The 56,408-nt window shown below is 64.6% G+C and carries 51 protein-coding genes (2 of these 51 running past the window's edge); 16 read left to right on the top strand and 35 right to left on the bottom strand.

Translation table 11 applies throughout. The features are described from left to right. Positions 1 to 334: the 5' end (the start) of an amino acid ABC transporter substrate-binding protein gene (locus DCO45_RS15375; RefSeq protein WP_243419372.1), read on the bottom strand. Its footprint begins 566 nt before the window's first position; 334 of the gene's 900 nt are visible here — the first part of the coding sequence; its start codon is at positions 332 to 334; its stop codon lies off the left edge, out of view. A 151-nt stretch (positions 335 to 485) separates the two neighbouring features. Between DCO45_RS15375 and DCO45_RS15380 the strand changes: the two genes are divergently transcribed. Next, on the top strand, positions 486 to 1,352 hold the full coding sequence (locus tag DCO45_RS15380) for a MurR/RpiR family transcriptional regulator (protein ID WP_116926644.1): 867 nt from the start codon (positions 486 to 488) through the stop codon (positions 1,350 to 1,352). Positions 1,353 to 1,361: 9 nt separating this feature from the next. Then, positions 1,362 to 2,633 carry a multifunctional CCA addition/repair protein gene (locus DCO45_RS15385; protein ID WP_116926645.1) on the top strand — a complete coding sequence of 424 codons (1,272 nt, stop codon included), beginning with the start codon at positions 1,362 to 1,364 and terminating at the stop codon, positions 2,631 to 2,633. A 32-nt stretch (positions 2,634 to 2,665) separates the two neighbouring features. Here the strand turns inward: DCO45_RS15385 and DCO45_RS15390 are convergent, their stop codons facing one another. The 3 genes from DCO45_RS15390 to DCO45_RS15400 are packed head-to-tail and all read right to left on the bottom strand — an operon-like array spanning position 2,666 to position 7,541. Next, on the bottom strand, positions 2,666 to 4,294 hold the full coding sequence (locus tag DCO45_RS15390; RefSeq protein ID WP_116926646.1) for a SpoVR family protein: 1,629 nt from the start codon (positions 4,292 to 4,294) through the stop codon (positions 2,666 to 2,668). Further along, positions 4,291 to 5,562, bottom strand: coding sequence for a YeaH/YhbH family protein (locus DCO45_RS15395; protein WP_116926647.1), 1,272 nt, complete (start codon positions 5,560 to 5,562; stop codon positions 4,291 to 4,293). The genes DCO45_RS15390 and DCO45_RS15395 overlap by 4 nt, the downstream gene beginning before the upstream one ends. A gap of 56 nt (positions 5,563 to 5,618) precedes the next feature. Then, positions 5,619 to 7,541 carry a PrkA family serine protein kinase gene (locus DCO45_RS15400; protein ID WP_116926648.1) on the bottom strand — a complete coding sequence of 641 codons (1,923 nt, stop codon included), beginning with the start codon at positions 7,539 to 7,541 and terminating at the stop codon, positions 5,619 to 5,621. 505 nt (positions 7,542 to 8,046) lie between these two features. Here DCO45_RS15400 and DCO45_RS15405 point away from each other — a divergent pair. Next, the gene (locus tag DCO45_RS15405) at positions 8,047 to 9,984 is read left to right on the top strand and encodes an alkaline phosphatase PhoX (RefSeq protein ID WP_116926649.1); all 1,938 of its coding nucleotides are present in this window, start codon (positions 8,047 to 8,049) and stop codon (positions 9,982 to 9,984) included. 91 nt (positions 9,985 to 10,075) lie between these two features. Here the strand turns inward: DCO45_RS15405 and trxC are convergent, their stop codons facing one another. Both trxC and DCO45_RS15415 read right to left on the bottom strand, forming a co-directional pair. Next, positions 10,076 to 10,513, bottom strand: coding sequence for a thioredoxin TrxC (trxC, locus tag DCO45_RS15410; RefSeq protein ID WP_116926650.1), 438 nt, complete (start codon positions 10,511 to 10,513; stop codon positions 10,076 to 10,078). A 68-nt stretch (positions 10,514 to 10,581) separates the two neighbouring features. Continuing rightward, a complete protein-coding gene (locus DCO45_RS15415; RefSeq protein ID WP_116926651.1) occupies positions 10,582 to 11,448 on the bottom strand; it encodes an endonuclease/exonuclease/phosphatase family protein in 867 nt (288 codons plus the stop codon). A 164-nt stretch (positions 11,449 to 11,612) separates the two neighbouring features. Between DCO45_RS15415 and DCO45_RS15420 the strand changes: the two genes are divergently transcribed. Next, positions 11,613 to 12,023, top strand: a complete 411-nt coding sequence (locus DCO45_RS15420) for a GNAT family N-acetyltransferase (RefSeq protein WP_243419373.1) — start codon at positions 11,613 to 11,615, stop codon at positions 12,021 to 12,023. A gap of 191 nt (positions 12,024 to 12,214) precedes the next feature. Beyond that, positions 12,215 to 12,739, top strand: coding sequence for an ATP-binding protein (locus DCO45_RS15425; protein ID WP_116926653.1), 525 nt, complete (start codon positions 12,215 to 12,217; stop codon positions 12,737 to 12,739). Positions 12,740 to 12,762: 23 nt separating this feature from the next. Here DCO45_RS15425 and DCO45_RS15430 read toward each other — a convergent pair whose 3' ends face one another. The 4 genes from DCO45_RS15430 to DCO45_RS15445 all read right to left on the bottom strand — a co-directional run bounded on the left by DCO45_RS15430 (position 12,763) and on the right by DCO45_RS15445 (position 16,160). Continuing rightward, positions 12,763 to 13,470, bottom strand: a complete 708-nt coding sequence (locus DCO45_RS15430; RefSeq protein WP_116926654.1) for an SDR family oxidoreductase — start codon at positions 13,468 to 13,470, stop codon at positions 12,763 to 12,765. Positions 13,471 to 13,505: 35 nt separating this feature from the next. Continuing rightward, positions 13,506 to 14,507 carry an NADP-dependent oxidoreductase gene (locus tag DCO45_RS15435; protein ID WP_116926719.1) on the bottom strand — a complete coding sequence of 334 codons (1,002 nt, stop codon included), beginning with the start codon at positions 14,505 to 14,507 and terminating at the stop codon, positions 13,506 to 13,508. Between the two features lie 56 nt (positions 14,508 to 14,563). Further along, a complete protein-coding gene (locus DCO45_RS15440) occupies positions 14,564 to 15,199 on the bottom strand; it encodes a TetR/AcrR family transcriptional regulator (RefSeq protein ID WP_116926655.1) in 636 nt (211 codons plus the stop codon). Between the two features lie 70 nt (positions 15,200 to 15,269). Further along, entirely contained in the window at positions 15,270 to 16,160 is an 891-nt protein-coding gene (locus DCO45_RS15445; protein ID WP_116926656.1) for a LysR family transcriptional regulator, read from the bottom strand. Between the two features lie 126 nt (positions 16,161 to 16,286). Here DCO45_RS15445 and DCO45_RS15450 point away from each other — a divergent pair, with 126 nt between their 5' ends. Continuing rightward, positions 16,287 to 17,438, top strand: coding sequence for an agmatine deiminase family protein (locus DCO45_RS15450; RefSeq protein WP_243419374.1), 1,152 nt, complete (start codon positions 16,287 to 16,289; stop codon positions 17,436 to 17,438). A gap of 170 nt (positions 17,439 to 17,608) precedes the next feature. Here the strand turns inward: DCO45_RS15450 and DCO45_RS15455 are convergent, their stop codons facing one another. The 12 genes from DCO45_RS15455 to DCO45_RS15510 form a co-directional block, all read right to left on the bottom strand. Continuing rightward, complete coding sequence (locus tag DCO45_RS15455) at positions 17,609 to 18,442, bottom strand: carbohydrate ABC transporter permease (RefSeq protein WP_116926657.1); 834 nt, start codon at positions 18,440 to 18,442, stop codon at positions 17,609 to 17,611. Further along, on the bottom strand, positions 18,439 to 19,338 hold the full coding sequence (locus DCO45_RS15460) for a sugar ABC transporter permease (RefSeq protein WP_116926658.1): 900 nt from the start codon (positions 19,336 to 19,338) through the stop codon (positions 18,439 to 18,441). Before DCO45_RS15460 ends, DCO45_RS15455 begins: the two co-directional genes overlap by 4 nt. 84 nt (positions 19,339 to 19,422) lie before the next feature. Beyond that, a complete protein-coding gene (locus DCO45_RS15465; protein WP_116926659.1) occupies positions 19,423 to 20,721 on the bottom strand; it encodes an ABC transporter substrate-binding protein in 1,299 nt (432 codons plus the stop codon). Positions 20,722 to 20,795: 74 nt separating this feature from the next. Continuing rightward, positions 20,796 to 21,821 (bottom strand): ABC transporter ATP-binding protein, encoded by a 1,026-nt coding sequence (locus DCO45_RS15470; RefSeq protein WP_116926660.1) that lies wholly within the window; start codon positions 21,819 to 21,821, stop codon positions 20,796 to 20,798. Positions 21,822 to 21,973: 152 nt separating this feature from the next. Further along, a complete protein-coding gene (locus DCO45_RS15475) occupies positions 21,974 to 22,168 on the bottom strand; it encodes a DUF2905 family protein (protein WP_021028510.1) in 195 nt (64 codons plus the stop codon). Between the two features lie 37 nt (positions 22,169 to 22,205). Continuing rightward, a complete protein-coding gene (locus DCO45_RS15480) occupies positions 22,206 to 23,819 on the bottom strand; it encodes an amidohydrolase (RefSeq protein ID WP_165841210.1) in 1,614 nt (537 codons plus the stop codon). Positions 23,820 to 24,174: 355 nt separating this feature from the next. Continuing rightward, positions 24,175 to 26,169, bottom strand: a complete 1,995-nt coding sequence (locus DCO45_RS15485; RefSeq protein ID WP_232539643.1) for a BCCT family transporter — start codon at positions 26,167 to 26,169, stop codon at positions 24,175 to 24,177. A gap of 339 nt (positions 26,170 to 26,508) precedes the next feature. Beyond that, positions 26,509 to 27,411 (bottom strand): ABC transporter permease subunit, encoded by a 903-nt coding sequence (locus DCO45_RS15490; protein WP_116926663.1) that lies wholly within the window; start codon positions 27,409 to 27,411, stop codon positions 26,509 to 26,511. A gap of 20 nt (positions 27,412 to 27,431) precedes the next feature. Further along, positions 27,432 to 28,445, bottom strand: a complete 1,014-nt coding sequence (locus tag DCO45_RS15495) for an ABC transporter ATP-binding protein (RefSeq protein WP_116926664.1) — start codon at positions 28,443 to 28,445, stop codon at positions 27,432 to 27,434. Between the two features lies 1 nt (position 28,446). Continuing rightward, the gene (locus DCO45_RS15500; RefSeq protein WP_116926665.1) at positions 28,447 to 29,568 is read right to left on the bottom strand and encodes an ABC transporter substrate-binding protein; all 1,122 of its coding nucleotides are present in this window, start codon (positions 29,566 to 29,568) and stop codon (positions 28,447 to 28,449) included. Positions 29,569 to 29,813: 245 nt separating this feature from the next. Continuing rightward, complete coding sequence (locus DCO45_RS15505; protein WP_116926666.1) at positions 29,814 to 30,782, bottom strand: TauD/TfdA family dioxygenase; 969 nt, start codon at positions 30,780 to 30,782, stop codon at positions 29,814 to 29,816. 370 nt (positions 30,783 to 31,152) lie between these two features. Then, a complete protein-coding gene (locus DCO45_RS15510; protein WP_243419375.1) occupies positions 31,153 to 32,226 on the bottom strand; it encodes an SAM-dependent methyltransferase in 1,074 nt (357 codons plus the stop codon). Positions 32,227 to 32,304: 78 nt separating this feature from the next. Here DCO45_RS15510 and DCO45_RS15515 point away from each other — a divergent pair, with 78 nt between their 5' ends. From DCO45_RS15515 to DCO45_RS15540, 6 genes are all read left to right on the top strand, one after another. After that, on the top strand, positions 32,305 to 33,081 hold the full coding sequence (locus tag DCO45_RS15515) for an SDR family oxidoreductase (protein ID WP_116926722.1): 777 nt from the start codon (positions 32,305 to 32,307) through the stop codon (positions 33,079 to 33,081). Between the two features lie 26 nt (positions 33,082 to 33,107). Continuing rightward, a complete protein-coding gene (locus tag DCO45_RS15520) occupies positions 33,108 to 33,482 on the top strand; it encodes a dihydroneopterin aldolase (RefSeq protein WP_116926667.1) in 375 nt (124 codons plus the stop codon). 4 nt (positions 33,483 to 33,486) lie between these two features. Beyond that, positions 33,487 to 34,479, top strand: coding sequence for a tRNA 2-thiocytidine(32) synthetase TtcA (ttcA, locus tag DCO45_RS15525; RefSeq protein WP_116926668.1), 993 nt, complete (start codon positions 33,487 to 33,489; stop codon positions 34,477 to 34,479). Positions 34,480 to 34,647: 168 nt separating this feature from the next. Beyond that, positions 34,648 to 35,343: a hypothetical protein gene (locus tag DCO45_RS15530; protein WP_116926669.1), complete on the top strand. Its 696-nt coding sequence runs from the start codon at positions 34,648 to 34,650 to the stop codon at positions 35,341 to 35,343. 10 nt (positions 35,344 to 35,353) lie between these two features. Then, a complete protein-coding gene (locus DCO45_RS15535) occupies positions 35,354 to 35,992 on the top strand; it encodes a histidine phosphatase family protein (protein WP_116926670.1) in 639 nt (212 codons plus the stop codon). 362 nt (positions 35,993 to 36,354) lie between these two features. Beyond that, positions 36,355 to 37,311, top strand: a complete 957-nt coding sequence (locus DCO45_RS15540; protein ID WP_116926671.1) for a LysR family transcriptional regulator — start codon at positions 36,355 to 36,357, stop codon at positions 37,309 to 37,311. A gap of 75 nt (positions 37,312 to 37,386) precedes the next feature. On the opposite strand, the gene ruvB is transcribed toward DCO45_RS15540, so the two are convergent. The 5 genes from ruvB to ruvA all read right to left on the bottom strand — a co-directional run bounded on the left by ruvB (position 37,387) and on the right by ruvA (position 44,801). Further along, positions 37,387 to 38,454 (bottom strand): Holliday junction branch migration DNA helicase RuvB, encoded by a 1,068-nt coding sequence (ruvB, locus tag DCO45_RS15545; RefSeq protein WP_116926672.1) that lies wholly within the window; start codon positions 38,452 to 38,454, stop codon positions 37,387 to 37,389. Positions 38,455 to 38,504: 50 nt separating this feature from the next. Continuing rightward, a complete protein-coding gene (locus tag DCO45_RS15550; protein WP_116926673.1) occupies positions 38,505 to 40,403 on the bottom strand; it encodes a trypsin-like peptidase domain-containing protein in 1,899 nt (632 codons plus the stop codon). Between the two features lie 210 nt (positions 40,404 to 40,613). After that, positions 40,614 to 42,077, bottom strand: a complete 1,464-nt coding sequence (locus DCO45_RS15555; protein WP_165841211.1) for a serine protease — start codon at positions 42,075 to 42,077, stop codon at positions 40,614 to 40,616. Between the two features lie 602 nt (positions 42,078 to 42,679). Continuing rightward, a complete protein-coding gene (locus DCO45_RS15560) occupies positions 42,680 to 44,152 on the bottom strand; it encodes a trypsin-like serine protease (RefSeq protein ID WP_116926675.1) in 1,473 nt (490 codons plus the stop codon). 76 nt (positions 44,153 to 44,228) lie between these two features. Beyond that, positions 44,229 to 44,801, bottom strand: coding sequence for a Holliday junction branch migration protein RuvA (gene ruvA, locus DCO45_RS15565; protein WP_116926676.1), 573 nt, complete (start codon positions 44,799 to 44,801; stop codon positions 44,229 to 44,231). A 91-nt stretch (positions 44,802 to 44,892) separates the two neighbouring features. On the opposite strand from ruvA, the gene DCO45_RS15570 reads away from it, so the two are divergent. From DCO45_RS15570 to DCO45_RS15580, 3 genes are all read left to right on the top strand, one after another. After that, positions 44,893 to 45,840 (top strand): PhoH family protein, encoded by a 948-nt coding sequence (locus DCO45_RS15570; RefSeq protein WP_116926677.1) that lies wholly within the window; start codon positions 44,893 to 44,895, stop codon positions 45,838 to 45,840. 48 nt (positions 45,841 to 45,888) lie between these two features. Beyond that, on the top strand, positions 45,889 to 46,347 hold the full coding sequence (gene ybeY / locus DCO45_RS15575; protein ID WP_116926678.1) for an rRNA maturation RNase YbeY: 459 nt from the start codon (positions 45,889 to 45,891) through the stop codon (positions 46,345 to 46,347). 168 nt (positions 46,348 to 46,515) lie between these two features. Further along, entirely contained in the window at positions 46,516 to 47,268 is a 753-nt protein-coding gene (locus tag DCO45_RS15580) for a sulfite exporter TauE/SafE family protein (RefSeq protein WP_116926679.1), read from the top strand. Positions 47,269 to 47,348: 80 nt separating this feature from the next. Here the strand turns inward: DCO45_RS15580 and DCO45_RS15585 are convergent, their stop codons facing one another. From DCO45_RS15585 to DCO45_RS15600, 4 genes are all read right to left on the bottom strand, one after another. Continuing rightward, positions 47,349 to 48,251, bottom strand: coding sequence for a LysR family transcriptional regulator (locus DCO45_RS15585; RefSeq protein WP_116926723.1), 903 nt, complete (start codon positions 48,249 to 48,251; stop codon positions 47,349 to 47,351). 80 nt (positions 48,252 to 48,331) lie between these two features. Next, positions 48,332 to 49,495 (bottom strand): acyl-CoA dehydrogenase family protein, encoded by a 1,164-nt coding sequence (locus DCO45_RS15590; RefSeq protein ID WP_027011285.1) that lies wholly within the window; start codon positions 49,493 to 49,495, stop codon positions 48,332 to 48,334. A gap of 67 nt (positions 49,496 to 49,562) precedes the next feature. Further along, the gene (locus DCO45_RS15595) at positions 49,563 to 49,946 is read right to left on the bottom strand and encodes a cupin domain-containing protein (protein ID WP_116926680.1); all 384 of its coding nucleotides are present in this window, start codon (positions 49,944 to 49,946) and stop codon (positions 49,563 to 49,565) included. 55 nt (positions 49,947 to 50,001) lie between these two features. Further along, positions 50,002 to 50,982, bottom strand: a complete 981-nt coding sequence (locus DCO45_RS15600; protein ID WP_116926681.1) for a tripartite tricarboxylate transporter substrate binding protein — start codon at positions 50,980 to 50,982, stop codon at positions 50,002 to 50,004. 225 nt (positions 50,983 to 51,207) lie between these two features. Between DCO45_RS15600 and DCO45_RS15605 the strand changes: the two genes are divergently transcribed. Further along, the gene (locus DCO45_RS15605; protein WP_243419376.1) at positions 51,208 to 51,795 is read left to right on the top strand and encodes a dihydrofolate reductase family protein; all 588 of its coding nucleotides are present in this window, start codon (positions 51,208 to 51,210) and stop codon (positions 51,793 to 51,795) included. On the opposite strand, the gene DCO45_RS15610 is transcribed toward DCO45_RS15605, so the two are convergent. The 4 genes in view from DCO45_RS15610 to DCO45_RS15625 are tightly spaced (at most 33 nt apart) and all read right to left on the bottom strand, a layout consistent with a single transcriptional unit that may run on beyond the window. After that, positions 51,792 to 53,273 (bottom strand): D-aminoacylase, encoded by a 1,482-nt coding sequence (locus tag DCO45_RS15610; RefSeq protein ID WP_116926682.1) that lies wholly within the window; start codon positions 53,271 to 53,273, stop codon positions 51,792 to 51,794. The genes DCO45_RS15605 and DCO45_RS15610 overlap by 4 nt on opposite strands. Before the next feature lie 33 nt (positions 53,274 to 53,306). Continuing rightward, positions 53,307 to 54,269, bottom strand: a complete 963-nt coding sequence (locus DCO45_RS15615; RefSeq protein WP_116926683.1) for a MurR/RpiR family transcriptional regulator — start codon at positions 54,267 to 54,269, stop codon at positions 53,307 to 53,309. A 1-nt stretch (position 54,270) separates the two neighbouring features. Then, entirely contained in the window at positions 54,271 to 55,542 is a 1,272-nt protein-coding gene (locus DCO45_RS15620; protein ID WP_116926684.1) for an amino acid deaminase, read from the bottom strand. Between the two features lie 11 nt (positions 55,543 to 55,553). Further along, positions 55,554 to 56,408 carry the 3' portion of an oligopeptide/dipeptide ABC transporter ATP-binding protein gene (locus DCO45_RS15625; RefSeq protein ID WP_116926685.1) on the bottom strand. The gene runs 177 nt beyond the window's last position, so 855 of the gene's 1,032 nt are visible here — the last part of the coding sequence; the start codon falls outside the window, past its right edge — the gene reads right to left on this strand; the stop codon is at positions 55,554 to 55,556.

A 56,408-nucleotide genomic window follows, 5' to 3' on the forward strand; every position in this document is an offset into this window, starting at 1 on the left:
TCGAGCCGCATTCCAGATCGACGGTGCCGTTTTGCACCAGCGGAATGCGGTTGGCCGAGGTGACCGCCTGGTAGTTCACCTTCAGCTCCGGCAACTGCAGCTTGGCTTTGATCGCGTCCAGAATATGCGCGCAGATATCGATGCTGTAGCCGATGGGCTTGAGGTTGGCGTCCAGGTAGGAGAAGCCGAACGAGGCCTCGCGGTAACCCAGCGTGATGGCGCCCGAGCTCTTGATCTTGTCCAGCGTGCTGCTGCTTTGCGCCATCGCGCCCGCAGAGGCACACACCAGGGCAGCCAGAGCCACCGCACGCTTCACATCCATTTTTCCTTGCATATCCATGATCCTCTGGCACCCCGTCGGTACCGGCCAATGCCTTGCGGCGTTTTAGAACTTTTGCTCCTTTTTTATTTTTTTCGGATCATATGATCCATGCCGCACAATGGCTACCCGTGATTTCCCTCAATCTGAAGAAAGACCCGCCGCCATGGGCGTAATCGACCAATTGCGAGACCGCTTTGCCTCCCTGAGCCCGTCGCTGCAGCAAGTGGCGCGCTATGTGCTCGACCACCCCAATGAGGTGGTGACGCAATCGATGCGCAGCGTGGGCCAGCATGCCCAGGTGCCCCCCACCACCTTGGTGCGCTTTGCCCAGACCTGTGGTTTTGAGGGCTGGAACCCGTTCAAGCAGGCGCTGACCGCCGACATGGGCCTGACCGGAGAAGTGGCCAACGCATACGGCGAGCGCGCCCGCAGCCTGCTGGGCCGCGCGCAGGACCAGCAGCTCACCGCCGAGATGTTTGCGATGCAGCGCAGCAACCTGGACCTGACCGAGCAGCACAGCGCAGCGCGCCTGACCGCCGCCGCCCAGCTGCTGGAGACGGCCGACCAGGTGCATGTGATGGGCATGCGCGCCTGCTTTCCGGTGGCCTTCTCGCTGGTCTATGTCTATCGTTTGTTCCGCCGCTCGGTGCACCTGCTCGAAGGCATGGGCGGCGTGCGCGAGATGCAGCTGCGCGCCATCGATGCGGGCGATGCACTGGTCGCCATCAGCTTTGCCCCCTACTCGCAGGAAACCGTGCATGCGGTGGAGCTGGCCCGCGCGCGCGGCTGCAAGGTGCTGGCCTTGACCGACAGCCTGGCCTCGCCCCTGTCGCTGGCGGCCGATGAAACCCTGCTGTTTGCCGTCAACAGCCCGTCCTTCTTCCCCTCGGTCACCGCCGCCCAGGCACTGTCCGAGTCGCTACTGGAAGTGCTGGTCAGCCGCGCTGGCCCGCAGGCGGTGGCCCGCATCGAGTCGGCCGAAGGCGAACTGCACGACAGCGGCATCTATGTGCAGCCGGTACGCAAGTAAACTCGCACGATGAAAACTTACATGGTCGGCGGCGCAGTGCGGGACCGCCTCTTGGGTTTGCCGGTGAATGACCACGACTGGGTGGTGGTGGGTGCCACGCCCGAGGCCATGCTGGCCCAGGGCTTTGTGCCGGTCGGCAAGGATTTCCCGGTGTTTCTGCACCCGCGCACGCATGAGGAATATGCGCTGGCCCGCACCGAGCGCAAGTCCGGCCGGGGCTACCGGGGTTTCAGCATCGCCACCTCGCCCGATGTGACGCTGGAGCAGGACTTGGCCCGGCGTGACCTGACCATCAATGCCATGGCCGCGCCAGTGAACTGGAATGGCAGCGACCCGGTGACCGACCCCTATGGCGGCCAGGCCGATCTGCAGGCCCGGGTGCTGCGCCATGTGACCGACGCCTTCCGCGAAGACCCGGTGCGCATCCTGCGCCTGGCGCGCTTTGCGGCGCGCTTCCAGGATTTTTCCGTCGCGCCGGAAACGGTTGCGCTGATGCGCCAGATGGTCGCCGATGGCGAGGTCGATGCGCTGGTGCCCGAGCGCGTCTGGCAGGAACTGGCACGCGGCCTGATGGAGGCCCGGCCCTCACGCATGTTCGAGGTGCTGCGCGACTGCGGCGCCCTCGCCCGCCTGCTGCCCGAGCTGGACCGCCTCTGGGGCGTGCCCCAGCGCGCCGACTACCACCCCGAGGTGGATACCGGCATCCACGTGATGATGGTGCTGGACCGCGCCGCCGAGCTGGACGCCGCGCTGCCCGTGCGCTGGGCCTGCCTGGCGCATGACCTGGGCAAGGGCACGACCCCGGCCGATGTGCTGCCCCGCCATATCGGCCATGAGGAGCGCAGTGTGGAGCTGGCCCGCAAGCTGCAGCAGCGCCTGCGCGTGCCCAGCGACTGCGCCGAGCTGGCGTTGGTGGTGGCCGCCGAACACGGCAATATCCACCGCAGCCCGGGCATTGCGCCCGCTGCCGTCGTGCGCCTGCTCGAGCGCTGCGACGCCTTTCGCAAACCCGAACGCTTTGGCCAGGCGCTGCTGGCCTGCCAGTGCGATGCGCAGGGGCGGCTGGGCCTGCAAGACAAGCCCTACCCGCAACGCGCGCAGCTGCTGCGCCTACTGGCCGCCGCGCAGGCCGTCAGCACCAAGGAGGTGGCAGAACGCGCCGCCCGCAGCGGCCGCCAAGGTGCCGAGATTGGCGCGATGGTGCATGAGGCGCGCTGCCAGGCGGTGGCACAGATGGTGGCAGCCGACGCCGCCGCAGGCCCTGCTACCGGGCAGCCTTGAGCAGCTGCGGCGCCGGGTCAGGCACCGCCAAGTCAAGCTGGCGGCGCCGCCACCGAATGCAGCAACACCGGCACCGTGCCATCGCCGTTCACACTTTCGAGCTGCACGCCAAAGCCCCAGAGGCGCGCGGCGTGCTTGAGCACCTCCTGCACATCGTCGGACAGCGGGCGGCCCTGGTACTGGGTGTGGCGCAAGGTCAGGCAGCGGTCGCCGCGCAGGTTCACGTTCCAGACCTGGATATTGGGCTCGCGCGCGCCCAGGTCGTACTGCTGTGACAGGGTCTGGCGCAGGTTGCGGTAACCGTCTTCGTTGTGGATGGCGCTGACCAGCAGCTCGCGCTCGCTGGCGTCGTCATGGATGGAGAACAGGCGCATGTCGCGCATCAGCTTGGGGCTCAGGTACTGGCCGATAAAGCTCTCGTCCTTGTAGTTCTGCATCGCATGGTGCAGCGCCGGCAGCCAGGGCGTGCCGGCCAGGTCGGGAAACCAGCGCCGGTCTTCGTGAGTGGGGTGCTCGCAGATGCGCTGGATGTCGCGGTACATCGCAAACCCCAGCGCATAGGGGTTGATGCCGCTGTAGGCGCGGTGGCCAGCGGGCGGCTGGTAGATGACATTGGTATGCGATGACAGCCATTCAATCATTACCCCGTCGGTGAGCCAGCCCTCGTCGTACAAGGTGTTGAGCAGGGTGTAGTGCCAGAAGGTGGCCCAGCCCTCGTTCATCACCTGGGTCTGGCGCTGCGGGTAGAAGTACTGGGCAATCTTGCGCACAATGCGCACCACCTCGCGCTGCCAGGGCTCCAGCAGCGGCGCGTTCTTCTCGATGAAGTACAGCAGGTTCTCTTCGGGCTCCTTGGGAAAGCGCTCATGGTGCTGGGCCGGGCTGTTCTTGTCAGGGCGCGCCGGCAGGGTGCGCCACAGCTCGTTGACCTGCTGCTGGGCATAGGCCTCGCGCTGCTCGCGCTCGGCGCGCTCGCGCGCCAGCGTCTTCTTGGACGGGCGGCGGTAGCGGTCCACCCCCAGGTTGGCCAGCGCGTGGCAGGAATCGAGCCACTGCTCCACGGTATCGATACCGTGCTTCTCTTCGCACTGGGAGATGAAGTCGCGGGCATAGACCAGGTAATCGATGATGCTGCCCGCATCGGTCCACATGCCAAACAGGTAATTGCCTTTGAAAAAGCTGTTGTGCCCGTAGGCCGCATGGGCAATCACCAGCGCCTGCATCGCGGTGGTGTTCTCCTCCATCAGGTAGCTGATGCAGGGGTTGGAGTTGATGACGATCTCGTAGGCCAGGCCCATGTGGCCGCGGCGGTAGCGGCGCTCGGTGGCCAGAAACTCCTTGCCATAGCTCCAGTGCCGGTAGCCCACGGGCATGCCGACGCTGGCATAGGCGTCCATCATCTGCTCGGCCGATATCACCTCGAGCTGGTTGGGGTAGGTGTCCAGTCCGTAGCGCTCGGCCGTCGCGGCAATGGCGGCGTGGTAGCGCTCGATCAGCTCGAAGGTCCAGTCGCTGGGGTCAGGCAAGGGCTGGTTCGGGCGCTGGCCCGCTGGCCGGGGTGTGGCGGGCACGTCGCGCTGGGAACGGTCACCGGAGAAGGGCACTTTCCAATGCGGAGAGCCTTTGCGCCGTGCCAGCACGGGGTATTGCGACGGGTTCATACCGGTACCCCCTCCTTCTTGAACAGATCGCGGAACACCGGGTAGATATCCCCGGGCTCGGCCACCTTGCGCATCGCGAAATGCGAGAACAGCGGCAACAGCTGGCTGTATTCCTGCCAGAGGCTTTGCTCGTCCGGTGCCACCTGCACATAGGCAAAGTAGCGCGCCAGCGGCAGGATCTTGTCAGCGAGCAGGCTGCGGCAGTTGCCGCCGTCGTCGCCAAAGTTGTCGCCATCGCTCGCCTGGGCCACGTAGATGTTCCAATCGGCCACCGGATAGCGTGCGCTGATGACCTGGTCGAGCAGCACCAGCGCGCTGCTGACCACGGTGCCGCCGCTTTCGGTGGAATGGAAGAACTCATCCTCGCCCACCTCGGCCGCCTGGGTGTGGTGGCGGATGAAGACGATCTCGATCTTCTCGTAGTGGCGCGTGAGAAACAGGTACAGCAGGATGAAAAAGCGCTTGGCCAGGTCCTTGCGCGACTGGTCCATCGAGCCCGAGACATCCATCACGCAGAACATCACCGCCTGGCTGCTGGGCTCGGGCACCTTGGTGCGGCTGCGAAAGCGCAGGTCCAGCGGATCGAGAAAGGCCACCTTGCCCATGCGCGCCTGCAGCACGGCGATGCGCTGCTGCAGCTCGGCCACCGCTTCGCTGGTGCCGTCATCCTGCGCCATGAGCTCTGCCAGCGCGTCTTCCAGCGCCTTGAGCTCACGGTGCGGCGCCTTGGTCAGCGCAATGCGCCGGCCCAGCGCACCGCGCATGGTGCGCAGCACGGCCAGATTGTGTGGCGTGCCGTCGTGGCTGTAACCGGCGCGGCGCGTCTTGTACTGCAAGGTGCTGGCGATGTGGGTGCGCAACAGGCGCGGCAGCGCCAGGTCTTCAAAGAACAGCTCCATGAACTCTTCCTTGGTCAACGTGAAGGTGAAGTCATCTTCACCCTCGCCGCTGTCACTGGCCTGCGAGCCCCCGCCCCCGCCCGAACCACCCTGGGGCCGCGCAATGCGGTCGCCCCGCACATGCTCGGTGTTGCCCGGGTGTACGGTGTCGCGCACACCCCCTTGCCCATGGTGGAAGACGGGCTCCTGGATGTCCTTGCGCGGAATGGTGATGTTCTCGGCCTGCTCGATGTGGCGGATATCGCGCTTGGCCACCGCGCGGCGCACCGCCTCGGCAATCTGCGTCTTGTAGCGGCGCACAAAGCGCTCGCGGTTGCCGACCGACTTGTTCTTGCCGGCGAGCCTGCGGTCGATGATTTGCAATGCCATCTATGCCCCCATCCATGACCCGGCGCGTTCGGTGCCGGCGCGCCGTTATCTTTGCTTCAGCTGCTCTTGCGCACACGCAGGTACCACTCGCACAGCAGGCGCACCTGCTTGGGCGTGTAGCCCTTGGCCTCCATGCGGGTGACAAAGTCCTCGTGCTTGCGTGCATCCTCGGCACTGGCCTTGGCGTTGAAGCTGATGACGGGCAGCAGCTCTTCGGTGTTGGAGAACATCTTCTTCTCGATCACCAGGCGCAGCTTCTCATAGCTGGTCCAGCTGGGGTTCTTGCCCTGGTTGTTGGCACGCGCACGCAGCACGAAGTTGACGATCTCGTTACGGAAGTCTTTCGCATTGGCAATACCGGCGGGCTTTTCTACCTTCTCCAGCTCGGCATTGAGCGCATTGCGGTCGAACACCTCGCCGGTGTCGGTGTCGCGGTACTCGCTGTCCTGGATCCAGTAGTCGGCGTAGGTCACGTAGCGGTCAAAGATGTTCTGGCCGTACTCGCTGTAGCTCTCCAGATACGCGGTCTGGATTTCCTTGCCGATGAACTCGGCGTAGTGCGGCGACAGGTATTCCTTGATGTAGCCGGTGTACTTGGTCTCCAGCTCGGCGGGGAACTGCTCGCGCTCGATCTGCTGCTCCAGCACATACATCAGGTGCACCGGGTTGGCCGCCACCTCGGTGCTGTCGTAGTTGAACACCTTGGACAGGATCTTGAAGGCAAAGCGGGTGGAGATGCCCGACATGCCCTCGTCCACGCCGGCATAATCGCGGTACTCCTGGTAGCTTTTGGCGCGCGGGTCGGTGTCTTTCAAGCTCTCGCCGTCGTAGACCTGCATCTTGCTGAAGATGCTGGAGTTCTCGGGCTCCTTGAGCCGTGTGAGCACGGCAAACTGCGCCATCATCTTGAGCGTGCCGGGCGCGCAGACGGCGCTGGCGAGCGACGATTCCCGGATCAGCTTTTCGTAGATGCGTACCTCCTCCGAGACCCGCAGGCAGTACGGCACCTTGACGATGTAGACCCGGTCCAAAAATGCCTCGTTGTTGCGGTTGTTGCGGAAGGCCTTCCACTCGCTCTCGTTACTGTGGGCCAGCACGATGCCATCAAAGGGGATGGCGCCAAAGCCTTCTGTGCCCTTGTAATTGCCCTCCTGCGTTGCGGTCAGCAACGGGTGCAGCACCTTGATGGGCGCCTTGAACATTTCGACAAACTCCAGCAGGCCCTGGTTGGCCAGGCACAGGCCGCCCGAGTAGCTGTAGGCGTCGGTATCGTCCTGGGCGTAGTTCTCCAGCTTGCGGATGTCGACCTTGCCCACCAGGCTGGAAATGTCTTGGTTGTTCTCATCGCCCGGCTCGGTCTTGGCCACGCCCACCTGGCGCGAGATGCTGGGGTAGCGCTTGACAACGCGGAACTGGCGGATATCGCCCCCGTATTCATCGAGGCGCTTGACAGCCCAGGGCGAGAGCACATGGTTGAGGCAGCGGCGCGGAATACCGAACTGCTCCTCGAGCACCGGGCCGTCTTCGATGGGGTCGAACAGCGCCAGCGGTGACTCGTTCACCGGCGAGCCCTTGAGCGCGTAGAACGGCACCTTCTGCATCAGGTACTTCAGGCGCTCGGCGATGGAGCTCTTGCCGCCCCCGACGGGGCCAAGCAGGTAGAGGATCTGCTTGCGCTCTTCCAGGCCCTGGGCGGCATGGCGGAAGAAGCTCACCACCTGCTCGATGGAGTCTTCCATGCCATAGAACTCGGCAAACGCCGGGTAGCGGCGGATCATCTTGTTGGCAAACAGACGCGAGAGGTGCGGATCGTTGCGCGTGTCGATCATCTCGGGCTCGCCAATCGCGGCCAGCATGCGGTGTGCCGCTCCCTCGTAGACCATCGGGTCGCGCTGGCACAAAGCAAGAAACTCGTCGAGCGACATTTCCTCTTCGCGCAGGCGCACGTAGCGGGCGGCAGAGTTGCTGATCACATCCATACGACCTCCGTGGCGGCACCCAAGGGGCAGACCGTGCCGCAAACTTGTTAGGACCCCTCTGCAAAACTCCCTGCCATGGCGCAAATGCGGCCATACCATCTGGCGAGGGTTTTGCAGAGCCTCCCTAGGCAACCGTTATCGTGACTTGGTTTTAGCACCTTAGCGGCGCTTTGACCAGATCACATGTCCTACACACGGATGACCACAATGCAGGCAATATTTCTGTTTACCGCGCCAGCCGCCGCGCTGGCCTCGGAAACATGCCCCTCCCCCTCGAAGGGCGGTGCGCCAACGCGTGCCGCACACCGGCGCAGCACCTGACTTGGGTGGCGCAAGACGGCAACACGCCTTGACTTCATCGTCATAAAAACGACACAGCAGCGTCACGCCTCTGCCACGGTCGCCGCCGATACTCCGTGCGCACCACAGAGTATGTTGGCCTGGATCTCTCATGGGCCTCTGTGGTGCATCCAAACACTACATAACACCCCACGGAGTTACCGATATGAGCGCAGTGCTGACCTCGCGTCGCCGTCTTTTGCAATTTCTGGGCAGCGCACCATTGCTGCCCTTGTCCGGCTCCCTGTCTGCAGCAGGCCTGCTGACCGCCTGCGGCGGCGGTGGTGATGACGATGGCCCGACGGCGGCCTTCAAGTCGGTGAGCTTCTCCAACATGGCAGCGCCCAACCTGACCAACCCCGCAGCGATGGCGACCACCTCGACCACCGCGGTGATGACCATCCTCTACGCCGACGACAGCAAGCGCGAAGTGGCGCTGGCCTACCAATCCTTCTTTGTCACCGGCGACATGGTGGCGGACGGCAAGGGCGGCAAGATCCTGGCGGGTGGCTACTACGACATCAACAACCAGCCCATCATGGACAAGTCCGTGGCCGGCAGCGAGCGGCAGTTTTTCTCTGACTGCCCCGATGGCTCCTCGATCATCCAGGTCGCCGATGCCAAGGTCGACGGCGTCAAGGGCAAGCCCGTGTTTGCCGTGGTGCAGTTCGAGTACACCTCCAAGGACCAGTCGGGCGCCGATGCCTATGGCACCCTGCCCTCGCCCATCGCCGTGCTGACCCTGGACCAGGACCAGGACACCGGCAAGCTGAGCCTGGTCAAGTACCACAACGTCGACATGTCCAAGGCCCATGGCCTGTGGATCACCTGCGGCGCCAGCCTCTCGCCGTGGAACACCCATTTGTCCAGCGAAGAGTACGAGCCCGATGCCTTCACCGCTGCCAGCTCGGCCCAGTTCAAGGCCTTCAGCAAGCACGTGTACGGCAACGAGACCACGGCCAACCCTTACCACTACGGCCACCTGCCCGAGATCACCGTCAACAAGGACGGCACCGGCACGGTCAAGAAGCACTACTGCCTGGGTCGCATCTCGCACGAGCTGATCCATGTGATGCCCGACAACCGCACCGCGCTGATGGGCGATGACTACACCAACGGCGGCCTGTTCATGTTCGTGGCCGACAAGGAAAAAGACCTGTCCGCTGGCAACCTGTACGTCGCGCATTACACCGAAGTGCTGACCGACACCTCGACCGCCAAGATGGAGTGGATCCACCTGGGCCACGCCACCAGCGCCGAGATCGAAGCGCTGGCGAACAGCCTCAAGCCGGCCGACATCATGGAGTCGCTGACCACCGACCCGCAGGATGCCAGCTACACCGCGGTGTTCCTGGACGGCAAGGCCGCCTGGCTCAAGCTCAAGCCCGGCATGGAAAAGGCAGCCGCTTTCCTCGAAACCCACCGCTATGCCAACCTGGTGGGCGGCTCGATGGCGTTCACCAAGATGGAAGGCACCACCGTCAACATCAAGGACAAGGTGGCCTACTCGGCACTGGCCAACATCCAGACCTCGATGATCAACGGTGACAAGGCCTGGAATGCCAAGCACAACGTGACCTTCCCCAAGACCGTGAAGGCCGGCGGCGTGCTGGCCCACAACCTGGGCGGCGGCATCAAGGACCGCCAGGGCGCCACCATCAACAGCGAATGGGTGCCACAGCAATCGCATATGCTGATGATGGGCGAGGACATTGCCGCCGACGCACTGGGCAACACCTCCAACCCCGACAAGATCGCCAGCCCGGACAACCTCAAGTTCTCCGAAAAGATGCGCACCCTGTTCATCGGCGAAGACAGCGGCAACCATGTGAACAACTTCCTGTGGGCCTACAACGCCGACACCAAGCAGCTCTCGCGCATCCTGTCGACCCCTGCCGGCGCGGAATCGACCGGCCTGCACGCGGTGGACGAGGCCAACGGCTGGACCTACATCATGAGCAACTTCCAGCACCCTGGTGACTGGAGCGCGCTGCACGCCAAGATCAAGGACCAGCTCGATCCGCTGATCAATGCGAACTACAAGAACAAGTTTGGCGCCTCGGTGGGTTACCTGACCGGTACGCCGCAAGCTGTGAAGCTGTAAAACGGTTCAGAGAGCGTGTGGCCACTCACGCGCTCGCTTCAAAAAGAAAATGCCATCCCGACGGATGGCATTTTTTCGTGGCGCAGTGCGTTTACAAGACCGACTGCAGCCAGCGCACGATCTCAGCGGGCGGCAACGCGCCGGAGATGCGGGCCGCCTCCTGGCCGCCCTTGAACACCACCATGGTCGGAATGCTGCGGATATTGAAGGGCTGGGCCACATGCGGGTAAGCCTCGGTATCGAGCTTGGCAAAGCGCAGCCGGGGTTCGAGCTGCTTGGCAGCCAGCGCATACCCCGGCGCCATCTGCAGACAGGGGCCGCACCAGGGCGCCCAGAAGTCCACGACCACGGGAATGTGGTTGCGCCCCAGCTGCTTGGCAAAGCTGTCGGCATCCAGCGCGACAGGCTCGCCCGTGAACAAGGGCTGGTGGCAGCTGCCGCAATCGGGCTGCTGGGCCAGCTGCGCGCGCTGCACGCGGTTGGTGGTATGGCAATGGGGGCACACAATGTGCAGGCTGTCTTCGGTCATGGGGCACTCTCCTGCTGCCCATCATAGGCAGCGATGCAAACGCCAGTTGCAGGCCGGTGCCGCATATTTCAAGTCAGCGTGATCAGCACCGGCTGGTGGTCGGACAGCTGCGTGGTGCTGTCGCTGTGCCAGGCCCGCACATGGCTGCGCAGGCTGTCGCTGACCAGCGCAAAATCGCAGGCCACCGGCGTGGGGCCCCAGCTGCGGTCAAACACACAGAAGGTGGCCGGCTGCGGCGCGCTGCCATGCAGCAGCGGCCAGCTGTCATGCCACAGCGGCGTGCCATCGTCCTGCAAGGCCACGAGCGCGGCATAGGCCGCCTCACCGGCGTGCAGGTTGAAATCGCCACACAACACCGCGTGCGGCGTGTGCACCGGCGTGGTGTAGGGCGTGGCAGCCGATGCCGCAGCGGGCAGCGCCTGCAGCTGCGCCAGAGCCTGGGCATGGATCGCCCGCAAGGCCTGCACCTGCGCCAGGCGCTGGCTGGCGCTGTGGTATTCCAGATGCGTGCACATCACGCGCACCAGCCCCAGCGCCGGGTCACGCACCGTCACCACCAAGCAGCCCCGGGGCATGCTCACCACACCCACCTCGGCCAGCCAGGGCAGCCGGTGCTGCGCCACCTCGGCCACCGGCAGGCGGCTGGCCACCAGATTGCCAAAGCTGCGGCGCTGGCCGCTGGCATCAAAGCCATCGGTGGTGGCGGCAAAAAACAGCTGCCACCCCGGCAGCAACGCCTGCAGCTGCGCCACCTGGTCACCCGGCGCGCCCGCCAACGCGCCGTGGCCCACCGCGACCTCCTGCAGGCACAGCACATCGATGCCGCCCGCGCCCGCGCCCTCGCCCATCGCCAACGCATGGCGCACGATGCGCGCCGGATCGGCCAGGCCATCGAGGCCGCAGCACCATTGCACATTCCAGCTCAGTATTTGCATGTGGGAAACTCTGTGGATAGCCGCGCCCGCTGGCGCAGTTGCCGGTGATTGTGCAGCAGCGGCGATGCGTTTGCCATGCCTGCAGCCAAAGCCAGCCCCTGCGCGCTTATAGTCGGGCGATGCGCAACCCCCAGCCAGATTCCTTTCAAATCCGCCCTGCCACCGTGGGCGACGTCGACGCCATGTTCCAGGTGCGCCTGGCGGTCACGGAAAACAGCATGACCAGCGCAGAACTGGCCGCCGCCGGCATCACGCCCGCCTCCATTGCCGAGGCTATTCGCAGCGCCCCTTGCGCCTGGGTCGCCACCATCGATGGCGAGGTCGCCGGCTTTGCGATGGTGGACCTGCGCAGTGCCTGCCTGTTTGCACTGTTTGTGCGCAGCGGCTGCGAAGGCCGGGGTCTGGGCACCGCGCTGTGCCGGGCCGGCGAGCAGGCCTTGTTGGCGCAGCATGAAGCAGCCTGGCTGGAGACAGCCAAAGCCAGCCGCGCCGCGCGCCTCTACCGCCACCTGGGCTGGGGCGATGAGCGCGATGTGGGCGATGGCGATATCCGCCTGACCAAGCGGCGCGCCTGACGCTACGCAGCGCTGCACGCTGTCCGGCCTTCTGTTCTTACTTCTGCTACATTGCGCAGATGGCCCTGTGCACCACCCCCCGAATTATTCGCATCGTCATACCGACGGTGGGATAGCGCGCGGCCAGGTCACCATGCAACCCACCCTGGAGGTGGGTTTTCCGTCTCTGGGGTTTCCTCGAAGGAGACGGAATGAACACTAGCCAAGCGCCTGATACATTTGCCGATAGAGACCCAGATGCCGGCACCCTGCACCTGCTCTGCGGAAAGATCGCCTCCGGCAAGTCCACCCTGGCCCGGCAGCTCGCGGCGCAGCCCCGCACGGTACTGGTCAGCGAAGACGCCTGGCTCGCCCAGCTCTACCCCGACGCGCTGGTCTCGGTCCAGGACTATGTGCTGCTGTCCGCCAGGCTGCGCGGCGCAATGCAGCCCCATATCGTGGCGCTGCTCCAGGCCGGCACCTCGGTGGTGCTGGATTTTCCATCGAACACCCCCGCCACCCGCGCCTGGGCGCGCCGCATTTTTGAGGCAGCCGGTGCCCCGCATGCGCTGCACTGGCTCCAGGTGCCCGAGGAGGAATGCAAGCGCCGCCTGCGGGTGCGCAATGCGTCTGGCGAGCATCCATTTGAAACCAGCGATGCGCAGTTTGAGCTGATCAGCCAGCACTTTGCAGCGCCTTCAGCGTCAGAAGGCTTTCAGCTGGTGCTGCACCGCTGATAGGCGCTGCCGGTGGCCAGAGCTTAAGAACGCTGCGGCAGATAGCTCGGCCGATCCGCCGTCATCCCGCGCTTGACTTGCTGCGTCAGGTCATCGGCCAGCACCTCGTCCAGCCCCGCTTCGAGCGCATCGAGCGTGCGGCTGACAATGTCGGCCGGGCTGGACTTGGGGGCATCCAGCCCCCGTGTCAGGTCGGTATCGACATAGGCCATGTGCAGGCCCAGCACCTGCGTCTTCTGGGCGGCCAGTTCGTAGCGCAGCGAATTGGTCAGCGACCAGGCGGCCGATTTGCTCGCCGAATAGGCGGCCAGTTCGCTGCCATTCACCCAGGAGGCAATCGACAAGACATTGAGCAAGCCACCACCGCCATTGGCCGCCAGCACCGGCGCAAAGGCCTTGCTCATGCGCAGCACCGCGAAGAAATTGGTCTCGAAGATGCGGCGAGCCACCGCTTCGCTGTCTTCGGCGAGAAAGCCTCCCGGCTGGGCGATGCCGGCGTTGTTGATCACCAGGGTCACATCGGGCGCCTGCGCCACGGCCGCCGCCACATCCTCGGGGTTATTGACATCCAGCCGCAGCGGATGCACCCCCGCTTGGGGGCTGATATTGGCGGGATCGCGTGAACCGGCGTAGACCTTGCGGGCACCGCGGGCGAGCAACTCGCGCACAAAGGCCTGGCCGATGCCACGGTTGGCACCTGAGACAAGAACGACAGCGTTAGCAATTTTCATGGGAATCTCCACGTTTACCGAGGTTGAAAGAGCGCTCACGGGCGCTTAATAACGACTTTGCCTTTGGCATGACCGGCCTCGACATAGGCCAGCGCTTCAGGGGTGCATTCGAAGGGAAAAACGCGATCCACCACCGGACGGACCGCGCCCGACTCGATCAGCGCGGCGATCTCGCGCAACTGCTCGCCACTGGCTTGCATGAAGAGGAACGAATAGCCCACACCCCGCTCCTTGGCTTTTGCGCGGATGCCTGCGCTCAGCCACCGCATCACCCACGTCAAAAGACGGGGTGCAGCGATCGCCTTGCCAAAGTCGGGATCGGGGGGGCCTGAGAGGGAGATGAGCTGTCCACCGCTGCGCAGCACGCGCAGCGATGCACCGAGCGCCTGCCGGGGCTGGCTGTGCAGCACCACGTCGTAGCCGTGCAGGACGTCTTCGAACTTCTGGGCTCTGTAGTCGATGACGGTATCCGCACCCAGGCCTTTGACGAACGCTGCATTGGCGGCACTGGCGGTGGTTGCCACTGTGGCGCCCAGGTGCTTGGCCAGCTGGATGGCGAAGCTGCCCACCCCGCCTGCGCCTGCCTGGATGAACACCTTCTGCCCAGGACGCAACGCCGCTTTGTCAACCAAGGCCTGCCATGCCGTCAAACCCACCAAGGGGATGGAAGCCGCTTCCTCCATCGTGATGCCTTGGGGCTTATGGGCCAACGATGCCTCTTTGACGGCAACCCACTGCGCAAAACCGCCGATGTGCAAATCATCGAGCCGCGCATAGACCGCATCGCCGCGCTTGAACTTCTGCACCCGGGATCCCACCTCGACCACCTCCCCAGCGATGTCGTGGCCCAGGATGAGTGGCAGGGGATAAGGCAGGATGCGCTTGAACTCACCGCTTCGGATCTTGGCGTCCAGCGGGTTGACGCCAGCGGCATGCACCTCCACCAGCACCTCATCCTCGCGCGGCTGCGTCTTGTCGACATGCGCCAACCGCAACCGGCTCTTTTTGCCATAGCGATCCAGCACAAACGCTTGCATGGTCTTATCTCGCATGATGTTCATCATATTAAAAATCAAAAAAAAGCAGCGCGCTGCTAGGCGCTGCTGCCGGGTGCGAGGTCTGCCGCCCGATCGGCGGGCAGCAGATGCTGAAGCGCCGCTTCGCGCAAGCTGTCCGACAGCGCCGCGTCGTCCACCGCGCGGGCCAGCAGCAGGCTGCCCACCATCGTGGACAAGGCCACCATAGCGCGCTCATGCGCTTGCGCCTGCCCCCAATCGGGCGATTGGCGGGCGATGAGATCCACCATGCCCTTGATGTGCTGGGTGGTCACGCGGCGCACTTCCGGCGCCTGGCGTGCGGTCTCGGACCCCAAGGCCACCAGCGGGCAGCCTTGCTCGGCATGCTGCACATGGGCTTTCGAGAGGTAAGCGCGCAGCACGGCATCCCAGGCCTGGTCAGGGGTTGCCTGGGTCGCAACCTCGGCCACCGCGGCAGCAGACTCTGCACACGCCAGCTGCGCAGCTTCTGCCAGCATTGCCTCGCGCGAGGCGAAATGCGCGTAGAAGGCCCCATGCGTCAGGCCCGCCTCTTTCATGATGTCGGCCACCCCCGTGCCGCCATAGCCGCTGCGGCGGATGGCGCGGGCAGCAACGGACACAATGCGCTCATGCGTCGCTTGCTTGGCGGCAGCCCGGGTGTTGGAAGTTTCATTTCGCATGATGCTCATCATACATAATTTTCAGACCCTGCGCATCGCAGGGTAAATGCCTCGCACCATTGGCGCAGCACCGGGCACACGGTCACCGTGGTTGGCCTTGCGCGCCCAGCCACTGGAAGACCTGCGCAACCATGTCCGAACGGGCGGGCCCAGACACGCCCGACAGCCACCAGGTGGTGCCCGGCAAGCGCGGGTAGCCTGGCAGCAGCTGCAGCCGCCCGCTTGCCACGCTCCCTTCCACCAACAGGCTGGGCAAGCAAGCGATGCCCTGCGCGGCTAGCACGGCATCGAGCACCAGCCGCGCATCGTCATACATGGCGCGCTTGCGGAACTGCGCCAGCGGCCCCAGGAAAAGCGGCGCCGTGGCTTCGGAAGTAAGGCTTTCTTCCAGGCACACCAGATCGGCATGCAGGTGTTGCTGCTCCTGCGGGATGCGGCCCAGCTTCTGGGCGATACCCGCATCGGCCACCAGCAGCCATTCGTCCTGCAGCAGAGGCCGCTCATCCAAGCCCGGCTGCAACAGCGGCCTGCGGCTGATGGCAATGTCCACATCGATCTCATCGACAAAGCGGGCGCTCTCGTCGGCCGACAGCACCAGGCTCAGCCCGGGCAGCAGCGCATGCAACGCGGGCAGCCGGGGCTGCAGCCAGCCGCGCAACAGCGGCGCGGGGCAGACCAGGGACACCAGGCCCGGATCGAGGTAGGTGCCAATGCGCTCCATGCCGCTGCGCAGCACGGTGAGCGAGCGCTGAACGCTGCGCAGCAGCACCTCGCCTGCGATGGTCAACTCCACACCGCGCCCCGCACGCCGAAACAGCGGCTGCATCAGCTGCGCTTCGAGCTGCTGCACCTGGTGGCTGATCGCAGACTGGGTCACATGCAGCTCATCGGCTGCGCGTGAAAAGCTGCCATGCCGGGCGGCGGCCTCAAACCCCATCAACAGCTTCAACGAAGGGATACGCGGCTCTGACATATGAGAGATATTAATGAATTAGCACAAATCTTATCATTTAATCTCATACCTACCGCGATCCACAATGCGACCTCGTCCGACTATTCGGCAACGCAACGGCTCCGAACAGGAGCCATTGGAAAAGTGATGAAGACAGGTCAAGATGTGATGCGCGATGGCGCGAACGACCCCATGGGAGCCACCACCATGCAACGACGACAATTTCTCTCGGCCGGCGCCACCTTGGTCGCCGGAAGCGCGGTGGGCATGCCAGCGCAGTCGGCGCCCGCTGCAGACCGCCAAGGGCGCATGCCCGATGAAGGCGAGCGCCATGCTGCCACCTGGATGGCCTTTGGTGCCAGTAACGCGATCTGGGGCCGGCGGCTGAAGGCGGGCGCACAGGCCAACCTGGCACTGATTGCCCAGACCATTGCCCAGATGGAGCCGGTGCAGATGCTGGTCAACGCCCAGGACTACGACCTGGCCGCGCGCCTGTGCGGCAGCAAGGTCAAGCTGCTGGTTCAAGACATCGATGACCTGTGGATGCGGGACACCGGCCCGGTATTTGTGAAGACGGCAGGCGGCGGTCTCGCCGGGGTGGATTTCAACTTCAATGGCTGGGGCCGCAAGCAATCCCACCGCCATGACGCCCAGGTCGCGGCCTTTGTGGCCGGTACGGCAGGGGTGCCCTTGCTGAAAAGCAGCCTGGTCCTGGAAGGCGGCGGCATTGAAGTGGATGGCCAGGGCACCGCCATCATCACCGAGAGCTGCGTGCTCAACGCCAACCGCAATCCCGGCGTCAGCAAGGCGCAGTGCGAGCAGGAATTACACCGGGTGCTGGGGATAGACAAGGTGATCTGGCTGCCCGGCATTGCCGGCCACGACATCACCGATGGCCACACCGACTTTTATGCCCGCTTCTGCGCGCCCGGGGTCGTGGTTGCCGGTGTTGACAACGACCGGTCCTCGCCAGAATATGCGGTCACCCAGCGCCACCTGGCCATCTTGCGCAAGGCGGCGGACGCGCGTGGCCGCCCCTTGCAGGTGCTGCGCATGCCGGGGCCTGACGAAGTCCGGCCGCAGTATGAGGGCAAGGATTTTGCGGCAGGCTATATCAACTTCTACGTCTGCAACGGCGCGGTGATCAGCGCGGAGTTTGGCGATACCCGCGCTGACCGCAACAGCCGCGCCCTCTTGCGCGAGCAGTTCCCGGGGCGCGAGATTGTGCAGCTCAATATCGACGCCATCGCGGCGGGCGGCGGCGGCATCCACTGCACCACGCAGCAGCAACCGGCCTGAGCGGAAACTGCGGCTCAGCAGGCCGCGGGGACAGGGTGACCCGTTACTGGGCAGCAGCGCACCGCCCAGGCTTTCTGTCACAGCGCCCGCATCGGCCAGTGAAGGGACAGCCGCAAAGAACTTCAGCGCCACATTCTCGCGGCGCTGTGGTGGCGTGCTGATGCCTTCCGCTATTTGATCCCTGCCCGCATAAAGCTCTGCACAAACTGGCGCTGGAACAGGATAAAGCCGACGAGCAGCGGCGCCGAGGTCATCAAGGTGGCGGCAGTGATGGTGGACCAGTCCACGCCCTGCTCCACGCTGGAGAACACCTGCAGCCCGACGGTGAGCGGGCGCGATTCCACGCTGTTGGTGATGATCAGCGGCCAGAGAAAGTTGTTCCAGTGAAAGCTCACGGAGACCAGCGCAAAGGCGGTGTAGACGGGCCGGGCCAGCGGCACATAGACACGCCAGAGAATCTGCAAGGTGCTGGCCCCTTCGACACGCGCGGCGTCGTCCAGCTCCTTGGGGATGCCCATGAAGGTCTGGCGCAGCAAAAAGATCGCAAAGGCCGAGGCAAAGTACGGCAGGCCAATCGCAAACAAGGTATCGACCAGGCCCAGCCGGGCCATGGTCTGGTAGTTCTCCACCAGCAGGATGTCGGGCATGATCATCAGCTGCACCAGCACCAGCGCGAAGGCGATGTTCTTGCCCCGGAACTGGTAGCGCGCAAAGGCAAAGGCCGCCAGGGTGGACAGCACCAGCTGCGCCGCCAAAATCATGGCCACCAGCAGGCTGGTGTTCAAAAAGTAGCGCGCAAAAGGCGCCGCGTCCCAGGCCTTGCGGAAGTTCTGCAAGGTCCAGGGCGCAGCCAGGTCAAAGCGGATCGCGTAGTCGCTGGGGTGGAAGGCCGTCCAGAACGCATAGGCCAGCGGCAGAATCCACAGCAGCGCCAGCAGCCAGGCGGCAACGGTGTCCAGCCAGGTGTGGCGGTAGATGACGGCAGGGGCTTGGCTGCGGCTCATTGGTAGTGCACCTTCTTGTCCAGCACAAAGAACTGGAACAGCGCCACGCTGGAGAGCACCACCACCAGCACCACGGTGATGGCCGCTGCATAGGCCGTATCCCAGAACTTGAAGCCCACCTCATACAGATGGTAGAGCAGCAAGGTGGTGGCATTGTCCGGCCCGCCCCGGGTCAGGATAAACACATGGTCGACCAGGCGGAAGGCATTGATCACCGCATTGACCAGCACAAACACCGTGGTCGGCATCAGCAGCGGCCACTGCACCCGGCGGAAAAAGTACCAGCGCGATGCGCCCTCAATGGCGGCGGCCTCCTTCAGGCTGGGGTTGAGCGTTTGCAGCGCAGCCAGGTAGAAGATCATGAAAAAGCCCGCTTCCTTCCACACTGCCACCAAGGTGATGGCCCCCAGCGCGGTCGAGGGGCTGCCCAGCCAGTTGTGCGAGGGCAGGCCCAGCGCGCCGGTGACCTGCTCCAGCAGGCCGTACTGCGGCGTATAGAAGAACAACCAGATATTGGCCACCGCAATCATCGGCAGCACCGTGGGCGTGAAATACGCCATGCGCACAAAGGTGCGGCCTGCGATGCGCTCGTTCACCCAGACCGCCATCAAGAGCGCCAGGCCGATGGACGCGGGAATCGTGGCCGCCGCAAACCACAGATTGTTGCGCACCGCCTGCCAGAACACCGGGTCATCGGCCATCGCCTGGTAATTCTCGACACCCACCCACACCGCCGCACGCGCGCCCTTGGGGGTGGAATAAAAACTGTCGATGAAGGTGGCTACGGCCGGCCAATGGGTGAATGCCACCAGCAGCACCAGCGCAGGCAGCAGCAGCAACCAGGCGTGGATGCTGCGCTGGCCGCTGCCGGCAATGGACGAGGAAGAGGCGCTCATGCGTTGGGTTCTCTCAACCGGGCTGGGGCCTTGCCCCAGCCCTGGCCCGGCATGGTCTGCAAGCAGGCCACGCCGGGTACGGCTTTACTGGTAGCTGCGCAGGATGCGGTCCGCTTCCTTCTGCGCATCCTTCATCGCCTGCGCCGAGGTCTTGGTGCCGTTCAGCGCGGCCTGCACGGCATCGTTCAGCACCTTGGTCACGCGCTGGTTGTCATGCGTGGAGAACTCGGCCACCGAGACGGGCAGCTGGTCGCGGGCCACCAGCGCCTGCGGGAAATCCTGGCCGTACTGCTTCAGGATCGGCGTGTCATAGGCGGCGGGCGATACGGCCACATAGCCGCTGTCCATGCTCCACTGCGCAGCGCGCTCGGGCTGGGTCACCCACTTGGCAAATTCGAAGGCGGCCTGCTGCTGCTCCTTGGGTGCCTTCTTGAAGATGTAGAAATTGCCGCCACCGGTGGGCGAGCCCCCCTTGCGCACATGGCCGGCAATCTGGCCGACCCCGAAATCAAACTTGGCGTTGGCCTTGATATTGGTCAGGTTGCCGGTGGTGGTGACGATGATCGCGGCCTTCTTTTCCATGAAGTCCTTGGGCGTCGTGCCCCACTCGACCACGCCCTTGGGGTGCAGGCCTTCCTTGGCCAGGTTGACCCAGAAGTCCAGCGCCTCAATCACCTTGGGGTTGTCGAAATTCACCTTGGTGCCTGCCTCGTTGGCCAGCAGCACATCGTTGGGGGTGGTCAGGGTCTGCAGCATCCAGTAGGCAAAGCCGGTCGACGGGATCTGAATGCCGTACTGGGTCACATTGCCGCTGGCGTCTTTCTTGGTGAGCTTCTTGGCCGCCTCGCTCAGCTCCTTCCAGGTGGCGGGCGCCTTGTTCGGGTCCAGGCCGGCTTCCTTGAAGGCGTCCTTGTTGTAGTACATCACCACGGTGGAGCGCTGGAAAGGCACGCCCCAGGTCTTGCCACCCGTCTGGCTGTTGGCCATGAAGGCGGGGTAGAAGCCCTTGAGCCAGGCCTTGTCGGCATCGGTCTTGGCAAAGTCGTCGATCGGCACGATCGCGTCTTCGTCGATCAGCGTGAACATGTCGGTCGACAGCAGCACCGAAGTGGCCGGCGCCTTGCCCGCCTTGTTGGCGGTGAGCGCCTTGACGATGGTCTCCTGGTAGGTGCCCGCATAGATCGGCGTGATCTTGTACTGCGGATGCGCCTTGTTGAAGTCATTCGCATAGCCGTCGATCACCTTGGTGATCGGGCCGCCCACAGCCACAGGGTAGTAGAACGGCACTTCCAGCGGATCGGCGGCATGCGCGAGGCCCGCACCCAGGCCCAGCATGGCGACGGCCGATACGGCAAGGGTCTTCAAAAAGATATTGCGTTGCACGGAATCACTCCTCGGGTTATGCGCCTGCCTGCAGGCGCTGCACAAACAGTTCAGTCAAAGAAAAAGGGCTTGCATCAGGCCATGCGCCGACCATCGGCATCGAAGAAATGCATGTCTTCCGCGCGCCAGGCCAGGCGCAGCGCCTGGCCCACGGCCACTGCCTGCTGGCCGGGTGCGCGCACGGTGATCTGCTCGCTGCCAATCGCGCAGCGCAGCACCATATCGGCGCCCAGGTATTCCGTGCCGATGACTTGCGCATCCACGCCCTCAGCCCCCAGGCAATGCAGCGCCTCGGGTCGCAGACCCAGCAATGCCGCGCCAGCTGGCACCGGTAGCTGCACCTGGCTGCCGGCAATGGCGCCTTCGCTGAGCCGCAGCAAGTTCATCGCCGGTGTGCCAATAAAGCGCGCCGCAAAGGTGCTGGCCGGACGCGCATACATCTCGCGCGGGGTCGCACATTGCTCGACCCGGCCCTGGTGCAGCAGCACCACCTGGTCGGCCATGCTCATCGCTTCGGTCTGGTCATGGGTGACATAGACCACCGTGAGCCCCAGGCGCTGCTGCAGCTCGCGCAGCTCGGCTCGCATCTCCTGGCGCAGCTGCGCGTCCAGGTTCGACAGCGGCTCATCCATCAGGCAGACATGGGCCTGGGCTACCAGCGCCCGGCCCAGCGCCACGCGCTGCTGCTGGCCGCCCGAGAGCTGGCCTGGCTTGCGCTCCAGCAGCTGCGACAGGCCCAGCAGCTCGGCTGCATCCTTCAAACGTTTGTCGGCCTCGGCCTTGGGCACCTTGCGCACTGCCAGGCCAAAGCTGATGTTCTCGGCCACCGACAGATGCGGAAACAGCGCATAGTTCTGGAACACCATCGCAATGCCGCGCTGTGCTGGCGGCAGCTGCGTCACATCGCGCCCCCCAATCAGCACCTGGCCGGCGCTGGCGGTCTCCAGCCCTGCAATGATGCGCAGGGTCGTCGATTTGCCGCAGCCCGAGGGGCCCAGCAGCACGCAAAAGCTGCCCGGCGCGATCTGCAGATCGACCGCATGCAGCGCCGTGGTGCTGCCCCAGGATTTGGCAACCTGCCGTAACTCAATGCTTGACATCGCGCCAGTGTATGAAAGCACGGTGACAATTTGTTTACAAGCTTTCCCTTAGCTGACAAGGCGCTCCAGGGGCGGCGGGTCTATCCACCCCCGAGATTTGCTTACAACCATGACAGATGCTGCGGTGCAGCAGTGGTCGGCGCTCCCTGGGCTTACAGCCAGCGCGCAATCCCGGCCGCCAGCAGGCTCAGCACCACGGTCGTCGCAATCGGCAGCCACAGGGTTCTGCCAAACAGCCGAATCTCGAAATCCCCCGGCAGCCGCCCCAGCCCCAGTTTGCGCAGCAGCGCGGCAAAGCCGTTGAGCAGCAGCAGCGCGAGGAAAATGACAATCAGCCAGCGGATCATCGCAGCGCCTCCGGCAGGTGAATGGGTCGCGAAGCCATCATGCGGCGCAGTAGACCTGCTCGCCGGCAATCCAGGTGGCTTGCACGCGCAGGCTGCCAATTTCGGCAACCGGCACGGTGAAGATATCGCGGTCCAGCACCGCAAAGCTGGCCTCAAAGCCGGGGGCGATCTGGCCCAGTTGGCCCTCAAACGGCGACAGGCTGGCCGCGCGTGCGGTGTAGAGCAGCAGGGCCTGGGGCACCGTCAGCGCCTGGCTGTCCACAATCGGGGCGCCGTTGTAGGCGCGGCGCTGCACGGCAGCCTGGATGGAGACAAAGACATTGTCCGGATCGGCCCAGGTGGTGGCCGGCGCGTCGGACGACAGCGCCACATGGTCGATCTCGTCATAAAAGGTCTTGAGCGCGTAGGACTGGTCAAACTCGGAATCGACCAGGTTCTCGGTATACGCCTCGTACTCGGCAAACATGAAGATGATCTGCGTGGCCACGCCCCACTGCATCGGCATCGCATTCATCTGCGCAATCTGCGCGGGCTTGAGCAAGGTGGCGTGCTCCAAGCGCACCGAAGGCACGCCCGCAGGCAGCCAGGGCTTTTTATCGGCAAAGAAGTCAATCACCAGCTGCAGGGCCGCATCGCCCATCGCATGCATCGCCATTTGCGCGCCATTGGCCACTGACCATGCATAGGCCTGCGCCAGCGCCGCGCTGCTGAGCAAGGACATGCCAAACAGGCTGCCCGTGTGCTTGTAGGCGCAGCTGCACCAGGCCGTCTTGCCAGAGATGGAGCCATCGGCAAACAACTTGATGCCGGCAATCTTGATGCGGCCCTCCTTTTGCGCGGCCTGCAGCCCCGCCAACAAGTCGCCCTTGCAGGGCTCCCAGGAAAAATACAGCGCTGCCTGCTGCTTGAAGCCGGCCTGGGCGGCATCGCGGTAGACATCGAGGTGGTGGAAGGGCTGGGTGAAGGCCATCATGTCGGTCACCGCGACAATGCCGCGCTCGCTAAAGCGCTGCGAGGTGCGCGCGAGGCTCCCCACCGCCTGCGCGTAGTCCAGCACCGCCTTGGCGCGCTGCACCACGCTGTTGGCCGCCAGCTCGGTCAAGACGCCATTGGGCGAGCCATCGGCATCGCGGCCAAAGTGGCCGCCGATGGGGTCGGGCGTATCCTTGCCAATGCCCGCCAGCGCCAGCGCGCGGCTGTTGCAAATGCCCGAATGGCAGTCGGAGCGGCCCACATAGACCGGCTGCGTGGTCGATACCAGATCCAGGTCATGGCGCGTGGGCGTGCGCCCTTCCTTCAGCTTGGACTCGTCATAGCCCCAGCCCTCAATCCAGTCGTTGGGCCCCAGCCCCGCCTTGGGGTGGCTCTTCAACGCCGCAATCAGCCCCGGAATGTCTTCAACCAGCGGCACCGTGCAAGGCACTGCATCGACGATCTGCGACAAAAAGGTGGGATGCGTATGCACATCAATAAAGCCCGGCACCACTGTGCGCCCCTGCAAATCCACCTGCTGGTCGGCCGCCGGCTGCGACGCATCACCCACATGCCCCACCCAGCGCACCATGCCATCCTCCACCACAAAAGCCGAGGCGAAATCGCTCTCGCTGCGACCGGTAAAAACATGGGCGTTGGTGAACAGACAAGAAGGCATGACAGAGGCTGCAAAAAGCAAAGGCGGCAAAGAAGCCGCCATTGTCGGCGATTGCAGGAACCACCCAAAGAACCTAACGCGCTGGCTGTTCAAAACAGCCACCCATGCAGCGAGCGCAGCGTCCGAACCACCACCACCAATGGCGAGATGGGCGCGTAGGCGCGACGTCGGGGGCGCAGACAATACGCCTGTATGGCAAGCCCCCGCAACAAAGCCTACGCGCCCATATCGCCACCCCAATACGAAGACTGCCAGCGCCCCAGCCAAAGTCAGCAGCGCCAGAGCATTCACCCCCCAGCGCATAACCAGACAAGACACAAAAAGAAAAAGCCACCCGAAGGTGGCCACAAAAAACTTACACCGGATCCGTATGCCCTGGTGCCCGGTTCAAGAGTTGCGTTCGCTTGTCTGCGCTGAGGGACAGATAGCGCTCGTACTGGCGCAGGATGTCGGCGATGAGCTCCTCGCTGCGCAAGTACTGCACGTCATAGCCCGAGCGCCCATCTTCGAAGAAAGTCACCGGCTCATACATATAGCGGCGCGCGTTGCTGCCGGCGCTCTCGCGCACGGTGAACGTGGGCATGGTGCGGCGCACGGCGCGCACGCCGTAGACAAAGTCGCGCAGCTGCTCGACCGGCACGACCAGGCGTGCTTCGCTGTCGGCATCGCCCTCCAGGCTGTCTTGCACATGCGCCTGCAAGCCCCGCTTTTGCATTTCTGCAGCCACCTCGTTCATCGCAGGCAGCACGGTGGTGCTGAGGAAGCGCTGTACATCGTCCTTGTGCGGCTGGTGCACGATCTGCTCGAGGCGCTTGCGCCAGTGCTGGCCGCTCCAGAAGTTGGTGGCGGGCGCCAGGTCGGGCGAGTAATGGGCCAAGTCGGCCACCATGCCGCGCCACAGCCCCACGCACAGCACCAGCATGATGAAGGCCACCGGCAAGGCGGTCACCAGGGTCACCGCCTGCAGGGCGCCCAGGCCGCCGGCGAGCAGCAGCACGATGGAGGTCAGGCCCAGCAGCACGCACCAGAACAGGCGCTGCCAGACGGGCGACTCGTGGTTGCCGCGCGAAGCGATGGAGTTGACCACCAGCGCGCCCGAGTCCGCCGAGGTGATGAAGAACACGCCAATCAGCAGCACCGCCAGCCACGAGACCGGCTTGACCCAGGGCAGGTACTCGAAGAAGCGGAACAGCAAGGCGTCCACATTGGTGGCAGTCTGCGCCAGTGCACCAGCGGCCACATGGCTGTCGGTCCAGATCGCGCTGTTGCCAAAGGCCGTCATCCACAGCAGGTTGAACGCGGTGGGAACCAGCAGCACGCCGATGACGAACTCGCGCACCGTGCGGCCGCGCGAGATGCGCGCGATGAACAGGCCGACAAAGGGCGACCAGCTCACCCACCAGGCCCAGTACAGAATCGTCCAGCCACCAAACCAGCCCTCCTCGCGCGACGGCGCATAGGCGAAGGTGCGCAGCGACATTCCCACCAGGCCCTGCAGGTAGTTGCCGATGTTCTCGCTCAAGGCCTTGAAGATATGCGCGGTGGGGCCGGCGATGATGACAAAGCTCAGCAGCAGCACCGACAGGAGCATGTTGAATTCGCTCAGTCGCCGCACGCCCTTGTCCACGCCCAGCAGCGCAGACAGGCTGGCCAGGGTCACCACCACGACGATGACGGCCACCAGGAACCCGGAGGTCTCGGTTTCCCAGCCGGTCAAGGTGTGGATGCCGGCGGCGATCTGGCGCGCGCCATAGCCCAAGGTGGTGGCAATACCGGCAATGGTGCCCACCAGCGCAAACGCATCGACGCCGTGGCCAATGGGCCCGTTGATGCGCTCGCGCAGCAGCGGATACAGGCCCGAGCGCATCGTCAGCGGCAGGTTGTAGCGAAAGCCGAAATAGGCCAGCACCAGGCCCATGGTGCCGTAGACCGCCCAGGCATGAAAGCCCCAGTGGAAGAACGTGGCCTCCATCGCCTCGCGCGCGGCGGCGGGCGTGCCCGGCTCCTGTGTGGCCGGGTTGAGGAAATGCTGCAGCGGCTCGCCCACGCCAAAGTACATCAGGCCAATGCCCATGCCGGCGGCAAACAGCATCGATGACCAGGAGACAAAGCTGAACTCGGGCTTGGCGTCATCGGGCCCCAGGCGGATATCGCCATAGCGGCTGGCCGCCAGCACCACCAAAAACAGCAAGAAGGCGCTCAGCGCCATCACATAGAACCAGTCAAAACTGGCCACCACCCAGCGCTGCGCGCCCGAGAACAGGCGGTCTGCGGCATCGGGCGCCAGCACGCAAACAAGCAGCAGGACGCCCAGCACCAGCAGTGCAGGCACCACCACCGGCAGCGACATGGTCGAGCGCTGGCTGGCCTGCGGCGCCTGCGCAGCCGGCTCCGAGGCCGCGGCGTCGGCCTCGGGCGACACCGCAGTATCTGAAGAAGAATTGGTCATAGGTACACCCCTGTTGGGAGCACGCCCCGTCTGTCACAGGCGCGCCGCAGCAGCCCGCCGGCCCCCAATGGGCACGGTCAGGCACCGCAAAACCTATCAGTATGCAATAAATGATTGCAAAAATGCTATGCCCAACATCCAGCAATCTTTAACAATCGCCAATGTCCTACATTTCCAGCGCTGCCGGCGCGCGGCCGTTTGTTGGAGGGCGGCCACAGCAGCCGCATCGCACAAGCCGCGTCAGCGCTGCACACCCCAGCGCTTGACGGTGACCCTCTCCAACGGGTGAAAGCCCAGGTTCTCGACCAAGAGGCCAATGATGATCACCAGGGCCAGCCCGGCAAACACCTGGTCGGTATAGAGCTCGTTGCGGCTTTGGAAGATGTACCAGCCCAGGCCGCCCTTGCCCGACGACGCCCCAAACACCAGCTCGGCGGCAATCAGGGTGCGCCAGGCAAAGGCCCAGCCAATCTTCAGGCCCGACAGGATGGACGGCAGCGCCGCAGGAACCAGGATTTGCAGCACATAGCGCGCGCCGCGCAGGCCATAGTTGCGGCCGGCCATACGCAAGGTCTCGGGCACCGACTGAAAGCCGGCATAGGTGGCCAGCGCCAGCGGCCAGAGCACCGAATGCACCAGCACCGCCAGCAAACTGGCCTGCCCCAGGCCCAGCCACAGCAAGGCCAGGGGCAACAGCGCAATTGCAGGCAGAGGGTTGAACATGCTGGTCAAGGTGGTCAGCACATCGCGCCCCCACTGGCTCGATACCGCCAGCAGCGTCAGCAGCAAGGCCCCGGCCACGCCCAGCAGATAGCCTTGCAGCAAGATGCCCAACGATATCGCCGCCTTGCCCAGCAGCGCGCCATTGCCCAGCTCGCGCAGCAAGGTCGCAGCCGTCTGGCTGAAGGTGGGCAGGAGCAGGTCGTTGTTCTGCCAGCGCGCTGCCAGCTCCCACAGGGTGGCCAGCACCACCAGAATGATGGCCTTGCGCAAGGCCGGATGCTGGAGCAAGCGTTTGGCCAGCGGCAAGCGGCGCACCGCCAGGTGTGCCGGGGCATCGGGCAGCGAGTATTCGGCCTCGGGCCGCAGCGGTGGCAGGGCCTTGGCAGCGCCAGGCCAGGCCGTCAGGGGGGTGGATGCCATAGCGGGTCTCGTTTCTCGTATCAGGCCACGCGGCGCAAGCCAGTGGTTGCGCTGCTGTCCAGGCTAGCGGCGGTGGGCGCGCCAGCACGGTCTTCGTCAAACAGTAGCCGGTGGATGCGCTGGTGCGCGGCCTCGAACTCGGCGCTGCCGCCGCTCGCCAGGCCAAAGGCATGGGCGTTGATCTCGGCCCGCAAGCGCCCGGGGTGGGGCGAGAGAATGGCCACGCGGCTGCCCACGACCAGCGCCTCCTCGATCGAATGGGTGACAAAGACCAGCGTGAAGCGCAGCTCGTCCCACAGCGCCAGCAGCTCTTCCTGCATGCGCCGGCGTGTCAGCGCATCGAGGGCCGCAAAGGGCTCGTCCATCAGCAGCACCTGCGGGTGCATGGCCAGCGCACGGGCAATGGCCACGCGCTGCTTCATGCCACCTGATAGCTGGTGCGGGTGCACATCGGCAAAGCGGCTCAGCCCCACCTTGTCCAGGTAGAGGTCGGCGCGCTCGCGCGCCTCGGCCTTGCTGCAGCGGCGCGAGGCCAGCAGCGGGAACATCACGTTCTCACGCACCGTCTTCCAAGGCGGCAGCTGGTCAAACTCCTGGAACACCATCACCCGGTCTGGCCCGGGGCCCTCGACCGGTTGGCCAGCCAGGCGGATCGCCCCTTCGCTGACCGGCACAAAACCGGCCATGGCCTTGAGCAGGGTTGATTTGCCGCAGCCAGACGCCCCCAGCAGCACAAAGCGCTCGGCCGCATGCACCTGCAGGCTGACCTGGTGGGTGGCACGCAGCACGCGCTCGTTGGTCACATAGTCGATGCTGACCTGGTCGACTTCCAGCAAGGCGCCGCCCGCCTGCGCAGCCTGGCTGTGCAAGGTCTGGCTGGGTGCCGCTGATGGGATGGGGTGGGCACGGCTGACCAGGCGGTCGGCCAGCTCGGCCTCGGCCAGGCTGGCATAGGGCTCGGCAGCGCTGCGCAGCCAACTGCCGCGCGACAGCGCAACATCACCCTCCTGCGCAAAAACGTGGGGCCAGCGCATCTCAGCTCCCCCCGGAGATGCGCGGGTCGTCAAAGAAATAGTCGCGCACCGATTCGGGCTTGGTCTTGATCACCCCCACCCGCTGCAGGAACTGGCCCAGGCCCACGGTGTTCTGCGGCTGGATCGTGAACTGCACCTGCGGGTTCTTGATGATCTGCAGGATCAGGTTGCGATCGACCTTGCCGCCGCCACCGCTCTTCAAAAAAATATCGGCCGCCTGCTCGGGGTTGGCCTGCACGAAGCGGGCCGATTCATCGAGCGCATCGAGGAAGGCCCGGTAGGTCTTGGGGCTTTCCTGGCGGAACTTCTCGGTGGCGTAGAGCACGGTGGACGAGGCCGGCCCACCCAGCACCTCATAGCTGTTGAGCACAATGCGCGCATTGGGGTTGCCAGCCAGCTCCACCTCCTGGAACGGCGGGTTGCCAAAGTGCGCGGTAATCTCGGTGCCGCCCTTGAGGATGGCCGCTGCCGCATCGGGGTGCGGCAAGGCCACCTGCAGCTTGTCAAGCCGCTGGTAGTGCTGCTCGCCCCAGAGCTTGGCCGAGGCATACTGCAGCACGCGCGACTGCACCGAGACGCCGACGGCCGGCGTGGCAATGCGGTCCTTGTCGCTGAAGTCGGCAATCGTCTTGACCTGCGGGTTGTTGCTGACCAGGTAGTAGGGGAAGTTGCCCAGCGACGCCACGCCCTTGACGTTCTGCTTGCCCTTGGTGCGGTCCCAGAGCGTAAAGAGCGGCGCAACGCCGGCGCCGCCAATATCGACATTGCCCGAGAGCAGCGCATCGTTGACCGCCGGGCCGCCGGAGAACTGCAGGTAGCTGACCTTGATGTCCACCCCCTGGGCCTTGCCCTGCTTTTCGATGAACTGCTGGTCCTGCGCCACATTGAGCAGCAGATAGACGATGCCGTACTGCTGCGCAATGCGCAGCTGGCCTTCGGCCGCCTGCGCGCCGCCTAAAGCCACGCCCCAGAGCGCAGCGGTGGCGGCCAGCACGGCTGCCGCATGCTTGCTGGCAGAGCCGAGGCTGGCGCCATGGGCGGCGGCAGCGGGACGACTGGAAGATGTGGTGGACTGTTTGCCGGGCGGCTGGCTGCGCAGCGCCCAAGGATTGCGGATGTTCATAGTGCGTCAAGAGGTATGGCTGGAATCGTTTGGCCGCAGCGCAGCACCACCGCGCTGTGGGAGCGGGTGGGCAGGCACTGGTGATGGGCGTCAATCGCCGTTGTCAGGAGCGGGCAGCGCCGCCGCAATGGCGGGCGCTGGCGATCAACAACAGGCGGCGGCCAGGCGCAGCGACAGCAGAAACAGCGGTTGGTGGCGTTGCGGGCCGGGCAGCCCGGTCGCGCGCAAGGTTTGGGAGGGGGCGTTCATACCGGAACATCCCCTTCGATCGTGGTGCGGTAGAGCTTGCGGCGCTGGCCGGCCGGCACGCCGGTGGCCAGGTGCAGCACCGCGCGGTTGTCCCAGAACACCATATCCCGGTCACGCCAGTGGTGGCGGTAGACAAACTGCGGCTGGGTGCTGTGGGCAAACAGCTCGGCCAGCAGCGCGGCCGAGCGGCCCTCGGGCAGGCCCAGGATGCGGGTAGTGAAATGCTCGCTGACAAACAAGGACTTGCGGCCCGTCTGCGGATCGGTGCGCACCACCGGGTGTACGGCGGGCTTGACCTCGGCCACCTGCGCAGCAGTGAGCGCAGGGCGGAAGGCATTGCGCTCGCGCAGTGCCTCATATTTGAGCAAATAGCTGTGTTCGGCCAGCAAGCCCACCAGCTGCTGCTTGAGGGTATAGGGCAGCGCCTCGTAGGCCGCGACCTGGTCGGCAAACAAGGTGTCACCACCGACCTCGGGCAGCTCTTGCGCATGCAACAGCGACCCCATCGCAGGCTGGGGCTTGTAGGACAGGTCGGAGTGCCAGTAGGCCCCGGCGTCGCCCAAGCCCACGGGCTGGCCGTTTTCGATGATGTTGGAGACGATCAGGATCTCGTCATGGCCCGGCAACTGGTAGTTGCGCAGCACATGGCGCTGCAGCGGCCCAAAGCGGCGGCTGAAGGCAATCTGCTCGGCCGGGCTGATGCGCTGGTTGCGGTAGACCACGACGCTGTGGTCCTGGTGCGCCTGCTGCAGCCGGGCAAAGTCGTCCGGGCCCAGCGGGCGGGACAGGTCCAGGCCTACCACCTCCACCCCCAGGCGGGTTTGGGCGCCAGCGGGCTGCTGGATGGGGCGCAGGCTGAAGGCCTGCGCGGTGCCCGCGCCGCTGCCCACCGGGCTGGCGCTGTCAGGCACCGGGCGGCGGAAGAAGAACGGGTGGGCAGTCAGAACATCAAACAGCGCGGACATGGCAGCTTTCCTTGGCGGACCAGTGATAGGCCCACTGTAGAAGGCGCGCTGCCATCAGAAAACGAATGAAAACGCGTATCTTTATGCGCAAACCGATGAAGGGCGCTACGGCGCTGCTGTGTTGTTGCGCTGTCATCAGGCCGTCATGCAGCGCCGCCATGATGGCAGTCTGTCGGTGCAGCACAAGCCAGCCTGCATGCCCCGTGCCGGGCGCGACCAGATCGGACGCACCGGGCGGCGGGCATGTGTCAGGGCTTGGCACCGGCAGCCATCTTTTGTCGGCCCAGCCGGGCCGGTTCAGCCCACGCCACACTGCGCACCCCTTGCGCCCGCCTTGTGCCCACTGCGCATCTGTCGCCCGCGACGGAGCCTACAGCCGGTGCATGCGGTCGCCCTGCACAAAGCCCGCTGGCTCCCAGACGGCCACGCCCTTGCTCAGCAGGATGGCCTTGAAAAACTCGCCCATCTCGTGCTCCATCATCAGCTTGGCCGCCTTGCTGCGGGCAATCACTTCGAGCTGATCGAGCTTGGCACCCAGGCCGCAGTTGATCAGGAAATGGGCCTGGCTGGTGTAGCCCAGCACATCCATGCCGGCTTCCTGCGCGGCCACGGCAATGCCAGTGAAGTTCACATGCGCGGTGATGTCTTTCAGCCCCACCAGCACCAGTGGGTCGCTGTCGACCTGGTGCAGATGGTGGCAGACCAGGGTGCCCATGTGGCGCTGCGGGTGGTAGTACTCGGATTCGCCAAAGCCATAGTCGATCAGCAGCACCGCGCCGCGCGTGATGCGGTCGGCCAGCGTCGCGACAAAGGCTTCGCCCTGCGGGTGGATCTCGGTCAGGTACTCGGCCTCGAGCGGTAGGTCCGGCTCCAACGGCGGGCGCAATGGGGTCGGGCGCTCGGCCCAGCCAAAGCGGATGTCGCCGCCATCGGCCCTGGCCACCACCACGCCGCGCTCCTGCCACACACCCTGCTGGCGCAGCACAAGCTTGACCGGCATGGCGTCAAGCACCTCGTTGCCGACGACCACCCCCTGCATCTGCGCGGGCAGGCTGTCGGCCCACTGCACCTGGTCGCCAAAGCGGGCCAGGCGCTCTTGCTGGCGCAGGCGGAGGCTGCCCGAGACATCGACAATCGTGTAGCGCGTGCAGGCGGGGCCCAGGGTGGACAGCAGCTGCTCGGCCAGGGCGCCGGTGCCGGCGCCAAACTCCCAGACCTCGCTGGTCTGGGTGTGGGCAAAGGCATCCTGCACCTGGGCGGCGACCAGCTCGCCAAACACCGGCGAGAGCTCGGGCGCGGTGACAAAGTCGCTGCCCTCTTCGGGCATGACGCCAAACTTGCTGCGGTCATTGGCGTAGTAGCCCAGGCCGGGCTCATAAAGCGCCATGCGCATGAAGTCATCAAACGGGATCCAACCGCCGGCCTGGGCAATAGCCTCAGCCATGCGCTTGGCCAGCACAGTCGTTAAACTAGAGGGTTCTGTATTCACCCCCCTATTGTCGCCGCTTGCTGAGCGCTTGCCATGCCCATGCCTTCTTCGACCCCACGCACCGTACTGGTCACCGGCGCTGCCAAGCGCCTGGGCCGGGTGATTGCGCTTGGGCTGGCCCGCCATGGCTGGCAGGTGGCGGTGCACTACCGGGGCTCGGCCGCCGAGGCCGCGCAGACCGCCGCCGAGTGCGCCGCGCTGTCGGGCCTGAGCGGCCATTTTGACGCCGATTTCGACGACGAGGCCGCGGTGCGCGGTTTGCTGCCTCGGGTGGTGGCCCATTTCGGCCAGGTCGATGCGGTGGTCAACAGTGCCTCGCTGTTCGAGCACGACGGCGCCGCCGACTTTGGCTATGCCGCGCTGGAGCGCCACCTGCGCAGCAACACGGCCGCGCCCATTGTGCTGGCCCAGCTGCTGCACCAGCATATCTGCCAGCGGGGCGACCCGGCCCAGGGCGTGGTGGTGAACCTGCTCGACCAGAAGCTGTGGAACATGAACCCCGACTTTGTCAGCTACACCTTGAGCAAGGCGGCGCTGGAAGCGGCCAACACCTTGCTGGCCCAGGCGCTGGCGCCGCGTCTGCGGGTGGTCGGTGTGGCGCCGGGTTTGACCCTGACCAGCGACTACCTGAGCGATGAGAAGTTCGAGGCCCTGCACCGCATGAGCCCGCTGGGGCGCTCGTCCACCGCAGACGATGTGGCCGCCACGGTGCGCTTTGCGCTGGACAACAGCTCCATCACAGGCACCAGCCTGCTGGTGGACGGCGGCCAGCACCTGATGCGGTTTGACCGCGATTTTTCGATGATGTAGCGATTCTTCGCTGCCTTGCTGTTTTTATGACGACATTTGACACCGGGTTGCAAACCCTGAGCTTGACGGGCCTGCGTTTTGATGCCAATTTAGGCATCCTCGCCCACGAGAAGACTGCGCCGCAACCCATCTTGGTGGATGCGGAAATCAACATGGGCCAGCAGCCCCTGGCGCCCAGTGATGACGACATCATGCATGTGCTGGATTACCGCAAGGTGCGCCAGATCATCATCGATGAATGCACGGCAGAGCACGTCAACCTGCTCGAGACCCTGATCGGCAAGGTCGCCCAGCGGCTGATGCAGTTGCCCAATGTGCGTGGCGTTCGCGTGAAGATCGCCAAGCTAGAGATTTTTGACGATTGCGAAGTTGCAATCCGCACCGAAACCGGACAATGGTGAACCTATGAACGCCCCCACCGATACCGCACTCCTCCAGCCCCAGCCCGCCGCCGCGAACGGATGGGACTTTGACGACGCCAGCGACGATGCGCAGGCATCGGCCTCCAACGAAAAGCGCCTGAAGATCCAGCGCGAGAACCACAAGCTGGAAAAGCGCCTGTGCCGTGAGGTGGCGCGCGCCATTGGCGACTACAACATGATCGAGGACGGCGACAAGGTGATGGTCTGCATGTCCGGCGGCAAGGACAGCTACACCCTGCTCGACATCCTGATGAAGCTGCGCGCCCGCGCGCCCATCAAGTTCGACCTGGTGGCCGTGAACCTGGACCAGAAGCAGCCCGGCTTTCCCGAGCATGTGCTGCCCGAGTACCTGCAAAGCGTGGGGGTCGACTTCCACATCGAGAACCAGGACACCTACAGCGTCGTCAAGCGTGTGGTGCCCGAGGGCAAGACCACCTGCGGTCTGTGCTCGCGCCTGCGCCGCGCCATTTTGTACAAGGTGGCCGACCAGCTGGGCTGCAACAAGGTGGCGCTGGGCCACCACCGCGATGACATCGTGCAGACCTTGATGCTCAACATGTTCCACGGCGGCATCATGAAGGCCATGCCCCCGAAGCTGGTCAGTGACGACGGCAAGCATGTGGTAATCCGCCCGCTGGCCTATGTGCCCGAGAAGGACACCGAGCGCTGGGCCCAGTACCGCGACTTCCCCATCATCCCCTGCAACCTCTGCGGCAGCCAGGAAAACCTGCAGCGCCAGATGATTGGTGACATGCTGCGCGAGTGGGACCGCAAGCACCCCGGCCGCGTGAACAACATGTTCCGCGCGCTGCAGCATGTGGTGCCCACCCACCTGGCTGACCCCAAGCTGTTCGACTTCCAGAACGCCAAGCCTACCGGCATTGCCGACGAAAACGGTGACAAGGCCTTTGACCACGATGACCTGCCCAGCAACCCCTCGCTGCCCGCGGGCATGCAGGTGGTGCAATTGGGCTGATCCACGTTTGCTTGAGCCATGCAGCCCTGCTTGTCGCCCCTGACTGACAGCCGCTGCCGCTCCAAGCGTTTATCGTTGAGCGCATGCGCTGTGTCCTTATGGCGCAGCGCTTTTTTTTCGGGAGACGGCACCATGTATCGTTCTTTTGACCGGGCAGCCCTGCCTGGCATGCCCCAGTGGCGTCGCATCGCCGGCATGGCCGCGCTGGCCTGCGCCAGCCTCTGGCTGGCCGGTTGCGCCGGCGTGCGCACCATCGACAGCGATGTGCAAAGCTACTCCACCTTGCAGCAAATACCTGCGCCACCCACCTACCGGCTGCAGTTGCTCCCCTCCCAGGTCGCAATGGGTCCACAATTTGATACCGTCGTGCAACAGGCCCAGGCATCCTTGGCCGGTGTGGGTCTGCGCCGCGACGATAGCCAGGGCAGCGTGATCGCGCAGATCGACGTACAAGCTCGTTACATTCCCGACAGCTGGCTGCTGCCCGGCAGCCCCTATAACCCCTATGGCGGTTTGGGCTGGGGACCCGGCTGGGGTTGGGGCTGGCGCGGTGGCATCGCCTGGCGCGACACCGGCCCCTCGCTGCACTACCGCGCCGTGCAGTTGACCTTGCGCGATGTCCAGACCCAGCAGGTGGTCTATGAGACCTCGGCCCGCTACGAGGATGTCTGGGTCGATGACCAGGTGATCTACCGCATCTTGTTCGACTCGGCACTCAACGGCTTTCCCAAGCCGCCGCAAGGCCCGCGCCGCGTCAGCACCACGGTCGGTGCGCCCGCCGCTGCCCAGCCCGCATCCACTCCAGCTGCAACCGCTGCACCTGCCACTGTCAGTCCCGCTACGCCCGCCGCCAAACCCCAATAACAAGGAACGCATGCACAGCACCCAGATCATTGCCATTCGACACGGGGAGACCGATTGGAATCTTGCCGCACGCATCCAGGGACATACCGATATACCGCTGAACGCCACCGGCGAGCGTCAGGCCCGGCAACTGGCCCAGGCGCTGGCCGAGACCCCGCTGGCCCATATCTACAGCAGTGATCTGCAGCGCGCGCTGCGCACCGCCCAGGCGCTGGCGCTGGCCAATGGCGCGCCGCTCGCCACCCACAGTGCCTTGCGCGAGCGCAGCTTTGGCGACTATGAAGGCTCCCGCTTTGCCGACATCGAGGTGTCAGACCCGCCCTCGGCCCTGCGCTGGCGCAAGCGTGACCCGGTCTTTGCCCCGCCCCAGGGCGAGTCACTGCAGACGCTGCAGGCGCGCGTATCCCAAGTGGTGGCCGAACTGGCCGCCAACCACCTGGGCCAGCAGATCGCGCTGGTAGCCCATGGCGGCGTGCTTGACTGCCTCTACCGCCTGGCCACGCGCCAAGACATCCAGGCCCCCCGCACCTGGGAGTTGGCCAATACCAGCGTCAACCGCCTGCTGTGGACGCCGGACAGCGGCCTGACCCTGGTGGGCTGGGGCGACACCAGCCACCTGCAGACCATCGGGCTGGACGAAACCATCTAACAGCGGCGGTCAGCGGCCATCCTTCCAGTAGTCAGCCTCGTTCAGCCTGTTCTCTCCACTTTTTGTGACTTTTTTGCATCAGCCCCGTGGCGCCGCCTGGGCCGTGCAGGTCCCCGTCTGCCCGCCCCACCAATGTCGCCCTGGGCCCGCTGCGATGACACAAACAAATGAAACGCAATGCCTCATAGAGCCGATAAAATACCAAGGTATGTCAGCGTTCACTCCGACCCCTCGTGATCAAGTGACATTTAATTACTTTTAGAATTCACTAATTGCTTGATCATTATTGATAGTAGTGAGACCATCTATAGACGAGTTCAATGACTCCTCTGTTTGATTACTAAAAAGGTATTGACCGTTATATGCCAGACGCCGAGCTGACCCGAAAACCCCTGCCGACGCCGTCGCTGCGCCAGCTCAGCTGCTTCAAGGAAGTGGCCACGCACCGCAGCTTCAGCCGTGCCGCGCAGGCGCTGTCCATGAGCCAGCCCGCACTGTCTTCGGCCATCCGTGAGCTGGAGACGCTGCTGGGCACCGCCTTGTTTGACCGCAGCACGCACCATGTCCGCCTGACATCGGCCGGCGAAGCCGTGCGTCCGCAGGTGGAATGGATGATCAACAACTTTGTGCAAGGCGTGCAGGATCTGCAGCAGTTGCTCAAATACCAGGCCGACACCGTGCGCATCAGCTGCATCCCCTCCACCACCCACCTGCTGGCGCCGTGGCTCGCCCTCTGGCAGCAGTCCCACCCGATGGTGGACCTGCAGCTGCACGACATGCGCAATGACGACCTGCTGGCCTCGGTGGCCAACGGCAGCTCGGACATCGGCCTGGGCCTGGAGTTCACCGTGCCCCCGTCGGTGGAGACGCAGTTCGTGACCGAGGACGAGGTCATGGCCGTCATCCCCGCCAAGCACCGCCTGGCACAAAAGACCGATCTGCGATGGTCGGACCTCAGCGATGAACCGCTGGTCGTGCTCTCGCGCGGCAGCACCTACGAGATGATTGTCTCGGTGCTGGAGCAGCAAGGCGTGGGCACCAGCCACACCGAGACGCTGAGCTATACCGAATCGCTCTACGCGCTGGTGCAAAGCGGCCTGCGCATCGGTCTGCTCTCGCGCCTGTACACACAGGGCCACCACAGCGATGACTGGGTGACCGTGCCGCTCAAAGGCCCGTTGCTGTCGCGCCGCATCTGCCTGATGACGCGCGCGGCCAATGGCAGCCGCCGCGCCATCGTGCAGGAATGCTGGGACTACCTGTGCGAGAACATGGGCAACGAATCGCCGCCCACCAAGCGCGCCGCCAAGGCCGCTTGAATGGGAGCCAAGCGGGGGGCCACGCGCACCTGTCTGGCACCAAACTCTCAAGCCCCAGCGATGGGGCTTTACGTTTTACACCAATGCCGCCTGCCCAGGCCCGCCGCCCACCAGGCCCAAGTGGCGGTAGGCCGCCTGGGTGGCCATCCGGCCGCGTGGCGTGCGCTGCAAAAATCCCTGTTGGATCAGGTACGGCTCGATCACATCCTCGATCGTGCCGGGCTCCTCGCCAATGCTGGCGGCAATATTGTCCAGCCCCACCGGCCCGCCATCAAAACGGTGCACCACCGCCTCGAGCAGCTTGCGGTCCATAATGTCAAAGCCGAGGGGATCGACATCCAGCATCGCCAGCGCGCGGCTGGCCATCTCCTGCGTGATGCGGCCATTGCCTTTGACATCGGCGTAATCGCGCACCCGGCGCAGCAGGCGGTTGGCAATACGGGGCGTGCCGCGTGAGCGGCGTGCAATCTCCAGCCCGCCTTCATCATCGATGGGCGTGTTCAGCAGACCTGCACTGCGCATCACGATCTTGGTCAGCTCTTCGGTCGTGTAGAACTCCAGGCGCGCGACGATGCCAAAGCGGTCGCGCAGCGGGTTGGTGAGCATGCCCGCGCGCGTGGTGGCCCCCACCAGCGTGAAGGGCTGCAAATCCAGCTTGATGGACCTTGCCGCCGGGCCCTCGCCGATCATGATGTCGATTTGGTAGTCCTCCAGCGCCGGGTAGAGGATTTCCTCGACCACCGGCGAGAGGCGGTGGATCTCGTCGATGAAGAGCACATCGTTGCGCTCCAGATTGGTCAGCAGTGCCGCCAGGTCCTTGGGCTTTTCCAGCACCGGACCGCTGGTCTGGCGCAGATTCACGCCCAACTCCGAGGCGATGATGTGCGAGAGCGTCGTTTTGCCCAGCCCGGGGGGACCAAACAGCAGCACATGGTCCAGAGCCTCGCTGCGCTTTTTGGCCGCGCCAATGAAGATCTCCAGCTGCTCGCGCGCCTTGACCTGGCCCACATACTCCTGGAGCTGCTTGGGGCGCAGCGCGCGCTCGAGCACCTCCTCCTGTGGCGAGGACTGGCTGGCGGAAATCACGCGGTTGTCAGGACGGGGGACTGGCGCAGCGGCGAAGGAATCGGTATGGATAGTCATGGATCAGTGCAGGCATGGCCAGGGAGGTGTGCAGCGCATCCCGGGGATCTCTAAGGCGCATCCCACACATAATAAGCCAGTCCGTCATACAAAAGCCCCGCATTGGCCAGCCAGGCATCGCGCGCCTGGACTTGCAGGCTGTAGTGGTGCACCCCCGGCACATACTGGTAGGCGCGGTAGACGGCGCCCACCCCGTCACCGGGCTGCGCGGGCGACCACCAGGCAATGCCGTCGTAGTTCCAGCTGGGGTGGTAGGTCTGCACAAACTGCCGCTCGGCATCGCTGGCCGTGTAGAAATGGGCGACGACCTCGGGGTTGAAATAGCGGTGGACGGGCACCAGGCGGGCATGTGCGCGGCCTGCGGCATAGAATGCAATGCCGTCAAAGACCAGGTCGTTGGGGAAGCTCGCGATCACATGGTCACGCTCAGGGGCTGATAGGGTATAGAACTCCCCGCCCGAGCGCAGCACCAGGAAGCGGTAGACGGGCATGTGCATATCGCTGTTCATCGCCTTGTCGGCCCCCAGCCAAGCCGCAAAGCTGGCGATGGCCTGGTCCAGCCGGCCATAGACGACGCGGCCATCCTTGGCGGCACACCACTGGTCTCCCCCGGTCAAGGTCCCGGCGACACGCCCCCTGAAAAACAATGCCGATCCGCTGGAGCCTCCTTCGATCCCTCCTAGGCTCCAGATGACCCGGTAAAAACCACCATCAGATTGCGTTTGCGACGCACAATCCAAGGCGCGGCTGCTGGCATCGACCGAGCAGGCTGTGCGATCTTCCAACACGCCAGAGGCGAGCATCATCAGGTCCCCGTGCGGATGGTGCAGACCGGCCACCGCCCCGCCCGGAGGCAGTGCGCCCGCATCCCAGCCTGCAAACAAGGCTCCCGGCGGAGGCGCCTCATCCAGCAGCAGCAGCGTCATATCAGTCACCATGCTCGTTGCCAGCCAGCGCGCCGCACTGAAGCGCTCCGCATGGCCGGCATACAGTTGCGCGCTGTCGCAATACTGCGAGTAGTAAAACCAGGACGTTTGCAACGTCGATGCCGTCGCTTGGTCTTTCACACAATGCGCAGCCGTCAACACATAGGGGGTGAGATCCTGGCTAGGGTTATTGAGGAGGGTTCCGGTGCACTGGAAAGTGCGGCCCTGGCTCACATAGAACATGCGAATGACGGCATCACGCTGGTCCAGCAAGGTCTGCTGACAATTCACATCCAGCTGGCAAGCGTTATAACGGCGCTTTTCAGACAATGCAGCCATGTCCGCCGCCTTCATGGGCTCCGCCACACTGGGCGGCACGACGATCTGCGAGAGCTGGGGCATGGACCATTGCAGACTGCTGGTCGCCAGCGCTGCGGGCAGCAGGATCTCCAGCACGGGCGTGGGCCCCACATCGGGCGTCCACCAGGTGCGCTGGCCCGTCTGCGCATCGGCAGCCAGGCGCTCAAGCAGTGCAGCACCGGTCACTTCGTAGCTGGCAGCGGCTTGAGGCGATGCATAGAGCCGGAACACCGCCATCGGCGGCAAGGCAGCAAACTCCAGGCCCAGGCGCAGTCCATAGGCATCGTCCGCCCGCCATTGCAAGGCGGCCACCTGCTGGCCCGAGGGCAGGGTCTGCCATTGCAACAGAGGGGCCACTTTGTCGACAGTGTCCATGGCCTCCAAAGCGCGCGCTACGCCAATCTGGCGGACGCCGCCCTCATCGGGGGCCAGTGCCTTGCTGTCCTGCCAGGGCGGCAGCACGATGGGCACAACAGCCATCGCCGAGAGCGCCACCGCGTCCTTGGCCTCCACAGTGCTGGGGCTGGCCGGCATCCTGCGCGCATCGACCTGCCAACTGGCCTGGGCCCAACCACAGCTGCCAGCCACGATGAGCGTGGTGACCCAACGCAGCCCATCACCACCAAGCGCCGAACTCCAGCTGGACACAGTGCGACAAGACATGATGGACTCCTCGCGGTTGCAACAAGAAAAGCGCCACCGATCAACACAAACTACTGACCGGATACAGGCAATCTAGAGCAAGCACTCACATCAAGCAAGCTTATCGAATAGTACAAATACAAAACATTGGTTAACTGGGTAAAGAAAAGGGCCTGCGAACAGGCCCTGCGAGGGCGGGGGCTGTGCGGCTGCCGATCCGGCTGTGAGCGATCAGTTGCCCAGCCAGTGCGAGGCACCGTCTGCAAAAAACTTGTCAAAGCGGCCGTAGTAGCTCAGGCCCCGTGGCGCCTGGCAGCGGCTGGAGCCGCCATACAAGGTGCCAATGACCCGGCCATCGCTGAACAGCGCCGATCCGCTGCTGCCGCCCTCGGTCCTCCCCTGGCTCCAGCTGACGCTGTAGAAGCCACCGTTCGCATCTCCCCCGCTGCAGCTGAAGGTGGAGCTGCCGGTGGACTGGCAGCGGGCATGGTTCGCTACGGCGCCCACGCTGTACTTGAGCAGGTCGCCACCGGGATGGTGCAGGCCGTAGATGGCCTGGCCCTTCGGGGCCAGGTTGCTGGCATCCCAGCCTGCATAGCTCACCCCCGCCGGAGGCATGTCATTGAGCCGGAGCAATGCGGAGTCCGTGGTGGCCGTGGCGTGCAGCAAGGTGGCACCTGCACTGCGCCGGGCGCTTTGGGCACTCGGCACGCCGGAATTGCAACTGCTGGCGTGGTAGAACCAGCGGGTCTGCAGCGTCGAGGCTACCGATTGGGTAGAGATACAGTGGTTGGCCGTCAGAAAGTAAGGCACAAAATCCGCCTTGGGGTTGTTCAGCAAGGTGCCGGTGCACAGGTAGGACTGGCCGTTCTCCCGGGTGTAGACCATTTGGGCCACGGCATTGCGCTCGCTCTGGTAGTTGCTGGTGCAGGACACATCCATGCGGCAACTCTCCAGCGGATTGGCTTGGGTAGTTCCTGCCAGGTCCATGTCAGCCGCTCCCACGGCGGCCGCTTCCACGGTGGCCGCTTCCACATCGGGGGGCAAGGACAGGTTGTAGAAGATGTGCGAAACCAGGGGGATCGAGATCCGCAATGCCTCCGCAGGCATCCCTGCGGGCAGCACGACTTCGACGGTGGTGTCACCCGCACCCACATCGGGCGTCCACCAGGTGCTGGCAGGCGCGCCGCTCTCTCCTGCGCCCTGGTTCTGCGCCAGCACTGCATTGATCTGCGCGCCACTGCGCTCGACGATCGCATCGGGATGCTCCTGGCTGTAGATACGCAGCAGCGCATCATCGGGCAGGCGCTCCACCAGCACACCGGCACGCAGGCCATAGGCACCCGTCGCCTGGATATTGATGGCGGCCACCTGCTGCCCACTGGGCAGCGCCGTCCACTGCATGGCCAACTGGGTTTGCGCCACCGATGCGGTGGCATCCACGGCCCGCGCGGCGCCAATCTGCAGCGCCGGGCCACTCGTCTCCTCGGCAGCCAAAGACTGTTGCATTTCCAGCTCGGGCAGCACCACAAAATGTGTTTGCACCCGAGTGCCTAAAGGCACGGGCACCAGAGGGGAAGATTTGGTGGCTGACTCCGGCAATACCACCGGGTCCAGGATATAGGTCGTAGGCTGGGCCACTACCATGCCGGTGGTCCATAACAGACCGAACACTGCATATTTTAGGTATCTCATGATGGATTCACTCCAAGTCAAAATGCTATTTAAAAGCCTGCAAATCACCAAATTGCGGTTTGCATTTTTATTTTGAAGATAATCAAGTGAGCAGCCACCTGCAAAAGTAAAGCACATATCGACCGGTAACATCGAGAATGCGATGAATCTCTCCCACACCCTCTACGCCAGATGCCCACAAAAAGAAACTCATCCACTAATTTTATTTATTATTTCTTTCATTAGATATTAATAAAATCCAGACCCCATTCATTTTGCACAGCAAGCCAAAGAATGCCTATATTTACTCGCTTTCTGACAAAGTGAGTGGTGTTATTAAAATCCTTTTATAAAAGCCGGCAATTTACAAATCCGCTATCGTGCAGCAGCTCAGGTTTCCTCAGCAGAACATCGCATACCGAGAATACAAAGTGAACCTGCGTTGGTATTTATGAATTCCAGACATCGGGACACTTTCCGGTATCAGAGCGATGACCCAGCACTGCAGCAGGGCGGTGGCCGGAACCCACTCCCCCAGACGTAAAAAAACCTGCCGTTTGACGGGCAGGTTTGTCAGCGCTGGAAGGACTGCGGCACAAAAGCCGCAATCAGCGGTGCACAGGTCAGCTGGCCAGCCAGCTCCAGATGCGGTCGCTGAACACCTTGTCAAAACGGCCGTAGTAGTCGGACGCATTGGGCGCCAGGCAGCTGGCGCCGCCGCCGTAGAGGTTGCCGACCACGCGGCCATTGCGGAACAGCGACGAGCCGCTGCTGCCGCCTTCGGTCGTGCCTTGGCTCCAACGCACGCTGTAGAAGCCGCTGTTCGAGTCACCGGTGCTGCAGGTGATGGAAGTGCCACTGCCTGCGGTGCAGTTCATATAGCCCACGACCGCGCCCACGCTGTACTTGAGCAGGTTGCCGCCAGGGTGGTGCAGGCCATAGACCGCATCGCCCACTTGGCCGGCGGTGCGCGCATCCCAGCCTGCCAAGGTCACGCCCACAGGAGGCATTTCGTTGAGCTTGAGCAGCGCCGAATCGGTGTTGCTGGTGGCGTAGAGCAAGGTCGCGCCGGCACTGCGCAGTGCAGCATTGGCGCCAGGTACGCCGGAGTTGCAGCTGCTCGAGCGGTAGAACCAGGACGTCTGCATCGACGAGGCCGAGGACTGGGTCGAGATGCAGTGGTTGCCCGTCAGGAAGTACGGTGCAAAGTCACCCTTGGTGTTGTTCAGCAAGGTGCCGGTACACAGGTAGGACTTGCCGTCCGAGCGGGTGAACACCATGCGCGCCACCGCATTGCGCTCGGTTTGGTAGTTGTTGGTGCAGGTGGCATCCAGGTTGCAGGAAGCCGAAGTGTCGGCCTTGGCCGCGTCTGCCAGCTCGGCCTCGGTGGGCAGCGACAGGTTCTGGTAGATGTGCGAGACCACAGGGATCGAGATGCGCAGGGCATCGGCGCCGGTGCCGGCTGGCAGCACCACTTCGAGCGTGGTGTCGCCTGCGCCTACATCGGGCGTCCACCAGGTGTTGGCGGCCGCACCGGTCTCACCCGCCTTGCGGTTTTGCGCCAGCAGCGCATTCACCTCAGCACCGCTGCGCTCGACGATCGCATTGGGGTGCTCCTGGCTGTAGACGCGTAGCTGCGCGCCATCGGGCAGGCTGTCCACCAGCACGCCAGCACGCAAGCCATAGGCGCCGGTCGATTGGATGTTGATGGCCGCGACCTGCTGGCCATTGGCCAGCGTGCTCCACTGCAGCGCCGCCTGCGTCTGCCCCACCGTGCTGGTGGCCGCCACCGCGCGCTGCGTGCCAATCTGCTGGGCCGGGCTGTTGTCGCTGTCCACGGTCTTTTCCGCCTCCAGCTCGGGCAGCACGACAAAGCGGGTCTGCACCGCAGCGCCCAAGGACACAGGCGCCACTGCGGCCGATTTGATGGCCGAGGCGGGCAGCACGACCGAGTCCAGCACATAGGCCGTGGGCTGGGTCACATTGCCGTTGTCGTCGTCGGAACCTGAGCCGCCGCCGCAGCCCGCCAAAGCCAGGGCCGCAGCCACGCCGGTGGTCCACAACAGACCGGGCACTGCATACTTGGGATATTTCATGGATTCGTCCACTCCGTGTTGGTTGGTATAGATGGTGATACCCGGTCGGGCTGCTGCCCGGCCGCCTCTGCGCGGGCTATTTTGCCAGCGCTTTCAGCGCCTGCTTGATACCGTCGGTTACGCTGATGTCGGCAGGTAACAGTTTCAGAGCGGCAGCTGCGTCCTTGTCGCTGTAACCCAGGGCCACCAGCGCTTGCAAAATGTCGACCTGGGCATCGCTGGTGGCAGCGGTTCTGGCACCCATGTCTGCGCCCAGCTTGCCTTTGAGCTCCAGCAGCAGGCGCTCGGCGGTCTTCTTGCCGATGCCCGGCACCTTCACCAGGCGCCCTGCCTCCTGCAAGGACACGGCCTGCGCCAGATCGCTCACGCCCATGCCGCTCAGGATGGACAGCGCCGTGCGCGGGCCCACGCCGGTGATCTTGATCAGCTCGCGGAAAGTCTGGCGCTCTTCGGCCGTGCCAAACCCGTACAGCAGCTGCGCATCCTCCCGCACGATAAACTGCGTCAGCAGCGTGATGGTGTCGCCCACGGCAGGCAGGTTGTAGAAGGTGCTCATGGGCACCTGCACCTCATAGCCCACACCATGGCAATCCACCAGTACTTCGGGTGGGTTCTTTTCCACCAGGGTTCCGCTCAATCGGCCTATCATTTGTATCTTTCCTTGTAGCTTGTGTGCGGCCGCCCTGTGTGCGTCGCTTGCCGCCTGCAAGCATACTGAATTTTTCACTGGAATTTACCGCGTGATCCTGCGCCACACCTTTACGCCCCACAACAACAACCGCATTGCCAATTTGTGCGGACCGGCCGACGCGCATCTGCGCCAGATCGAGAACCATCTGGGCGTCAAGATTGCCCACCGCCACGAACAGTTCAAGATCGACGGCCCCAAGGCCGTGGCCAACGACGCGCTGGAGCTGCTCGAGGCGCTGTACGAGATGGCCGATACGCCCATCAGCGAAGACCAGATCCAGCTGATGATGGCCGGCGACAGCGAGCTGATGGCCGCGCCCGAGGACGCCATCGTGCTGAACACGCGCCGCGCCGACCTGCGCGCGCGCACGCCCAACCAGGCCGGTTACCTGGAGAACATCGCCGCGCACGACATCACCTTTGGCATTGGCCCGGCCGGCACCGGCAAGACCTACCTGGCCGTGGCCTGCGCCGTCGATGCGCTCGAGCGCAGCCAGGTGCAGCGCATTGTGCTGACCCGCCCGGCGGTCGAAGCCGGCGAACGCCTGGGCTTTCTGCCCGGCGATCTGTCGCAAAAGGTCGACCCCTATCTGCGCCCGCTCTACGACGCACTCTATGACCTGATGGGCTACGACAAGGTGCAAAAGGCCTTTGAGCGCAATGCCATCGAGATCGCGCCACTGGCCTTCATGCGCGGCCGCACGCTCAACAACGCCTTCATCATCCTCGACGAAGCCCAGAACACCACGCCTGAGCAGATGAAGATGTTCCTCACCCGCATCGGTTTTGGCGCCAAGGCCGTGGTGACCGGCGACGTGAGCCAGATCGACCTGCCCAAGGGCCAGCTGAGCGGCCTGATCGACGCCGAGCGCGTGCTCAAGCGCGTCAAGGGCATTGCGGTCAACCGCTTTACCAGCGCCGATGTGGTGCGCCACCCGCTGGTGGCGCGCATTGTTGACGCTTACGACAAGCAGCGCCGCCCCGCGCGCGAAGACTGAGCCCCACCCGCACACCCCCACCTGTGCCACCCCGCCGATAAAAACCATATGGCATTGAACCAACTCACGCTCTCGCTGCAATTTGCCCGTTTTGACGGCGTGGCCGAGCACCGTGCCGCCCTGCCCCGCAGCCAGGTGACGCGCTGGATTCGCCACGCGCTGGCCGATGACGCCGAAATCACCGTGCGCATTGTCGATACCGAAGAAGGCCAGGCACTCAACCGCGAGTACCGGCACAAGGACTACGCCACCAATGTGCTGACCTTTGACTACCAGCAGGAGCCCACCGTGCTGGCCGACCTGGTGCTGTGCGCGCCCGTGGTGGCGCGTGAAGCCCAGGAGCAGAACAAGTCGCTGCAGGAGCACTATGCCCACCTGCTGGTGCATGGCACTTTGCACGCCCAGGGCTGGGACCATGAAACCAGCGAGCAGGATGCCCAGGAGATGGAAGCCTACGAGACGGCCATCCTGCAAGAGCTGGGCTTTGCCGACCCATACCAGAAGTAAGGCACGGGGCCCGCAGCCCGCCCATTGGGCGCGCCCGCCTCAAGGCAATGATGACTTTTGAGCGACTAATCGAGCCGCTTCTTTGCGCCATTACTACCTAGAATCCTTCTCATAAAGGCCGTGCTGGCTGCGGCACCCCGCAACCGCCGGCGCATAACAGGAGGAGACATGCTCGACACCGCCATCTTGCTGGCCGCTGCCCTGGTGGCCGGCGCGCTCAATGCCGTCGCCGGAGGCGGCAGCTTTCTGACCCTGCCTGCGCTGGTGTTTACCGGTGTGCCGCCGGTCGTTGCCAATGCCACCGGCACGGTCGCGCTGCTGCCGGGCTATGCGGCTGGCGCCTGGGGTTTCAAGGACGATATGCAGGCCCCGCCCGGCCTGTCGATGAAGGCGGTGATGCTGCTCGCGCTCGTCGGCGGCGCAGCGGGGGCTGCCCTGCTGCTGGTCACGCCCGAGGCGGCCTTCCGCAAGATCGTGCCCTGGCTGCTGCTGGCAGCGACTGCCATGTTTGCCTTTGGCCCGCAGCTGCGCCAGTGGGCCATGGGCGCGCAGCACGGCGCCACGCCCTCACGCGGCAAGGCCGCGCTCGGCATGCTGGCGGTTTCTGTTTATGGCGGCTACTTCAATGGCGGCCTGGGCATCTTGCTGCTCGCACTGCTGGGCTTGCTGGGCCAGACCAACTTGCATGCGATGAATGGCACCAAGAACCTGGTCTCCGCACTGCTGACCGCCATTGCCGTCGCCATCTATGCCGCTGGCGGCGTCGTGCAGTGGCAGCCCGCCTTGCTGATGATGGTCGCTGCCACCTTGGGCGGCTACCTGGGCGCCCGGGTGGCGCGCAAGATTGCGCCGCAGTGGTTGCGTGCCGGCATTGTGCTGACGGGTTTGGTGATGGCGGTGCTGTTTTTCTTGAAAGCCTAGTTGGGGGCGCCCAGCTGGCCGTGCCTAGCCGGGGGCGCCTAGCCGGGGGCGCCTAGCTGGCCGTACCTAGCCGGCTGCACCTAGCCGGCCGCACCTGTCCTCGGCGCCTTGATCACCTCGATCAGCGCATCCAGCGCCGCCGAGCGGCTTTGCGGGTGCCAGACAAAGGCACCGGCGGTCAGCGCCGTCTGGCCATGGTTGCTGTGCAGCGGCACATAGCGCACACCGGCCATGCCGGCCCGCTGCATGCACGAGGGCACCAGCGCCACGCCCTGGCCAATGGCAACCAGCGAAATAACGGCCAGCCACTGGCGCACCGCGTGGCTGGTGCGCGGGTGGATGCCAGCGTTGTGCAGGCAGGCGATCACATTGTCGTAATTGGCCGGGCTGACATCGCGCACAAACATCACAAAGCGCTCATGGGCCAGGCTGCGCAAATCCAGGCTGGCTTGCTGCGCCTGGGGGTGGTTTTCCGGCAGGCAGCAGACGAGGGTATCGGGCGCCAGCGGCCAGAGCGCCAGCCCCGGCGCGGGCGTGATGATGTTGACAAAACCGCCTTGGAGCTGGCCGCGCAGAATGGCCGCCTGCTGCTCGGTGGTGGACATCTCATGCAAGGTGATGTCGATATCAGGCCGCTGCTGGGCAAAGGCCTGCATCACATGGGGCAGGTCGCGGTAGATCATCGAGCCGGTCACGCCAATGTCCAGCTGGCCCTGGCGCCCCTGGGCCACATTGCGCGCCACGTCCGCTGCGCGCTGTATCTGGCTGAGCACCTGGCGCGCCTCGATCAAAAAGGCGGCGCCGGCATCGGTCAGCCGCACCTGCTTGGCATCGCGCTCGAGCAGCCGCACACCCAAATCTTCTTCGAGCGATTTGATGGCCACCGACAGCGGAGGCTGGGTGATGGCCAGGCGCAGGGCGGCGCGGCCAAAATGCAGCTCCTCGGCCAGCACCACAAAATAACGCAGCAAATGGGTCTTCATCTGCGTATCATGCCCCAGCCAGTGCGGGCTGGCCGCACGGCGAGGGGCATGGCCCGGCAGCGCACTGCGCATGGCGCCGCCTAGTAGGACTTGGGCAGGCCCAGCACCTTCTCTGCGATAAAGCACAGAATCAGTTGCGGGCTCACCGGCGCCAGGCGCGGAATCCAGCTCTCGCGCATCAGCCGCTCGACATGGAACTCCTTGGCGTAACCCATGCCGCCATGGGTAAAGATGGCCGTCTCGCAGGCCTTGAAGCCCGCCTCCGCCCCCAGGAACTTGGCCGCGTTGGCCTCGGCCGCGCAAGGCTGGTGGCGGTCATACAGCCAGGCCGCCTTCATCGCCAGCAAAAAGGCCGCTTCCAGCTCCATCCAGCGCTCGGCCAGCGGGTGCTGGATGCCCTGGTTCTGCCCAATCGGGCGGTTGAACACCTCGCGCTCGCGGGCGTACTGCGTGGCGCGGCCCAGCGCCGCACGGCCCAGGCCAATCGCTTCGCAGGCAATCAGAATGCGCTCGGGGTTCATGCCATGCAGGATGTATTCAAAGCCCCGGTTTTCCTCGCCAATGCGGTCCTCCACGGGGATGCGCAGCCCGTCGATGAACAGCTGGTTGGTGTCCACGCATTTGCGGCCCATCTTGGCAATCTCATGCACCTCGATCTTGCTGCGGTCAAAGTCGGTGTAGAACAGCGACAGGCCTTCGGTGCCCTTGCATTCCTCCACCGGCTTGGTGCGCGCCAGCAGCAAGATCTTGCTGGCCTGCTGCGCAGTCGAGATGAAGACCTTCTGCCCATGCACCACATAGTGGTCGCCATCGCGCACCGCGCGGGTCTTGAGCTTGAGCGTGTTCAGCCCCGTGTTGGGCTCGGTCACGCCAAAGCAGGCCTTGTCCTTGCCGGCAATCAGTGGCGGCAGCATGCGTGCCTTTTGTTCTTCGGTGCCATAGACCACCACCGGGTGCAGGCCAAAGATGTTCATATGCACCGCAGACGCGCCCGACAGACCCGCGCCGGTGGCTGAGATCGTGTGCATCATCAAGGCCGCCTCGGTGATGCCCAGGCCGGCGCCACCATAGGCCTCGGGCATCGCAATGCCCAGCCAGCCGGCATCGGCCAGCGCGCGGTAAAAATCTTCAGGAAAAGCGCCATCGTTGTCACGGGCATGCCAGTAGTCGGCATCAAACGGCGCGCAGACTTTCTCGATGGCATCGATGATCTGTTGCTGCTCTTCGGTCAGGGCGAAATCCATGGTGTTGCGGTCCTCAATACTCAATCAGTGGCGCGGTGCCGTGCACAGCGCAGGGTCACATCGCCGCTCAGGCCGGCCGGCGCACGCGCTCTGGGTTCTCGCCATAGGGCGGGCTGTAGATCACCAGCAACTTGGCCGGCGTGTCGCTGGTGGTCTGGAAGATGTGCATCTTGTCGGCCGGGAAAAAACAGGTATCGCCCGGCAGCATCTCAAAGCTTTCGCCCTCCACCTCCACATGGGCCGTGCCCTCCAGCAGGTAGCAGGCCTGCTCCATGCCGGGGTGGGCATGGGGCAGCGCGCCCCCGCCCTTGGCAATCTCGCCGAGCACCACTTCCATGTGCTGGGCGCCCACATTGGCCTGGCTCACCAGGCGGCGGTTGATGGTTCCGGTATGGTTGGCCGGGCTGTAAGCCTCTACCTCGGAGGCTCGGATCAGGTAGCGCGAAGTCATCGTGGGGCAGTCATTCTGTAAGAGTTAACAAAGGCGTCGGGGGCAGAGCCCAGACCTATTGCGCCGGGATATCGGCCTGTTTGACCAGGCGCCCCCAGTACGCCAGCTGCTCGCTCACATACTGCGCAAACTCCTGCGGCGTCTTGGTGGGCCAGACTTCAAAACCGATCTGTTCGAGCTGCTTTTGCACGGCCTCATCGGCCAGCACAGCCTGCAAGGCGCCATTGATCTTGTTGACCACCTCCGGGGGGGTGCCCGCTGGCGCAAAAATGCCGTTCCAGGAGGTAATGTCAAAGCCGGGCAAGGTCTTGCCGATGGGCGGCACATTGGGCAGGATCTTGCTGCCCTTGGCGGCGGTCACAGCCAGGGTGCGCACCCGGTCGGTCTTGAGCATGCTCCAGCCCGAGCCCAGGTCCACCACATACATCTGCACCTGGTTGCCCATCAGGTCGGTCAGCGCCTGCGGGCTGGATTTGTAGGGAACGCCGACGATATCGGTCTTGGACAGAAAACGCAGCGTCTCGGACGCCACCAGCGAGGTGCTGTTCGGTGTCGCGTACGAGAGCTTGCCCGGGTTGGCCTTGGCGTAGTCGATCAGCGCCTGCACAGAATCGGCCGGCACCGACGGGTGCACCGCCAGCGCAAACGGCAGCTCGCCCACGCGGGCGATCGGCGTGAAATCCTTGATCGGGTCGTACTTCAGGCTTTTGACCAGCCAGGGGTTGGCCGAATGCGAGGTGTTGGTGGTCATGAACAAGGTGTAGCCATCGGGCTTGGCCTTCGCCACCAGGCCGGCCGCAATCTGCGCATTGGCGCCTGCGCGGTTGTCCACAATCACCGGCTGCTGCAGGCGCTCGCCCAGCTTCTGGCCCACCGCCCGGGCCACCGCATCGGTGCCGCTGCCTGCGGCAAAGGGCACGATCATCGTGATCGGTGCATTCGGGTAGTTGCCCTGCGCTGTGCTGGCATAAGCAGTGCTTGTTACGGTGGCTATCGCGGTCAGGGCCAGCGTGGCCCACCATTGGCGTCGTCGCATGCTTTTGTCTCCTGTTTTTAGTCGAGCCTCTAAGGGTCCGAGCTTGCATGGTGCCGTTCTCAATGATTCGTGTCTAATGTTTTATGTGGATAGTTTGATATGCAAATCGAATCGTTGAATGAAAGAAATGACCACTGTTAAAAAAACAGGTATTTCGCCCCAGCGGCCTGCTGCAGCCTGCCTAGAATGCAAGGCTTAGCCCATGATTTTCACCAGGACATCCCCATGCAATGCAGCAGCTTTATCGCCACCAGCCTGGACGGTTTTATCGCCAAAACCGATGGCAGCCTGGACTGGCTCAATGCCGCCAATGCCACCGTGCCTGAAGGGGAAGACTGCGGCTATGCGCAGTACATGGCCGGTGTCGATGTGATCCTGATGGGGCGCAAAACCTTTGAGACGGTGCTGTCGTTTGGCGCCTGGCCGTATGACAAGCCGGTCTATGTGCTCTCCCGCCAGTGGAACGCCCTGCCCGCTGGCGCGCCCGCCACCGCCCAGCTGTGGAAGGGCAGCCTGCCCGCCCTCAGCGCCCATCTGGCCGCCAGCGGCGTGCGCGCCGCCTATGTCGATGGCGGACAGCTGATCCAGTCCTTTATCAATGCGCAGCTGCTCGACGCGATCACGATCACCCGCATCCCCGTGTTGCTGGGCAGCGGGCTGCCGCTGTTCGGCCCGCTGGCGGATGGCTGCAGCACCGTGGCTGCCCAGCATCTGCAGACGCGCAGCTATGACTTTGGCTTTGTGCAGAGCGATTACCGGCTGCACTATGCGGCAGCCGGTCAGTCACAGGACGAGACGCAAGCGGAAATCTAAGCCGGCACCGCCCGCCGCACAAAGCGCCCAGCCCGCGCAGGCAAAGCACCCGCCTCTTCCGTGTAACTAAGCACGCCATTGACCCAGACCGCCTCCACTCCCACACTGCGCTGCTTGGGGTTCTCGAAGGTGGCCTGGTCCTGGATACGGGCGGGGTCAAACACAACCACATCGGCGGCCTTGCCGGCGGCCAGCAGGCCACGGTCGGCCATGCGAAAGCGCTGGGCCGACATGCCCGTCATCTTGTGCACGGCCTGGGAGAGGCTCAGCACACCCTTGTCGCGCCAGTACATGGCCAGCACGCGGGGGAAGGCGCCCCAGAGCCGGGGGTGGGGGCGCTCGTCGTTGGGCAGGCCGTCCGAGCCGATCATGGCCAGCGGGTGGCGGATGACCCGCTCCACATCGTCTTCGCGCATCTGGAAATAGCAGGCATTGCCGGGCTTGAGGCGCACGCAGGCCTCGTACTCGCCGATGCCCCAGTCGGCCGCAATATCGCGCAGGTAGCGGCCGCCCACCTCAGGGTGGGGCTCGCTGCGGGTGATCAGGATATCGATGACGCCATCGACCAGGTCCTCGCGCAGCACCGTCGACCCTGCGGTGTACGGATAGACGTCCATAGCCAGCTCTTGCTGCTGGGCCAGTTTGTCGACCAGCGGCAAGGTCTGCAGGGTGCGGCCCCAGTTGGCCGAGCCCGCGCATTTGTGGTGCGACAGCACCAGCGGCAGGCCCGATTGCTGGGCCGTGCCAGCCGCTTCCAGCATGGCCTCCAGAATGCCTTCGAGCTCGTCGCGGATATGCGTGGCATAGACGCCGCCATGCCGGGCTGCCACGGTGGCCACGGCCACCAGCTCCTGCATGTCGGCGGCGTAGGCCTCGCGGTAGAAGATGCCGCTGGACAGGCCCAGCGCGCCGGCCTGCATGGCCTCGTGCATGTCCTGGGCCATCGCTTCGCGCTCGGTGGCATTGGCCGGGCGGCTCAGATCGGCCATGTGCTTGATGCGCAGCGAGGTGTGGCCCAGCAGCGCCGCAATATTGATCGAGGGCTGCGCCGCATCGACGGCGGCTGCGTAGTCCCGCATGCTGCCAAAGCGGAACTGCTGGTCGCCCAGCAGCGACAACGGCGCGGGCGGGTGCGCCGTGACCACCGGCGCCAGCGAGATGCCGCAGTTGCCGGCGATCACCGTGGTCACCCCTTGCGAGAGCTTGGGCAGCATGGCCGGGCTGTTCAGCGCAGCGGCATCGTCATGGGTGTGTACATCGATAAAGCCCGGGGCGATCACCTTGGCCGTGCAATCGATCTGCAGCGGGTCCTGCGCCTTCCAGCCATCCAACGCGGCCTGCTGGGCGGCATCCACCGCGCCATCGCGGGCAAACACGCCAACGATGCGCCCGCCCTGCAGCCAGACATCCCCGACAAACTCCGACAGGCCGGTGCCATCCACCACCGTGCCATTGCTCAACCACACTCTGCGTTCCATTGTTGTATCTCCAGGCGCTGCTGCCGGCTGCCATCAGCCGGCGGTTTTGCCTTGTTGCTGGCTGGGGGCTGCTGCATCCGGCACGGGGCCTCCTTTGCGCTGCTGCGCGGGCTGCTGAAAGCCCATGTATTCATAACTGTCAAAGCCATGGGTCTCCAGCAGCCGCTTGTACTGCTGCATGCCGGTGACCACGCGTGGCCCCAGAATCTGCGCCAGGCGCACCATCATGATTTCGATCACCACCAGGTGCGCCAGGTAGGCCTCGGTGCCCACGCGCATCACCGCGTCCTGGGGCACGGTCACCGCCAGCACATGGTCGGCCATCTCGGCCAGCGGCGTGTCCGGCTGGGTCAGCGCCACGACGGTGGCGCCCTGCTGCTTGGCAAACTGCGCCGCCTCCAAGGTGTAGGGCATGCGCCCCACATGCGAGATCACAAAGGCCACGCCGTTTTTGCCCAGGGTCGAGGCCGACACCAGCTGCTGGTGCGCATCAAAGATGGCGTTGGACGTGAGGCCCAGGCGGAACAAGCGGCTTTGCAGCTCCTGCGCCATAAAGGACGAAGCCGCCCCGACCGAATAGCAATCGATGCGCGAGGCCTTGGCCATCTTGCTGGCCACCTCGTCGATCAGCGCTGCATCCAGGCGCTGGCCCAGGTTGGCAATCGCGCCGGCTGCCGCATGCACGATCTTGCTGACCACCTCGGCGGTGGAGTCGTCCTGCTGCACGCTGCGGTGCAGGTGCGAGCCCGACACCGCCAAGGTCTGCGCCAGCGCCACCATGAACTCGCGCACCGAGGCATAGCCAAAGCGGCGGCACATGCGCACGATCGTCGGCATGGACACATTCGCCTGCAGCGCCAGCTGCTCGACGGTGGCCAGCACCGCAGCGCCGGGGTCGCGCAGGATCACATCGATCACCTGGCGCTGGGCCAGCGGCAGCGCGGCCTGCTGCTGCTGCAGCACCTGCAGGCTCAGCGCTGTTTTCAGGCTGGCCATTTCAGAACCTTGTCTCGATCGCATCGACCAGGTTCCAGGCATCGTCCACCACCGGGATCCAACGCCACTTGTCAAACGTGGTGCAAGGGTGGGAGATGCCCAGCGCAATGCGGTCACCGACGGCCGGCGCGCCCTGCGCCGGGTCAAAGCGCAGATAGGCATGCTGGTCGTTCAGGGCCGAGATGGTCCAGCCGGCAGGGGCGGTCTGCGCCTCTTGGCTGCCGCGCGGCGCATGGCGCTGCACGGAGGGCATCTCCAGGTCGTAGGAGATATCGCGGCGGCCGCAGGTGAGCAAGGCCAGGCCCGGCTCAGGCACAGACTGCACCATGGCCCAGACCTCGAGCGCGGCCTGCAGCGATGTATCCACGCCTTCGCGCTGTTCGACGAGCTTGAGCAGGCGCCGGTAGTTGCCATGGTCATGCGTGATGTAGCAGCCCGAGCGCAGCACGCCGGTAAAAGCACGCGACAAGCCCGCGCCCTGCAGCAGCGGCACCACCAGGTCAAAAATGGCCGAGCCGCCGGCACTCAGAATCGGCGCCTCCTCAGGCAGCAGGCCCTGGGCATCGCAAGCCTTGGCAATCTCGACCACGCGGCGCACCAGCTCGGCCACGGCGGGGATGTCATGCGCGCTGTCGCACTGGGTCAGGCCCCCTTCATAGCATTCGATGCCGCCCAGCTGGGCACTGCTGCTGGCATGGATGGCCTGGGCCAGCGCCAGCGCGTCTTCCTGGCTGCGCACACCGGTGCGCTGGCCAGGAATGCCGACCTCGATCAGCACATCAAAGCGGCGGGCGCTGTTGCGTGCGCGGCTCCAGTCCTCGATGCAGCGCAGCTGGCTGATCGAGTCGACCAGGAACCAGACGCGCAGATCGGCATGCAGGCTCAGCAACGCGTCCAGCCCATCCAGATCAGCAGGCGCCACCACCTGGTTGGCAATGATGGCGCGGCGTGCACCGGCTTCCACGCCGACCGCCAGCTGAAAGATGGTCGCAAAGGTCAGGCCCCAGGCGCCGCCCTTCAGCTGCAGATCAAACAGCTGGGGCGACATGGTGGTCTTGCCGTGCGGCGCAAACTGGATCTGGCGGCGCGCTGCATAGTCCTGCATCCAGCGGGCGTTGTGGGCCAGCGCCGACTGGCGGATGACGGCCAGCGGGTACGGCAGGTCATCGCGCAGCACATTCCAGCCGCGTGCGGCCAGGTTGGAGGCCTGGGTGGGGGCAGCGGCCAGCGGGTAGCTCTTGCTGCGCGCGTCAATCAAAAAATCGGGTTGCATGGTTCACTCTCTCAATCTTGGACTTTCCAGCAGGCCTGCAGATGGCCATCGGCCACGGGGCGCAGCTGCATGTCAGCCTGGGCGCAGCGCGCCTCGGCCTGCGGGCAACGGGTACGAAAGACGCAACCACTGGGCGGGTTCTTGGGGCTGGGCAGGTCTCCCGTCAAGAGCGGGATCGTGCGCCGCTGGGCCGGGTCCGGAATCGGCGCGGCTGCCAGCAAGGCCTGGGTGTAGGGGTGGCGCGGCCGGGCATACAAGGCCTCGGTCGGTGCCACCTCCACCACGCGGCCCAGATACAGGACCACCACGCGATCGCAGAGGTATTCCACCACATCCAAATCGTGCGAGATGAACAGCAAGGTCAAACCAAGGCGGTCTTTGAGGTCGCCCAGCAAATTGACCACCTGCGCCTGGATGGATACGTCGAGCGCCGACAGCGGCTCATCGGCCACGATAAAGCGCGGCTGCACTGCCAGCGCCCGGGCAATGCCGATGCGCTGGCGCTGCCCACCCGAGAACTCATGCGGAAAGCGCTCGGCATGCTCAGGGCGCAGACCCACCTGGTCCAGCAGCTCGGCAATGCGCGGCTGGCGGGCTGCGCCCGGTGCCAGCCCGTGGGTGGACAGCGCCTCGCCCAGCACGTCGCGGATGCGCATGCGCGGGTTCAGGCTCGCATACGGGTCCTGAAAGATGATCTGGATATCGGCGCGCAGCGGCCGCATCGCGCTCGCGCCCAGGTGCGCCAGGTCCACGGTCTCGCCGCCCTGCTTGCGAAAATGCAGCTGGCCGCCCGTCGGCTCGATCAAGCGCGTCAGCAGCCGGCCGATGGTGCTTTTGCCCGAGCCGGACTCGCCCACCAGGCCCAG

The organism is Comamonas sp. JNW (genome assembly GCF_003105075.1).
Taxonomy (GTDB): domain Bacteria; phylum Pseudomonadota; class Gammaproteobacteria; order Burkholderiales; family Burkholderiaceae_C; genus Comamonas; species Comamonas squillarum.

Excerpts from the sequence above, each read along its gene's own strand:
- DCO45_RS15425 (WP_116926653.1), top strand. The coding sequence starts at position 12,215 with ATGAACACTAGCCAAGCGCCTGATACATTTGCCGATAGAGACCCAGAT.
- DCO45_RS15485 (WP_232539643.1), bottom strand. The coding sequence starts at position 26,169 with ATGTCGCTGCCGGTGGTGGTGCCTGCACTGCTGGTGCTGGGCGTCCTG.
- DCO45_RS15415 (WP_116926651.1), bottom strand. The coding sequence starts at position 11,448 with ATGCAAATACTGAGCTGGAATGTGCAATGGTGCTGCGGCCTCGATGGC.
- ruvB (WP_116926672.1), bottom strand. The coding sequence starts at position 38,454 with ATGACTATCCATACCGATTCCTTCGCCGCTGCGCCAGTCCCCCGTCCT.
- DCO45_RS15530 (WP_116926669.1), top strand. The coding sequence starts at position 34,648 with ATGCCCCAGTGGCGTCGCATCGCCGGCATGGCCGCGCTGGCCTGCGCC.
- DCO45_RS15500 (WP_116926665.1), bottom strand. The coding sequence starts at position 29,568 with ATGAACATCCGCAATCCTTGGGCGCTGCGCAGCCAGCCGCCCGGCAAA.
- DCO45_RS15610 (WP_116926682.1), bottom strand. The coding sequence starts at position 53,273 with ATGGAACGCAGAGTGTGGTTGAGCAATGGCACGGTGGTGGATGGCACC.
- DCO45_RS15390 (WP_116926646.1), bottom strand. The coding sequence starts at position 4,294 with ATGAACCCGTCGCAATACCCCGTGCTGGCACGGCGCAAAGGCTCTCCG.
- DCO45_RS15455 (WP_116926657.1), bottom strand. The coding sequence starts at position 18,442 with ATGAGCCGCAGCCAAGCCCCTGCCGTCATCTACCGCCACACCTGGCTG.
- DCO45_RS15385 (WP_116926645.1), top strand. The coding sequence starts at position 1,362 with ATGAAAACTTACATGGTCGGCGGCGCAGTGCGGGACCGCCTCTTGGGT.
- ruvA (WP_116926676.1), bottom strand. The coding sequence starts at position 44,801 with ATGATAGGCCGATTGAGCGGAACCCTGGTGGAAAAGAACCCACCCGAA.
- DCO45_RS15445 (WP_116926656.1), bottom strand. The coding sequence starts at position 16,160 with ATGTCAGAGCCGCGTATCCCTTCGTTGAAGCTGTTGATGGGGTTTGAG.
- DCO45_RS15595 (WP_116926680.1), bottom strand. The coding sequence starts at position 49,946 with ATGACTTCGCGCTACCTGATCCGAGCCTCCGAGGTAGAGGCTTACAGC.
- DCO45_RS15430 (WP_116926654.1), bottom strand. The coding sequence starts at position 13,470 with ATGAAAATTGCTAACGCTGTCGTTCTTGTCTCAGGTGCCAACCGTGGC.
- DCO45_RS15510 (WP_243419375.1), bottom strand. The coding sequence starts at position 32,226 with ATGGCTGAGGCTATTGCCCAGGCCGGCGGTTGGATCCCGTTTGATGAC.
- DCO45_RS15405 (WP_116926649.1), top strand. The coding sequence starts at position 8,047 with ATGAGCGCAGTGCTGACCTCGCGTCGCCGTCTTTTGCAATTTCTGGGC.
- DCO45_RS15460 (WP_116926658.1), bottom strand. The coding sequence starts at position 19,338 with ATGAGCGCCTCTTCCTCGTCCATTGCCGGCAGCGGCCAGCGCAGCATC.
- DCO45_RS15435 (WP_116926719.1), bottom strand. The coding sequence starts at position 14,507 with ATGCAAGCGTTTGTGCTGGATCGCTATGGCAAAAAGAGCCGGTTGCGG.
- DCO45_RS15475 (WP_021028510.1), bottom strand. The coding sequence starts at position 22,168 with ATGATCCGCTGGCTGATTGTCATTTTCCTCGCGCTGCTGCTGCTCAAC.
- DCO45_RS15590 (WP_027011285.1), bottom strand. The coding sequence starts at position 49,495 with ATGGATTTCGCCCTGACCGAAGAGCAGCAACAGATCATCGATGCCATC.
- DCO45_RS15480 (WP_165841210.1), bottom strand. The coding sequence starts at position 23,819 with ATGCCTTCTTGTCTGTTCACCAACGCCCATGTTTTTACCGGTCGCAGC.
- DCO45_RS15470 (WP_116926660.1), bottom strand. The coding sequence starts at position 21,821 with ATGTCAAGCATTGAGTTACGGCAGGTTGCCAAATCCTGGGGCAGCACC.
- ybeY (WP_116926678.1), top strand. The coding sequence starts at position 45,889 with ATGGCATTGAACCAACTCACGCTCTCGCTGCAATTTGCCCGTTTTGAC.
- DCO45_RS15600 (WP_116926681.1), bottom strand. The coding sequence starts at position 50,982 with ATGCGACGACGCCAATGGTGGGCCACGCTGGCCCTGACCGCGATAGCC.
- trxC (WP_116926650.1), bottom strand. The coding sequence starts at position 10,513 with ATGACCGAAGACAGCCTGCACATTGTGTGCCCCCATTGCCATACCACC.
- DCO45_RS15515 (WP_116926722.1), top strand. The coding sequence starts at position 32,305 with ATGCCCATGCCTTCTTCGACCCCACGCACCGTACTGGTCACCGGCGCT.
- DCO45_RS15580 (WP_116926679.1), top strand. The coding sequence starts at position 46,516 with ATGCTCGACACCGCCATCTTGCTGGCCGCTGCCCTGGTGGCCGGCGCG.
- DCO45_RS15450 (WP_243419374.1), top strand. The coding sequence starts at position 16,287 with ATGAAGACAGGTCAAGATGTGATGCGCGATGGCGCGAACGACCCCATG.
- DCO45_RS15395 (WP_116926647.1), bottom strand. The coding sequence starts at position 5,562 with ATGGCATTGCAAATCATCGACCGCAGGCTCGCCGGCAAGAACAAGTCG.
- DCO45_RS15540 (WP_116926671.1), top strand. The coding sequence starts at position 36,355 with ATGCCAGACGCCGAGCTGACCCGAAAACCCCTGCCGACGCCGTCGCTG.
- DCO45_RS15495 (WP_116926664.1), bottom strand. The coding sequence starts at position 28,445 with ATGCGCTGGCCCCACGTTTTTGCGCAGGAGGGTGATGTTGCGCTGTCG.
- DCO45_RS15585 (WP_116926723.1), bottom strand. The coding sequence starts at position 48,251 with ATGAAGACCCATTTGCTGCGTTATTTTGTGGTGCTGGCCGAGGAGCTG.
- DCO45_RS15505 (WP_116926666.1), bottom strand. The coding sequence starts at position 30,782 with ATGTCCGCGCTGTTTGATGTTCTGACTGCCCACCCGTTCTTCTTCCGC.
- DCO45_RS15490 (WP_116926663.1), bottom strand. The coding sequence starts at position 27,411 with ATGGCATCCACCCCCCTGACGGCCTGGCCTGGCGCTGCCAAGGCCCTG.
- DCO45_RS15605 (WP_243419376.1), top strand. The coding sequence starts at position 51,208 with ATGCAATGCAGCAGCTTTATCGCCACCAGCCTGGACGGTTTTATCGCC.
- DCO45_RS15380 (WP_116926644.1), top strand. The coding sequence starts at position 486 with ATGGGCGTAATCGACCAATTGCGAGACCGCTTTGCCTCCCTGAGCCCG.
- DCO45_RS15550 (WP_116926673.1), bottom strand. The coding sequence starts at position 40,403 with ATGTCTTGTCGCACTGTGTCCAGCTGGAGTTCGGCGCTTGGTGGTGAT.
- DCO45_RS15400 (WP_116926648.1), bottom strand. The coding sequence starts at position 7,541 with ATGGATGTGATCAGCAACTCTGCCGCCCGCTACGTGCGCCTGCGCGAA.
- ttcA (WP_116926668.1), top strand. The coding sequence starts at position 33,487 with ATGAACGCCCCCACCGATACCGCACTCCTCCAGCCCCAGCCCGCCGCC.
- DCO45_RS15555 (WP_165841211.1), bottom strand. The coding sequence starts at position 42,077 with ATGAGATACCTAAAATATGCAGTGTTCGGTCTGTTATGGACCACCGGC.
- DCO45_RS15535 (WP_116926670.1), top strand. The coding sequence starts at position 35,354 with ATGCACAGCACCCAGATCATTGCCATTCGACACGGGGAGACCGATTGG.
- DCO45_RS15440 (WP_116926655.1), bottom strand. The coding sequence starts at position 15,199 with ATGATGAGCATCATGCGAAATGAAACTTCCAACACCCGGGCTGCCGCC.
- DCO45_RS15615 (WP_116926683.1), bottom strand. The coding sequence starts at position 54,269 with ATGGCCAGCCTGAAAACAGCGCTGAGCCTGCAGGTGCTGCAGCAGCAG.
- DCO45_RS15620 (WP_116926684.1), bottom strand. The coding sequence starts at position 55,542 with ATGCAACCCGATTTTTTGATTGACGCGCGCAGCAAGAGCTACCCGCTG.
- DCO45_RS15560 (WP_116926675.1), bottom strand. The coding sequence starts at position 44,152 with ATGAAATATCCCAAGTATGCAGTGCCCGGTCTGTTGTGGACCACCGGC.
- DCO45_RS15520 (WP_116926667.1), top strand. The coding sequence starts at position 33,108 with ATGACGACATTTGACACCGGGTTGCAAACCCTGAGCTTGACGGGCCTG.